This window comes from Paraburkholderia sp. CNPSo 3274 (genome assembly GCF_024206475.1).
Classification (GTDB): Bacteria; Pseudomonadota; Gammaproteobacteria; order Burkholderiales; family Burkholderiaceae; genus Paraburkholderia.
On the sequence record NZ_JAMBPR010000033.1, the window covers coordinates 1 to 54,143 of the forward strand.

General features: G+C 63.6%; 60 protein-coding genes. 17 read left to right on the plus strand and 43 right to left on the minus strand.

Features of this window, described 5'->3' with window-relative positions; genetic code table 11:
* The 4 genes from M3I54_RS22345 to M3I54_RS22360 all read left to right on the plus strand — a co-directional run.
* The coding region (locus M3I54_RS22345) for an efflux RND transporter periplasmic adaptor subunit (protein WP_254339883.1) at positions 1 to 1,295 on the plus strand (1,295 nt) is incomplete at its 5' end.
* Between the two features lie 18 nt (positions 1,296 to 1,313).
* The gene (locus M3I54_RS22350) at positions 1,314 to 4,472 is read left to right on the plus strand and encodes an efflux RND transporter permease subunit (protein WP_254339884.1); all 3,159 of its coding nucleotides are present in this window, start codon (positions 1,314 to 1,316) and stop codon (positions 4,470 to 4,472) included.
* Entirely contained in the window at positions 4,469 to 7,783 is a 3,315-nt protein-coding gene (locus M3I54_RS22355) for an efflux RND transporter permease subunit (RefSeq protein WP_254339885.1), read from the plus strand. The genes M3I54_RS22350 and M3I54_RS22355 overlap by 4 nt, the downstream gene beginning before the upstream one ends.
* The gene (locus M3I54_RS22360) at positions 7,780 to 9,381 is read left to right on the plus strand and encodes an efflux transporter outer membrane subunit (RefSeq protein ID WP_375542188.1); all 1,602 of its coding nucleotides are present in this window, start codon (positions 7,780 to 7,782) and stop codon (positions 9,379 to 9,381) included. The genes M3I54_RS22355 and M3I54_RS22360 overlap by 4 nt, the downstream gene beginning before the upstream one ends.
* Before the next feature lie 15 nt (positions 9,382 to 9,396).
* Here M3I54_RS22360 and M3I54_RS22365 read toward each other — a convergent pair whose 3' ends face one another.
* Both M3I54_RS22365 and nfsB read right to left on the minus strand, forming a co-directional pair.
* Positions 9,397 to 9,852, minus strand: coding sequence for a PACE efflux transporter (locus tag M3I54_RS22365; RefSeq protein ID WP_254339886.1), 456 nt, complete (start codon positions 9,850 to 9,852; stop codon positions 9,397 to 9,399).
* A gap of 88 nt (positions 9,853 to 9,940) precedes the next feature.
* The gene (nfsB, locus tag M3I54_RS22370) at positions 9,941 to 10,591 is read right to left on the minus strand and encodes an oxygen-insensitive NAD(P)H nitroreductase (RefSeq protein WP_254339888.1); all 651 of its coding nucleotides are present in this window, start codon (positions 10,589 to 10,591) and stop codon (positions 9,941 to 9,943) included.
* A gap of 194 nt (positions 10,592 to 10,785) precedes the next feature.
* On the opposite strand from nfsB, the gene M3I54_RS22375 reads away from it, so the two are divergent.
* The 5 genes from M3I54_RS22375 (at position 10,786) to M3I54_RS22395 (ending at position 14,125) form a co-directional block, all read left to right on the plus strand.
* A complete protein-coding gene (locus M3I54_RS22375) occupies positions 10,786 to 11,205 on the plus strand; it encodes a secondary thiamine-phosphate synthase enzyme YjbQ (protein ID WP_254339890.1) in 420 nt (139 codons plus the stop codon).
* 86 nt (positions 11,206 to 11,291) lie between these two features.
* Complete coding sequence (locus tag M3I54_RS22380) at positions 11,292 to 12,014, plus strand: dienelactone hydrolase family protein (protein ID WP_254339891.1); 723 nt, start codon at positions 11,292 to 11,294, stop codon at positions 12,012 to 12,014.
* A 125-nt stretch (positions 12,015 to 12,139) separates the two neighbouring features.
* Complete coding sequence (locus tag M3I54_RS22385; RefSeq protein ID WP_254339892.1) at positions 12,140 to 12,913, plus strand: hypothetical protein; 774 nt, start codon at positions 12,140 to 12,142, stop codon at positions 12,911 to 12,913.
* 46 nt (positions 12,914 to 12,959) lie between these two features.
* Positions 12,960 to 13,271: a cupin gene (locus M3I54_RS22390; protein ID WP_254339893.1), complete on the plus strand. Its 312-nt coding sequence runs from the start codon at positions 12,960 to 12,962 to the stop codon at positions 13,269 to 13,271.
* A 149-nt stretch (positions 13,272 to 13,420) separates the two neighbouring features.
* Positions 13,421 to 14,125, plus strand: a complete 705-nt coding sequence (locus M3I54_RS22395; protein WP_254339894.1) for a glutathione S-transferase N-terminal domain-containing protein — start codon at positions 13,421 to 13,423, stop codon at positions 14,123 to 14,125.
* 13 nt (positions 14,126 to 14,138) lie between these two features.
* On the opposite strand, the gene M3I54_RS22400 is transcribed toward M3I54_RS22395, so the two are convergent.
* Both M3I54_RS22400 and M3I54_RS22405 read right to left on the minus strand, forming a co-directional pair.
* Positions 14,139 to 14,798, minus strand: coding sequence for a DUF4410 domain-containing protein (locus M3I54_RS22400; protein WP_254339895.1), 660 nt, complete (start codon positions 14,796 to 14,798; stop codon positions 14,139 to 14,141).
* 63 nt (positions 14,799 to 14,861) lie between these two features.
* Positions 14,862 to 15,479, minus strand: coding sequence for an HAD family phosphatase (locus tag M3I54_RS22405; protein WP_254339897.1), 618 nt, complete (start codon positions 15,477 to 15,479; stop codon positions 14,862 to 14,864).
* A gap of 157 nt (positions 15,480 to 15,636) precedes the next feature.
* Between M3I54_RS22405 and M3I54_RS22410 the strand changes: the two genes are divergently transcribed.
* On the plus strand, positions 15,637 to 15,897 hold the full coding sequence (locus tag M3I54_RS22410) for a hypothetical protein (protein ID WP_254339899.1): 261 nt from the start codon (positions 15,637 to 15,639) through the stop codon (positions 15,895 to 15,897).
* 18 nt (positions 15,898 to 15,915) lie between these two features.
* Here M3I54_RS22410 and M3I54_RS22415 read toward each other — a convergent pair whose 3' ends face one another.
* Both M3I54_RS22415 and M3I54_RS22420 read right to left on the minus strand, forming a co-directional pair.
* Positions 15,916 to 16,878 (minus strand): LysR substrate-binding domain-containing protein, encoded by a 963-nt coding sequence (locus tag M3I54_RS22415; protein WP_254339905.1) that lies wholly within the window; start codon positions 16,876 to 16,878, stop codon positions 15,916 to 15,918.
* A gap of 5 nt (positions 16,879 to 16,883) precedes the next feature.
* Entirely contained in the window at positions 16,884 to 17,963 is a 1,080-nt protein-coding gene (locus M3I54_RS22420) for a tartrate dehydrogenase (protein WP_254339906.1), read from the minus strand.
* A 253-nt stretch (positions 17,964 to 18,216) separates the two neighbouring features.
* On the opposite strand from M3I54_RS22420, the gene M3I54_RS22425 reads away from it, so the two are divergent.
* Entirely contained in the window at positions 18,217 to 18,714 is a 498-nt protein-coding gene (locus M3I54_RS22425) for a GAF domain-containing protein (protein WP_254339907.1), read from the plus strand.
* 127 nt (positions 18,715 to 18,841) lie between these two features.
* Here the strand turns inward: M3I54_RS22425 and M3I54_RS22430 are convergent, their stop codons facing one another.
* Complete coding sequence (locus M3I54_RS22430; protein WP_254340122.1) at positions 18,842 to 19,753, minus strand: LysR family transcriptional regulator; 912 nt, start codon at positions 19,751 to 19,753, stop codon at positions 18,842 to 18,844.
* 130 nt (positions 19,754 to 19,883) lie between these two features.
* Here M3I54_RS22430 and M3I54_RS22435 point away from each other — a divergent pair, with 130 nt between their 5' ends.
* Entirely contained in the window at positions 19,884 to 20,777 is an 894-nt protein-coding gene (locus tag M3I54_RS22435; protein ID WP_254339908.1) for an aldo/keto reductase family oxidoreductase, read from the plus strand.
* A gap of 18 nt (positions 20,778 to 20,795) precedes the next feature.
* Here the strand turns inward: M3I54_RS22435 and M3I54_RS22440 are convergent, their stop codons facing one another.
* Positions 20,796 to 21,701 (minus strand): LysR family transcriptional regulator, encoded by a 906-nt coding sequence (locus M3I54_RS22440; protein ID WP_254339911.1) that lies wholly within the window; start codon positions 21,699 to 21,701, stop codon positions 20,796 to 20,798.
* A 95-nt stretch (positions 21,702 to 21,796) separates the two neighbouring features.
* On the opposite strand from M3I54_RS22440, the gene M3I54_RS22445 reads away from it, so the two are divergent.
* On the plus strand, positions 21,797 to 23,077 hold the full coding sequence (locus M3I54_RS22445) for an MFS transporter (protein ID WP_254339913.1): 1,281 nt from the start codon (positions 21,797 to 21,799) through the stop codon (positions 23,075 to 23,077).
* A gap of 164 nt (positions 23,078 to 23,241) precedes the next feature.
* Here M3I54_RS22445 and M3I54_RS22450 read toward each other — a convergent pair whose 3' ends face one another.
* Complete coding sequence (locus tag M3I54_RS22450; RefSeq protein WP_028205419.1) at positions 23,242 to 23,466, minus strand: hypothetical protein; 225 nt, start codon at positions 23,464 to 23,466, stop codon at positions 23,242 to 23,244.
* Between the two features lie 383 nt (positions 23,467 to 23,849).
* Between M3I54_RS22450 and M3I54_RS22455 the strand changes: the two genes are divergently transcribed.
* The 4 genes from M3I54_RS22455 (at position 23,850) to M3I54_RS22470 (ending at position 26,922) form a co-directional block, all read left to right on the plus strand.
* Entirely contained in the window at positions 23,850 to 24,485 is a 636-nt protein-coding gene (locus M3I54_RS22455) for a LysE family translocator (protein WP_254339915.1), read from the plus strand.
* A 99-nt stretch (positions 24,486 to 24,584) separates the two neighbouring features.
* Positions 24,585 to 25,673 carry a DMT family transporter gene (locus M3I54_RS22460; protein ID WP_254339917.1) on the plus strand — a complete coding sequence of 363 codons (1,089 nt, stop codon included), beginning with the start codon at positions 24,585 to 24,587 and terminating at the stop codon, positions 25,671 to 25,673.
* 114 nt (positions 25,674 to 25,787) lie between these two features.
* Entirely contained in the window at positions 25,788 to 26,189 is a 402-nt protein-coding gene (locus M3I54_RS22465) for an SRPBCC family protein (RefSeq protein ID WP_254339919.1), read from the plus strand.
* 301 nt (positions 26,190 to 26,490) lie between these two features.
* Positions 26,491 to 26,922, plus strand: coding sequence for a hypothetical protein (locus M3I54_RS22470; protein ID WP_254339921.1), 432 nt, complete (start codon positions 26,491 to 26,493; stop codon positions 26,920 to 26,922).
* Positions 26,923 to 27,144: 222 nt separating this feature from the next.
* On the opposite strand, the gene M3I54_RS22475 is transcribed toward M3I54_RS22470, so the two are convergent.
* The 34 genes from M3I54_RS22475 to M3I54_RS22640 form a co-directional block, all read right to left on the minus strand.
* Positions 27,145 to 27,369, minus strand: a complete 225-nt coding sequence (locus M3I54_RS22475) for a hypothetical protein (RefSeq protein ID WP_254339923.1) — start codon at positions 27,367 to 27,369, stop codon at positions 27,145 to 27,147.
* A complete protein-coding gene (locus M3I54_RS22480) occupies positions 27,366 to 28,274 on the minus strand; it encodes a bifunctional 2-polyprenyl-6-hydroxyphenol methylase/3-demethylubiquinol 3-O-methyltransferase UbiG (RefSeq protein ID WP_254339924.1) in 909 nt (302 codons plus the stop codon). Before M3I54_RS22480 ends, M3I54_RS22475 begins: the two co-directional genes overlap by 4 nt.
* 97 nt (positions 28,275 to 28,371) lie before the next feature.
* The gene (locus M3I54_RS22485) at positions 28,372 to 29,355 is read right to left on the minus strand and encodes a hypothetical protein (protein WP_254339926.1); all 984 of its coding nucleotides are present in this window, start codon (positions 29,353 to 29,355) and stop codon (positions 28,372 to 28,374) included.
* A gap of 2 nt (positions 29,356 to 29,357) precedes the next feature.
* Positions 29,358 to 29,639: a hypothetical protein gene (locus M3I54_RS22490; protein WP_254339927.1), complete on the minus strand. Its 282-nt coding sequence runs from the start codon at positions 29,637 to 29,639 to the stop codon at positions 29,358 to 29,360.
* A 2-nt stretch (positions 29,640 to 29,641) separates the two neighbouring features.
* Positions 29,642 to 30,229 (minus strand): hypothetical protein, encoded by a 588-nt coding sequence (locus M3I54_RS22495; protein WP_254339929.1) that lies wholly within the window; start codon positions 30,227 to 30,229, stop codon positions 29,642 to 29,644.
* Positions 30,229 to 30,717, minus strand: a complete 489-nt coding sequence (locus M3I54_RS22500; RefSeq protein WP_254339931.1) for a glycoside hydrolase family 108 protein — start codon at positions 30,715 to 30,717, stop codon at positions 30,229 to 30,231. Before M3I54_RS22500 ends, M3I54_RS22495 begins: the two co-directional genes overlap by 1 nt.
* Complete coding sequence (locus M3I54_RS22505; RefSeq protein ID WP_254339933.1) at positions 30,714 to 31,085, minus strand: hypothetical protein; 372 nt, start codon at positions 31,083 to 31,085, stop codon at positions 30,714 to 30,716. The genes M3I54_RS22500 and M3I54_RS22505 overlap by 4 nt, the downstream gene beginning before the upstream one ends.
* 195 nt (positions 31,086 to 31,280) lie before the next feature.
* A complete protein-coding gene (locus M3I54_RS22510) occupies positions 31,281 to 33,377 on the minus strand; it encodes a glycoside hydrolase family 55 protein (protein WP_254339935.1) in 2,097 nt (698 codons plus the stop codon).
* A gap of 294 nt (positions 33,378 to 33,671) precedes the next feature.
* The gene (locus M3I54_RS22515) at positions 33,672 to 36,287 is read right to left on the minus strand and encodes a transglycosylase SLT domain-containing protein (RefSeq protein WP_254339943.1); all 2,616 of its coding nucleotides are present in this window, start codon (positions 36,285 to 36,287) and stop codon (positions 33,672 to 33,674) included.
* Positions 36,287 to 37,819 carry a hypothetical protein gene (locus M3I54_RS22520; protein WP_254339945.1) on the minus strand — a complete coding sequence of 511 codons (1,533 nt, stop codon included), beginning with the start codon at positions 37,817 to 37,819 and terminating at the stop codon, positions 36,287 to 36,289. The genes M3I54_RS22515 and M3I54_RS22520 overlap by 1 nt, the downstream gene beginning before the upstream one ends.
* 3 nt (positions 37,820 to 37,822) lie before the next feature.
* Positions 37,823 to 38,608 carry a hypothetical protein gene (locus tag M3I54_RS22525; protein WP_254339948.1) on the minus strand — a complete coding sequence of 262 codons (786 nt, stop codon included), beginning with the start codon at positions 38,606 to 38,608 and terminating at the stop codon, positions 37,823 to 37,825.
* A complete protein-coding gene (locus M3I54_RS22530) occupies positions 38,605 to 39,456 on the minus strand; it encodes an SET domain-containing protein-lysine N-methyltransferase (protein ID WP_254339950.1) in 852 nt (283 codons plus the stop codon). The genes M3I54_RS22525 and M3I54_RS22530 overlap by 4 nt, the downstream gene beginning before the upstream one ends.
* Positions 39,453 to 39,788 (minus strand): hypothetical protein, encoded by a 336-nt coding sequence (locus M3I54_RS22535; protein ID WP_254339952.1) that lies wholly within the window; start codon positions 39,786 to 39,788, stop codon positions 39,453 to 39,455. The genes M3I54_RS22530 and M3I54_RS22535 overlap by 4 nt, the downstream gene beginning before the upstream one ends.
* Before the next feature lie 12 nt (positions 39,789 to 39,800).
* Entirely contained in the window at positions 39,801 to 40,181 is a 381-nt protein-coding gene (locus M3I54_RS22540; protein ID WP_254339954.1) for a hypothetical protein, read from the minus strand.
* A gap of 9 nt (positions 40,182 to 40,190) precedes the next feature.
* Entirely contained in the window at positions 40,191 to 40,766 is a 576-nt protein-coding gene (locus tag M3I54_RS22545; RefSeq protein WP_254339956.1) for a hypothetical protein, read from the minus strand.
* 1 nt (position 40,767) lies between these two features.
* Positions 40,768 to 42,246 carry a hypothetical protein gene (locus M3I54_RS22550; protein ID WP_254339958.1) on the minus strand — a complete coding sequence of 493 codons (1,479 nt, stop codon included), beginning with the start codon at positions 42,244 to 42,246 and terminating at the stop codon, positions 40,768 to 40,770.
* Positions 42,243 to 43,196 (minus strand): hypothetical protein, encoded by a 954-nt coding sequence (locus tag M3I54_RS22555; protein WP_254339960.1) that lies wholly within the window; start codon positions 43,194 to 43,196, stop codon positions 42,243 to 42,245. Before M3I54_RS22555 ends, M3I54_RS22550 begins: the two co-directional genes overlap by 4 nt.
* Complete coding sequence (locus M3I54_RS22560) at positions 43,197 to 43,412, minus strand: hypothetical protein (RefSeq protein ID WP_254339962.1); 216 nt, start codon at positions 43,410 to 43,412, stop codon at positions 43,197 to 43,199.
* 3 nt (positions 43,413 to 43,415) lie between these two features.
* Positions 43,416 to 43,748, minus strand: coding sequence for a hypothetical protein (locus M3I54_RS22565; protein WP_254339964.1), 333 nt, complete (start codon positions 43,746 to 43,748; stop codon positions 43,416 to 43,418).
* 45 nt (positions 43,749 to 43,793) lie between these two features.
* On the minus strand, positions 43,794 to 44,186 hold the full coding sequence (locus M3I54_RS22570; RefSeq protein ID WP_254339965.1) for a hypothetical protein: 393 nt from the start codon (positions 44,184 to 44,186) through the stop codon (positions 43,794 to 43,796).
* Positions 44,187 to 44,235: 49 nt separating this feature from the next.
* Positions 44,236 to 45,552 carry a P22 phage major capsid protein family protein gene (locus tag M3I54_RS22575; protein WP_254339966.1) on the minus strand — a complete coding sequence of 439 codons (1,317 nt, stop codon included), beginning with the start codon at positions 45,550 to 45,552 and terminating at the stop codon, positions 44,236 to 44,238.
* 60 nt (positions 45,553 to 45,612) lie between these two features.
* Complete coding sequence (locus M3I54_RS22580; RefSeq protein ID WP_254339967.1) at positions 45,613 to 46,518, minus strand: hypothetical protein; 906 nt, start codon at positions 46,516 to 46,518, stop codon at positions 45,613 to 45,615.
* Positions 46,519 to 46,596: 78 nt separating this feature from the next.
* A complete protein-coding gene (locus tag M3I54_RS22585; RefSeq protein ID WP_254339968.1) occupies positions 46,597 to 48,651 on the minus strand; it encodes a portal protein in 2,055 nt (684 codons plus the stop codon).
* A complete protein-coding gene (locus tag M3I54_RS22590; protein ID WP_254339969.1) occupies positions 48,648 to 49,886 on the minus strand; it encodes a PBSX family phage terminase large subunit in 1,239 nt (412 codons plus the stop codon). The genes M3I54_RS22585 and M3I54_RS22590 overlap by 4 nt, the downstream gene beginning before the upstream one ends.
* The gene (locus tag M3I54_RS22595; RefSeq protein WP_254339971.1) at positions 49,883 to 50,248 is read right to left on the minus strand and encodes a DNA-packaging protein; all 366 of its coding nucleotides are present in this window, start codon (positions 50,246 to 50,248) and stop codon (positions 49,883 to 49,885) included. Before M3I54_RS22595 ends, M3I54_RS22590 begins: the two co-directional genes overlap by 4 nt.
* Entirely contained in the window at positions 50,248 to 50,442 is a 195-nt protein-coding gene (locus M3I54_RS22600; protein ID WP_254339973.1) for a hypothetical protein, read from the minus strand. The genes M3I54_RS22595 and M3I54_RS22600 overlap by 1 nt, the downstream gene beginning before the upstream one ends.
* Positions 50,439 to 50,627, minus strand: coding sequence for a hypothetical protein (locus tag M3I54_RS22605; RefSeq protein ID WP_254339975.1), 189 nt, complete (start codon positions 50,625 to 50,627; stop codon positions 50,439 to 50,441). The genes M3I54_RS22600 and M3I54_RS22605 overlap by 4 nt, the downstream gene beginning before the upstream one ends.
* On the minus strand, positions 50,624 to 50,929 hold the full coding sequence (locus M3I54_RS22610; protein WP_254339977.1) for a hypothetical protein: 306 nt from the start codon (positions 50,927 to 50,929) through the stop codon (positions 50,624 to 50,626). The genes M3I54_RS22605 and M3I54_RS22610 overlap by 4 nt, the downstream gene beginning before the upstream one ends.
* Positions 50,926 to 51,072, minus strand: coding sequence for a hypothetical protein (locus tag M3I54_RS22615; RefSeq protein ID WP_254339979.1), 147 nt, complete (start codon positions 51,070 to 51,072; stop codon positions 50,926 to 50,928). The genes M3I54_RS22610 and M3I54_RS22615 overlap by 4 nt, the downstream gene beginning before the upstream one ends.
* Positions 51,073 to 51,258: 186 nt before the next feature.
* Positions 51,259 to 51,675, minus strand: coding sequence for a hypothetical protein (locus M3I54_RS22620; protein ID WP_254339981.1), 417 nt, complete (start codon positions 51,673 to 51,675; stop codon positions 51,259 to 51,261).
* Positions 51,672 to 52,070 (minus strand): hypothetical protein, encoded by a 399-nt coding sequence (locus M3I54_RS22625; protein ID WP_254339983.1) that lies wholly within the window; start codon positions 52,068 to 52,070, stop codon positions 51,672 to 51,674. Before M3I54_RS22625 ends, M3I54_RS22620 begins: the two co-directional genes overlap by 4 nt.
* A gap of 21 nt (positions 52,071 to 52,091) precedes the next feature.
* Positions 52,092 to 52,766: a hypothetical protein gene (locus tag M3I54_RS22630; RefSeq protein ID WP_254339985.1), complete on the minus strand. Its 675-nt coding sequence runs from the start codon at positions 52,764 to 52,766 to the stop codon at positions 52,092 to 52,094.
* Positions 52,767 to 53,228: 462 nt separating this feature from the next.
* A complete protein-coding gene (locus tag M3I54_RS22635) occupies positions 53,229 to 53,753 on the minus strand; it encodes a hypothetical protein (protein WP_254339987.1) in 525 nt (174 codons plus the stop codon).
* Positions 53,750 to 54,001 (minus strand): hypothetical protein, encoded by a 252-nt coding sequence (locus tag M3I54_RS22640; RefSeq protein WP_254339989.1) that lies wholly within the window; start codon positions 53,999 to 54,001, stop codon positions 53,750 to 53,752. Before M3I54_RS22640 ends, M3I54_RS22635 begins: the two co-directional genes overlap by 4 nt.
* Positions 54,002 to 54,143 lie beyond the last annotated feature (142 nt).

Here is a 54,143-nt window from a genome sequence, read left to right on the forward strand (position 1 = left end):
CGCCCGCACCTCCCCCGCAGGCGCCGAAGCGCCGCCGGCTCGGTCCGCTCATTCTCGCCATTGTCGTGATCCTGCTGATCGTGCTCGTGATCGTGCACATCATGCGCAACAAGAAGACGGAGCATGGCGCGGCGCCGCAGGTCGTGACCGTGGCCGCCGCCACGCTCGGACCCATGCCCGTGACGCTCAACGCGCTCGGCACCGTCACGCCTGTCGCCACTGTCACGGTTCTGCCGCAAATCAGCGGCTACCTCACCGAGGTGGGCTACAAGGAAGGCCAGGATGTCGTGAAGGGGCAGTTCCTCGCGCAGATCGACCCGCGCCAGTACGAGATCAGCAAGGAGCAGGCGCTCGCGCAGCTCGCCAAGGACCAGGCCCTGCTGGCGCAGGCGCGCGCCGACCTCGCGCGCTACACGCAGTTGAACGCAAAGCAGTCGATCGCCGCGCAGACCTACAGCGACCAGCAGTTCCTCGTCAAGCAGTATGAAGCCGCGGTGCAGGCCGACAAGGCGAACGTCAGGCTGTTCGAGCTCGATCTGATCTACTGCCGCATCACCGCGCCGGTGTCGGGGCGCGTGGGCCTGCGGCTCGTCGATCCGGGCAACTACGTGACTTCGTCCAGCTCCACGGGCATCGCCGTCATCACGACGATGAAGCCCACCACCGTGCAGTTCGCCATCCCGCAAACCTCGCTCGGCAGCGTGCTCGAACGTGTCAACGCCGGCGCGAAACTGCCGATCACCGTCTTCAGCAGCGACAACACACGCCAGATCGCCACCGGCACGCTCTTCGCGCTCAGCAACCAGATGGCCACGGCCACCGGCACGGTCACGCTGCGCGCGAGCGTGCCCAACGACGACGAGGCGCTCTTTCCCAACGAGTTCGTCAACGTGAGGCTGCTGGTCGACACGCTGCAGAACGCCGTGCTCGTGCCTACGCCAGCCGTGCAGACCGGCGCGCCCGGCGATTACGTGTACCTCGTGAACGCCGACAACACCGTGTCGGTCCACAAGGTCACGCTCGGCCCGGGCGATGGCCGCTACACGGTGATCTCCGCGGGCTTGCAGCAGGGTCAGCATGTCGTGACCGACGGCCTCGACCGCCTCAACGACGGCGCGAAGATCCAGCCCGAGGGGCCGAGGCCCGCCACGCACGCGGGCGCGGCAAGCGGTGCGGGCGGCGCAAGCGCACCGCATCACGGTCACGCGAGCGGCGCGGCCAGCGCGGCCAGCGAACCCGGCGCCACGGCGCCGAACGCCTCCGACGCGAGCGCCGCGGCCTCGCAAGCGGGTTGAGCCCCGGACCCAGCGCCGATGAATATTTCGCGTCTCTTCATCCTGCGGCCGGTTGCGACTTCGCTCCTGATGATCGCGATGGTGCTGATCGGCCTCGTCGCGATGAAGTTCCTGCCGGTTTCCTCGCTGCCCGCGGTGGACTATCCCACCATCCAGGTGCAGACCTTCTATCCGGGCGCGAGCCCGAACGTGATGGCGACCACCGTCACGGCGCCGCTCGAGGTGCAATTGGGCGAAATCCCGGGCCTGCAGCAGATGATCTCGTACAGCTCCGAGGGCGCCTCGGTCATCACGCTGCAGTTCGACCTCTCGCTGAGCCTCGACGTGGTCGAGCAGAACGTGCAGCAGGCCATCAACGCGGCGAACAGCTTCCTGCCGAGCGGCCTGCCCGCGCCGCCGACCTACGCCAAGGTGAACCCGGCCGACCAGCCCATCCTCACGCTCGCGGTCACGTCGAAGTCGATGTCGCTCACGCAATTGCAGGACGCGGCCAACAACCGTCTCGCCACGAAGATTTCCGAAGTGCCGGGCGTGGGCCTCGTCACCACCGCGGGCGGCAACGTGCCCGCCGTGCGCGTGGAGGCCGACCCGCAAAAGCTCGCCGCCTACGGCCTGAATCTCGACGACCTGCGTACGCTGCTCGCCAACGTGAACGTGAGCAACCCGAAGGGCAATTTCGACGGCCCCGAACTCAACTACACGATCAATTCCAACGACCAGATCTCCGACCCGAAGGACTACGAAGACACCGTCATCGCCTATCAGAACGGCTCGCCCGTGTTCATGCGCGACGTGGCGCGCGTGTCCACGGCCGCGCAGGACGTGGAGCGCGGCGCCTGGTACAACAAGGCGCCCGCCATCGTGCTGAACGTGCAGCGTCAGCCGGGTGCGAACGTGATCGCCACCGTCAACCAGATCATGCGGGAGTTGCCGCAGCTCGAAGCGGCGCTCCCCGCAGGCATGCAGGTCACGGTGGTGTCGAACAGCGTGGGCGTGATCCGCGCTTCGGTGAGCGACGCGGCCTTCGAACTCGTGCTCGCCGTGGCCCTCGTGGTAGCCGTGATCTTCGTGTTCCTGCGCAATCTGCCCGCGACCATCATTCCGAGCATCTCGGTGCCGGTCTCGCTGATCGGCACGCTCGCGGTCATGTACGAGCTCGGCTACTCGATCGACAACCTCTCGCTCATGGCGCTCATCATCGCCACGGGCTTCGTGGTGGACGACTCGATCGTGATGATCGAGAACATCGTGCGCTACCTGGAGGAAGGCGACAAACCCTTGCAGGCGGCGTTAAAAGGCGCAGGCCAGATCGGTTTCACGATTCTTTCGCTGACGATCTCGCTCATCGCCGTGCTGATTCCGCTGCTCTTCATGGGCGGCGTGATCGGACGCCTCTTCAGCGAATTCGCGGTCACGCTCGCGGTGACCATCGTGCTGTCGGCCGTGGTCTCGCTCACCGTCGTGCCGATGATGTGCGCGCGCATCCTGCGCGCTCAGGCCGAGCGCCACCCTAGCCGCTTCGAGCGCATCAGCGAAGGGCTTTTCGACAAGACGCTCAACGCCTATGAGCGCGGCCTGCGCTGGGTGCTCGACCACCAGACGCTCACGCTCGTCGTGTTCGTGGTGACGGTGGTGCTCACCGGGCTGCTTTACGTCGCGATTCCGAAGGGCCTTTTCCCGGTGCAGGACGTGGGCGTGCTGCAAGGCATCAGCGTGGCCGACAACTCCATCTCTTACCAGGCGATGGTGCGGCGCCAGTCCGCACTGGCCGAGAAAATTCTCAAGGACCCCGATGTCGTTTCGCTCACCTCGTACGTGGGCATCGACGGCATCAACAACACGCTCAACAACGGGCGCTTCCTCATCAACCTGAAACCGCACGACGACCGCTCCGAAACCGCCGACGAAATCGGGCGGCGCATTCAGCAGTCGGTCGCGAAGGTGGCGGGCGTGCGCCTTTACATCCAGCCCGAGCAGGACCTCACGCTCGACACCACGGTCTCGCGCAACCAGTACAACTTCGTGCTGCGCGGGCCGAGCCAGGAAGCGTTCGACCAGTACGTGCCCGCGCTCATCGCGCGCATGAAGCAGATCCCGTCGATCCGCGACGTTACGAGCGACCTCAACACGGATGGCCTTTCCGTGAACGTCGAAGTGAACCGCCAGCTCGCGGCGCGCTATGGCATCACGGCGGCGACCATCGACAACGCGCTCTACGATGCGCTGGGCCAGCGCATCGTTTCGACCATCTTCCAGCAGTCGGACCAGTACCGCGTGATTCTCGTGGCCAAGCCCGAGGCGCTGCCCACGGTCGAATCGCTCGGCGACCTTTATCTCCCGAGCCAGACGAGCAGCGAAGGCCAGGTGCCGCTCAAGGGCATTGCGAAGATCAGCATTACGCGCTCGCCGCTCATGATCAGCCACCTCGCGCAGTTCCCTTCGGTCACGATCTCGTTCAATCTCGCCGATGGCGCGTCGCTCTCCGCGGCCGTGCGCGACGTGCGCAACGCTGAGGCCAGCGTGAACCTGCCACCCTCGATCACCTCGTCGTTCCAGGGCGCGGCGCAGGCGTTCGAGGATTCGCTTTCCAGCGAGGTGTATCTGTTGATCGCGGCGCTCGTGGCCGTGTATATCGTGCTGGGCGTGCTGTACGAGAGCTATGTGCACCCGGTCACGATTCTTTCGACGCTGCCTTCGGCCGGCATTGGCGCGCTGCTCGCGCTGATGATCGCGGGCAAGGACCTGGACGTGATCGGCATTATCGGCATCGTGCTCCTGATCGGCATCGTCAAGAAGAACGCCATCATGATGGTGGACTTCGCGCTCGAAGCCGAACGCGTGCACGGCAAGCCGCCGCGCGAGGCGATTTTCGAAGCGTCGCTGCTGCGCTTCCGGCCGATTCTCATGACCACGCTCGCGGCCATGCTCGGCGCGCTGCCCATGCTGCTCGGCAGCGGCACGGGCTCTGAACTGCGCCGCCCGCTGGGTCTTGCGATCATCGGCGGGCTTACGCTTTCGCAGATGCTCACGCTCTTCACGACGCCCGTGATCTATCTGCTCTTCGACCGCCTGGCCGAACGCTTCGGCCGCAAGCGCAAGCCTCAAAGCCACGCAGACGGCGACGCGGACGGCGGTTCCGGCAACGGCGCGCCACCCGCGCCCGAGGGCACGCCGTGAACCTCTCGGCGCTCTTCATCCGGCGGCCGGTCGCGACGTCACTCCTCGCGATCGCGATCCTCATTTCGGGGACGCTCGCCTTTTTCCGGCTGCCGGTCGCGCCGCTGCCCAACATCGCCTATCCGGTGATCGTGGTGCAGGCCAATATGGCCGGCGCGAGCCCGGACATCATGGCGTCCACCGTGGCCGAGCCGCTGGAGCGCCGGCTCGGCACCATCGCCGATGTCAGCCAGCTCACGTCGATCAGCAACACGGGCACGGCGCTCATCGTGGTGGTGTTCGGCCTGAACCGCGACATCAACGGCGCGGCGCGCGACGTGGAAGCGGCCATTCAGGCCGCGCGTGCCGACCTGCCCACCACGCTGCGCAGCAACCCGACCTATCGCCAGTACAACCCCGCAAGCGCGCCGATCATGGTGCTCGCCCTCACCTCGGACACGCTCACCAAGGCGCAGCTCTACGATTCCGCCGATTCGGTCATCCAGCAACAGCTCTCGCAGGTGGACGGCGTGGGCCAGATCACGCTGGGCGGCGGCGCGCTGCCCTCGGTGCGTGTGGAGCTGGAGCCGGGCAAGCTCAACAGCTACGGCATCGGCCTCGAAGACGTGCGCGCGTCCATTGGCGCGGCTAACGCGAACAGCGCAAAAGGCCATATCGACCAGGGCAACCAGCGTTACACGGTGACTTCTAACGACCAGATCAGCAAGGCGGCACCGTTTCGCGACGTGGTGATCGCCTATCGCAACGGCGCGCCCGTGTTCCTGCGCGACGTGGCTTCCGTCATCGACTCCAACGAAAACATCCGCAACGCGGGCCTCTATAACGGCAAGTCGTCCGTGCTCGTGATCGTCTACCCCATGCCCGGCAGCAACGTCGTGAAGACGGTGCAGCAGATCCGCGCGCGCCTGCCCACCATCGAAGCCGCGCTGCCCGCCACGATCAAGGTGGACGTGGCGATCGACCGCTCCGAGTCCGTGCGCGCCTCCGTGGCCGACACCGAGCGCACGCTCTTCATCGCCGTGCTGCTCGTGATCGGCGTGGTGTTCGTTTTCCTGCTCTCGCCGCGCGCCACGCTCATCCCCGCCGTGGCGCTGCCGCTTTCCATCGTGGGCACGTTCGGGCCCATGTACCTGCTCGGCTACAGCATCGACAATCTCTCGCTCATGGCGCTCACCATCGGCACCGGCTTCGTGGTGGACGACGCCGTGGTGGTGCTGGAGAACATCGTGCGCCACATCGAGGCCGGCATGGACCCGAAGGATGCGGCGCTCAAAGGCGCGGGCGAAGTGGGCTTCACGGTGCTTTCCATGAGCCTTTCGCTCATCGCCGTGTTCCTGCCCATTCTGCTCATGCCCGGCATCGTGGGCCTGCTCTTTCACGAGTTCGCGATGACGCTCTCCATCGCAATCCTCATCTCGCTCGTGATCTCGCTCACCGTCACGCCCACGATGTGCGCCTACGTGCTCAAGCGCGAGGCGCTGCACCGCAAGCCCTCGCGCGCGGCCGTGTGGATCGACGCGCAGTTCGAGCGCTTCAAGCAGTTCTACTCGCGCACACTCGACGTCGCGCTCAATCACGCGCGGCTCACGATCTTCATCCTGTTCGCGCTGCTGGTCGGCAATGTGTTTCTCGCGCGGCTGCTTTCCGGCACGTTCTTCCCCGAGCAGGACACCGGCATTCTGATCGGGCAGATCATCGCGGACCAGAGCATTTCGTTCACGGCGATGGAGAAGAAGCTCGCGCAGTTGCAGGCCATCGTGAAGGCCGATCCGGCAGTGCAATCGGTGGCGGGATTCACGGGCGGGCGCGCGCTCAATTCGGCCACCGTGTTCGTCGAACTGAAGCCGATCGCCGAGCGCCGTCTTTCGGCCACCGAGGTCGTGAACCGCCTGCGTCCCAAGCTCAATGCCGTTTCGGGCGCACGGCTTTTCATGCAGGCTCAGCAGGACCTGCAGATTGGCGGGCGGCAGGCGGCGGCCGAGTATCAGTACACGCTCACGAGCGACGACGCCGACGCCCTCTTCACCTGGGTGCCGCGCCTCGTGGACGAGCTGAACAAGCACCGCGGCCAGATGTCGGATGTGAACTCGGACCTGCAGCAAAATGGTCTGGAGGCCTACATGACGGTGCAGCGCACGACCGCCAAGCGCTATGGGTTCGACCCGAACCAGGTGGACAACGTGCTCTACGACGCCTTCGGCCAGCGCACCGTTTCGACCATCTACAACGCGATCAACCAGTACTTCGTCGTGATGGAAGTGGCACCGCAGTACTGGCAGTTTCCACAGTCGTTCCAGGATATCTGGCTGAGCACGGCGGCGGGCAACGCCAGCGGCGCGGCGCAAACGCAAATGCCGTCAAGCGTCATCTCGGGCGTTACGCCCTTCACGGCGGTGACCACGGCCACCGCAGCGAGCGGCAACACCAACGAGCGCAACGCCAACGCGGTGGCCAATCAGCAGAACAACGCGATCGCGAACGGCAAGGGAGGCAGCTCCAGCGGCAGCGCGGACAGCACGGCTGCCGAAACCATGGTGCCGCTCATGGCGCTGATGGACTGGAAAACGCGCCATACGGCCACGCAGGTCAATCACCAGGGCACGGAAGTGGCGGGCACGATTTCGTTCAATCTGCCCAAGGGCGGCTCGCTTTCCGAGGCCGGCACGATCATCGAGCAGGCCGAGCGCGACATCGGCATGCCGGCCTCCATCCACGGCGCGTTCGCGGGCGCGGCGCAGGCCTACGCGCAGTCCATGGGCGTCGTGCCGCTGCTCATTCTCGCCGCGCTCGCCGTGGTCTATATCGTGCTGGGCGTGCTGTACGAAAACACCATCCACCCGCTCACGATCCTCTCCACGCTGCCTTCGGCTGGCATTGGCGCGATTCTCGCCATGCTGATCTTCGGCACGCCGTTCTCGGTGATCGCGATGATCGGCATCATTCTGCTCATTGGTATCGTGAAGAAGAACGGCATCATGATGGTCGACGTCGCCATCCAGTTGCAGCGCAACGAGGGCGTCGAGGCGCGCCGCGCGATTCACGAAGCCGCCGTGGTGCGCCTGCGCCCGATCATGATGACGACCTTCGCGGCCGTCCTCGGCGCACTGCCGCTCGCCATCGGCATTGGCCAGGGCGCTTCGCTGCGCCAGCCGCTCGGCGTGACGGTGATGGGCGGCCTGCTCCTGAGCCAGGTCTTTACGCTGTACACCACGCCGGTGATTTACCTGTTCCTCGACCGCCTGCGCGCACGCCTCGCGCGCTGGGCCGCGCGCCTGCCGTGGAATCGCCAGGCCGATGAGAGCGCATCATGATGAAGACTCGCCTTAATCCATCGCTCATGCGAATGCTGATCTCCGCCGCCACAAGCGCCGCGACGCGCGCACTGCCGCTCGCGCCCCTCACCGCTGCGCTGCTGCTCGCGGGCTGCATGGTCGGACCGGACTACCACCGGCCTCAGGTCACCGTGCCCGCCACGTGGAAAGAACTGCCCGGCTGGACCCAGGCCGAGCCCGACGCCGCCCAGGGCCCCAAGGGCGAATGGTGGACCGTCTTCCAGGACCCGCTGCTCGATGAACTGGAACCGCTCGTCGAGGTCTCGAACCAGACCGTGCGGCAGAGCTACGCGAATTACCAGCAAGCGCTCGCCGAAGTGCGCGTCGCGCGTGCGAGCCTCTTCCCGACCATCGGCATTACCGGCTCGCTCGCGCGCGAGCGCTCCTCCACCGGCACGCTCAGCAGCGTGAGCAGCATCACGTCGACGCCGAGCGGCGCGCGCATCGTCAACGGCGGCACGCTCGAAGCGAATGCGAGCTGGGACATCGACCTCTGGGGCCAGGTGCGCCGCCAGATCGAGGAGCAGTCGGCCACGGCGCAGGCGAGCGAGGCGACGCTGGCGAACGCTACGCTATCCGAACAAATCGCGTTGGCGAACGCCGTGATCGATCTGCGCATCACCGATGCCGATATCGACCTGCTCACGCATACAGTGCAGGCCTACACGGACTTCCTGCGCGTGGTGGCCAACCAGGACCAGGCGGGCACCGTCCCGCCGTCCGACCTGATTTCCGCGCGCACGCAGCTCGAATCCGCCCGCGCGAGCCTGATCGCCCTGGGCGTGGCACGCGCGCAAAACGAGCACGCCATTGCTGTGCTCGTGGGCCGCAACCCCGAAGACGTAAATATCCCGCACAGCGCCCAGCTTCCCGCGCTGCCCGCGATTCCCGCCGGCGTGCCCTCCACGCTGCTGCAGCGACGGCCCGACATCGCGACCGCCGAACGGCAGATGGCGTCGGCCAACGCGGCGATCGGCGTGGCGGTGGCCGCGTACTATCCGACGATCTCGCTTACCGCGCTCGACGGCTTCACGCAGTCACCGCTTTCGGGCCTGCTGCACATGAGCAACTATGTGTGGTCGCTCGGCGCGAGCGCGACCCAGACGATCTTCGACGGCGGCCAGCGCAGCGGCCAGGTGGCGGCCGCGCGCGCGAGCTATGACGCGACGGTGGCGAACTATCGCGGCACGGTGCTGACGGCGTTCCAGGGTGTGGAGAACGATCTCTCGGGGCTGCGCATCCTCGCGCAGCAGGCCGAAGTGCTCGACGCCGCCGTGCGCGACGCCATACGTGGCGCGCAGATCGCGCAAAACGAATACGAGGCGGGCACCGTGGACTACACGACGGTCGCCACGGCGCTGGCCACGCAGGTGACCAATCAGCAGAGCGCGCTCAACGTGCAGCAGCAGCGGCTGCTCGATACGGCTTCGCTGATCGGCGACCTGGGCGGCGGCTGGTCCGGGCAACTGCACGATGCGCAGCATCCGGCGCGTGCGGTGACGCCGGCTTCCGACGCGGCGGCTGCGGGATCGAGCGTCGAAGCGAATCGCACGCAGGGCGCCGCGGCGAGTCCTTGATCGAGAGCGCCCGCGCTACGCGCGCGGCTGCGTTTCCGAAGCGGCCGTCACCGGCATGGCGGAGGCCGGCAGGCCGAACACGGCATCGAAGATCAGGTTGTAGACGTAGTTGTAGACGAGAAAGAACACCGAGAGACCGATATCCATCACGAACGCCTCGACCAACGACACGTGCAGCGTGAGCGCGATCATCGGCACGAGGAACACCACGAGCCCGCCCTCGAAGCCGGCCGCGTGCGCAATGCGGCGCGCGACACTGCGGCCGCGTTTCGTCTGGCGCGCTTCCCAGCGCTCGAACAGCAGGTTGTAGACGAAGTTCCAGCCCACCGCGACCAGCGATGAAAACACCGCCGCCGCGCCCGCGCGGTCCATGCCGCTGCCCGAGAGCGAGGCGAAGCTCGTGCCGGTAATCAGGATCGCGATGCCTTCGAACAGCGTGACGTACACGATCCGGCGTTTGATACCCTGCATGGACGAATGCTCCTGATGCGGCTGCCGCGTGGCTTCGGGCCGTGTCAATCGCCGCGCTTGCTGCGAGCGCAGCGAAACCCTGCGCGAATCAACCGAGATCGGTGAATACCGAAGCCGCGGACAAACGCGACTTCGGCAGCTTCGCGTTGAAGTCATCGGCGCTGCGGTAGCCGAGACCGACCACTACGAGCGCGGTGAGGCCCTGCTCGCGCAGGCCCAGTTCCTCGTCGAGCGCCCTGGCGTCGAAGCCTTCCATCGGGCAGGCGTCGATTTCGAGCGTCGACGCGCCGATCAGCAGCGTGCCGAGCGCGAGATACGCCTGCTTCTCCAACCACGCCGGCAGGTCGTTGCGCTCGCGATGCAGGTTCACATAGAACGAGCGCGTCTTTTCCTGACCCGCCTTCGCCTCGGCATTGGCGAAGCGGCCGTCCGCTTCTTCCTGTGCGAGCACTTCGGCGAGGTGCGCTTCGTCCATGTCGGTGCGCACGCACAGCACCACCACGTGCGAGGCACGCGAGACCTTCGGTTCGTTGTACGCGAAACCTTCCATGCCCTTGGCGATACGCGCACGCGTGGCGTCGCTTTCCGCCAGCACGAAATGCCACGGCTGCGAGTTCACCGACGAGGGGCTGAAGCGGATCAGCTCCTTGAGCTCATCGATGACAGCGGCGGGAATCTTGCGGGCGGGATCGAACGCCTTGGTGGCGTGGCGTGCTTTCGCGAAGCGGGTGAGGTTCAAGCGGTTTTCTCCATCGTGTGCGGTGGGCCGAGGCTGTACCCGGCAAGGCCGACATCGTACCAGCATGCGACACGGCGCGCGTGCGCTGGCTGCGGGCGCGGTCTGCGCGCCCAGCGCGCCTGCGCTATGCTTGAAGGCTGGAACCGCCGCGACGGGTCAGCCGCCACGCGCCGCCGCCCGCAAGGAGACCGATCATGCGCCAGGCCATCCATCATCTGCCGGTGAGCACGCGCACGCGCGGGCTCGTCGAAATCAGCCATGAGGTGCGCGCGTTCGTGCGCGAACAGCGCATCGCCACCGGCTTGCTCACCCTCTTTTGCCGCCACACTTCGGCGTCGCTCGTCATCCAGGAAAACGCCGATCCTTCGGTGCGCCGCGATCTCGAACGTTACTTCGAGCAGCTCGCGCCCGAAGATCCCCAGCGCTACGAGCACGACACCGAAGGCCCCGACGACATGCCCGCGCATTTGCGCACGGCGCTCACGCACACGCAGCTCTCCATTCCGGTCGAGCACGGCAATCCCGTGCTGGGCACGTGGCAGGGCATCTATGTGTTCGAACATCGGCGCGCGGCGCACACGCGCGATATCGTGCTGCATCTGATCGGCGAATGAGCGCGTCAGGCGCAGACACGCAAATCCCGTACGCAAGCGCTATGCTTGCGGCTTTCGTTCAACCGACTCACCGAGGGTTGCCCCAAATGAAACAGTCCGCCGGATCCATGATTTCCTTCACCCGCCCTGACGGCCAGTCGCTCCAGGGTTATCTCGCCAAACCGGAAAAGACCGAAGGCGCGCCCGCCATCGTCGTGATCCAGGAGTGGTGGGGCTTGAACGACCAGATCCGCGGCGTGGCCGACCGGCTCGCGCAGGCGGGCTACCTCGCGCTCGTGCCCGACCTCTATCGCGGCAAGAGCACGGTCGAACAGGAAGAGGCCCACCATCTGATGACGGGCCTCGACTTCGCGGACGCCGCCTCGCAGGATGTATTCGGCGCGGTCAACTATCTGAAGACGCTCACGGACCGCGTGGGCGTGACGGGCTACTGCATGGGCGGTGCGCTCACGCTGCTCGCGGCCACCATGGTCCCGGGCCTTTCGGGCGCCGTGGTGTGGTACGGCTTCCCGCCGCTCGAATACATCGACGCGAGCAAGATCACCGCGCCCATCCTCGGCCACTTCGCGACCCAGGACCAGGCGTTCAGCATCGAAACCGTGGCGGAGCTCGAAACGAAGCTCAAGGGTGCCAACGTCGACGTCGAATTCCATCGCTATCTCGCCCACCACGCGTTTGCGAACGAGACCGCCGTGGGCCCGACCCGCATCGCCATCACGCAGTACGACCCGGTCTGGGCGCAGCTCGCCTGGGACCGGTCGCTGACGTTCTGGGCCCGCACGCTGTGGCCGCAACGCGCGGCGCGCTGAAGCGCTGACAGCGGCCCGCGCCAACGCGCGGATCTGTCGTAGAATCGGCGTCGCCCCGCCTCGCGCGGGCGACGCCGATTTGCATTGCAGCGCCTTCGTTCCTCTCACGCTTTCGCGGAGACTCCATGACGCCGCTCATCCTCCAGCGCCCCGCGCTTTTATTCATCGTGCTGATCGTGGTGCTGCCGCTTGCCGCCTGGCTAGGCACGAGCGTACTGCACCGATACCTGCCGCTCGCCGAGGAGGCGCGCGAGAACTACAAGATCGTGCAGGGCGCGACGCTCACGCTGCTCGCGCTCTTGATCGGCTTCACGCTCTCGATGGCCGTGAACCGCTACGACCAGCGCAAGAACCTGGAGGAAGAGGAAGCCAACGCGATCGGCACGGAGTACCTGCGCGCCGAGCTCCTTGGCGGCGAGGCGGCTGACCAGACCAAGGCGCTGCTTGCGCGCTACCTTCAGGCGCGCATCCACTTCTACGTCGTGCACGACGCCGGCGCACTCGATCAGATCAACCGCACCACCGGCGAGCTCCAGACGCAGCTCTGGACGAGCGTGCGCGATGCCGCGAAGGCGCAGCCGAATCCGGTGATGGCGCTCGTGGTCGCCGGCATGAACGACGTCATCAACGCCCAGGGCTACGCACAGGCCGCGTGGATCAACCGCATTCCCGTCGCCGCGTGGGCGCTGATGATCGTGATCGCCATCTTCAGCAACCTGTTGCAGGGTTACGGCGCGCACGGCCAGGTCGGCCGGCGCGTGCTGCTGCTCGTCCTGCCCATTACGGTGACGCTTTCGCTCACGCTCATCGGCGATATCGACAGCCCGCGCGGCGGCTTGATCCGCGTCGCGCCGCTCAATCTGTTGAGCCTTGCGCAATCCATTCCTGCCAATCCCTAAGGCCCGTCCCGCGGCGCCGCACGATCACGCCAGAGCCCGTACAGCCATGAAAGTCATCCGTTCGAAAGCCTTCACCGCCACCCGCCCCTGGGGCGCGCTCGACATCGCCAACATGAACGGCACCACGGTGCGCCTGCACTGGACCGACCAGCCGTACCAATGGCACGTCAACGATGGCGAGGAAGTGTTCGCCGTGCTCGACGGCGTGGTCGACATGCATTACCGCGAAGGCGGCGCGGAGCAGGTCGCGGTGCTCGAAGCCCGCGACGTGTTCTTCGCGGGCGTGGGCTGCGAGCATGTCGCGCATCCGCGCGGCGAGGCGCGCATTCTCGTGGTCGAGCGCGAAGGTAGCGTGTAGCAGCGTGTAAGCCGTGCCTTGCGGCGAAAAGACGGCGCGCGCCATTTCCACTAAACTTGGCGGCCTGACTCCACTCCCGCTTTTCGATCAGGCCGCGGCGCGCCAAGCACGGCCCGCGCCCCGCCGCTGAAGGACTTCAAGGACCCCGCATGAACGACCTATCCGCATTTCCCATCACCCGCAAGTGGCCAGCGCTTCACCCCGAGCGCATCCAGCTCTATTCGCTGCCCACGCCCAATGGCGTCAAGGTCTCGATCATGCTGGAGGAAAGCGGCCTGCCTTATGAGCCGCATCTGGTGCGCTTCGACTCGAACGACCAGATGTCGCCGGAATTCCTCTCGCTGAACCCCAACAACAAGATTCCCGCGATCCTCGATCCGAACGGCCCGGGCGGCGAACCGCTCGCGCTCTTCGAATCGGGCGCGATCCTCATCTATCTCGCCGACAAGTGCGGCCGCTTCCTCGCCCGCGAAGGCGCGGCGCGCTACGAGACGATCCAGTGGGTCATGTTCCAGATGGGCGGCATTGGACCGATGTTCGGCCAGGTGGGCTTCTTCTACAAGTTCGCGGGCAAGGACTACGAGGACAAGCGTCCGCGCGACCGCTACGTCGCCGAGTCGCGGCGCCTGCTCGCCGTGCTCGACCAGCGTCTAGAGGGGCGCAAGTGGATCATGGGCGACGAGTACACCATCGCCGACATCGCCACGTTTGGTTGGGTGCGCAACCTTGTTGGCTTCTACGAGGCCGGCGACCTCGTGGGTTACGCCGATTTCAAAAACGTCGCGCGCGTGCTCGCGGCATTCGTCGCGCGGCCGGCGGTCGAGCGCGGGCTCAACATTCCGCCGCGCGGCTAAAGCGCCCGGCGCGTCATTGCGGCGCCGCTTTCACACGCGCCGCGACCGAGTCGGCCACTTCGGCCGCCGCGCGGTCCACGTTCTTGCGGTCATCGGCGCGTGCAAGCACGAATTTGGCTGCCGCAACATAAGGATTGAGCGCGATTGCCGCGCCGGCGCCCGGCTTCGCGTGGCTCGACTCGCTGTCGATCACCTGATAAAGCGGCTGCGGCGCCTGAGTGGCGAGGTTGTCCACGGCTACCGCCAGCTCGATCTGGCTCGCGCCCGAGCCGAAACCCACTACCGCGCGCCGCATACTGTTGCCTTCGTCCACGCTCAAGAATACGCCGCGCACCAGCCAGCCTTGCGCGGGTAGTGGCGTGCCGCTCGGCAGGCGGCGCGCGTCGAGGCCCTTCTCGCGCAGGTCGTTCACCAGCGCATCGGCCAGTTTCGTGACGACTTGACCGGCCTGCTGCTGCGGGTCGCGATGACGCAACAGCGGCCTTGGCAGCAAGCCGCCCATGTGCTCGCGCGCATTCTCCACAGGATTCGAATCCTGCTTGACGTTGGCCGCATCGAGTTCGAAGTCCGTCACGTAGACGAGCGGCGCGCCCGGTTGCTGAGCCGCGGCTAGCGGCGCGAACGCGCACAGGCAGAGTGACGCGACCAGGTTCCAGCTCCATTGCATTTTCATTGCAAGCTCCCGTAGGTTCATCATCCATTCATTCATGCCGTGGCCGCGCGTGCGGCACGGCCATCAACCGTCGATCAGCCCGAGGCGCGCCAGGTCGCTCGCGAGCGAATCGGCTTCGACGAAGTGGCACGCTTGCAACCCCGCGTCGAGCGCGCCCGTGACGTTCGCTTCGCTGTCGTCGATGAAAAGCGTTTCCTGCGGCTGTGCGCCGAGTTGTGCCACGCAGCCAAGGTAGGTCTGCGCGGCCGGCTTGACCGCGCCGAACGTCGCCGACGAATAGATCTGCGAACCGAAAAGCCGCGCAACGGGCGGATTCAGATAGTCGAGGTGATGCGTGACGAGCGAGCAGTTGTTGGTCAGCACAGCGATGCGGCATCGCGCGGCCACACGCTGCGCCAGCGCGAGCGCCGCCTCGTTCGGCGTGATCGACGCGCGCCGCGCAGCGAGCCACACGTCGCGGCCCACCTCACATCCGAGCATCGCGCCTAGCGCGCGCAGATAAGCGTCGGGGTCGAGCTCACCCGCGTCGGCACGCGCTTCGAGACCCGATCCCCAGATCGCGTGACGCACCGTTGCGGGCGGCGCGCCAGTGGCGGCCGCGAGGCTCGCAACGCGCGCGTCGCGATCGTAGTGGGACAGCACGCCTTCCATGTCGAACAGGACTACGCCGATCGCCGCCATCTGCCGCTCCCGCCACGAATTGTCCAACTGCGGTCCCACTGCGTCCGCTGCCGATCATACCGCCGGGTCGCACCAGGCGGCGCGCGAGCAGGCACAAGCGCGGCACTCCATGATCGCGCCCCGAAACCGTCAATCGATTTTCGGTAAACTGGAACGCATGGACACCTGCCGTTATTGCGGAAAACTGCGCGACGAATGGGATTGCCACGGCCCAGCGTGCCGCCAGGCGATCGCGCAGGCGCTGCGCCGCCAGCGCAAGGGGCTGCCGATGGTGGCGAACGTCATCCGTAACGAAATCCCCGCCGACGCCACCACCGGCCAGATCATCACCGTGCTTTCGCGCCAACGCCAGCGCGCGCGGCGCGGCAACGAGGAACGCCGCGAGCGCAAGGCGCTCGATATCCCGGAAAGCGAGTAAGGCACTCGCGGAACCGGCTTAGCGCCGGCTCTCCTGCTCGTTTACAGGCGCGGAAATGCCGATGCGCGCGAACGTTTCCTCCAGATGATTCACGCACACGCGCACTTTCGCGGACTGCGCGAGGCGCGCTGGGTACACCGCCCAGACATTGGCCGGCTGCGTCACGCTGGGCAGCACGCGCTGCAAGCGCCCGCTCTCCAGCAATGGCGCGACATCCCACATCGAGCGCAGCACGATGCCGCGGCCCGCCAGCGCCCACTGCACCGCCACCTCGCCGTGATTGGTCGAGAGCGGCCCCGCCACCTTCACCGAAACCGATTCGCCATGCGCGTGCAGGCGCCATACGCCGAACGGATGATCGCGCTCCTTGATCGCGAGACACGCGTGCTCAGCGAGATCGGCGACCTCCTGTGGCGCGCCGCGCCGCGCGAGATACGCGGGCGCGGCGCATAGCACGCGATAGTTCGTGGCGAGACGCCGCGCGATCAGATGACCGGCGATCTCGTCGCCGATACGCACATCGAGATCGAAGCCCTCGCCCGCCACATCGACGAGCCGGTCGAACAGTTCGAGGCGCACGCTCAGTTGCGGATAACGCTCGGAAAGCCCGGCGAGCGCGGGCGCGACGAAGTTGCGGCCAAAGCCGAAGCTGCTCGACACGCGCAGCGTGCCGCGCGGAATGCGGCGCGTGGTGGAGACGTCGTCCACGAGCCGCTCGACGTCGTCGAGGATCTTGCCGGCCGACGCATAGACCCGCTCGCCCGCCTCCGTCATCGCGACGCGCCGCGTCGAGCGGTGCAACAGGCGCGTGCCGAGGCGCGCCTCGAGCACGCCCACGCGCTTGCTCACATAGGCCGGCGACGCCGCAAGCGCTTCGGCCGCCGCGCTGAAGCTCGCCTTGCGCGCGACCATGCAGAACACGCGCAAGTCGTCGAGCTCCGGCGACGCGACGGATTTCGGCGCTTTCGGTGCGTCCGGCATGTGCGTCACAGCGCGGCGGCTACCGCTTCGCCCAGCGCAGTCGTGTTCGCCGTGCCGCCCATGTCGGGCGTGCGCGGGCCTTCCAACAGCACCTTCTCGATGGCCTGCATGATCGCATCGTGCGCGGCCTTGTATTGCGCGTCGCCGTTGCCGAGGAAGTCGAGCATCATCGCGCCCGACCAGATCATCGCGATGGGGTTGGCGATCTTCTTGCCGAAGATGTCGGGCGCGGAGCCATGCACCGGCTCGAACAGCGAGGGAAACTTGCGCTCGGGATTCAGGTTCGCCGAAGCGGCCAGACCGATCGTGCCCGTGCACGCGGGGCCGAGATCCGAAAGTATGTCGCCGAACAGGTTCGACGCGACGACCACGTCGAAGCGGTCGGGCTGCAGCACGAAACGCGCGCACAGAATATCGATGTGCTGCTTGTCCCACTTCACGTCGGGATACGTCTGCGCCATCGCCGCCACGCGCTCGTCCCAGTACGGCATGCTGATCGAAATGCCGTTGGACTTCGTGGCCGCCGTGAGTTTCTTGCGTCCGCGCTGGTTCGCGAGTTCGAACGCGTACTTGAGAATGCGGTCCACGCCCTGGCGCGTGAACACCGACTCCTGCAACACGAACTCGCGCTCAGTGCCTTCGAACATCTTGCCGCCCACCGAGCTGTACTCGCCCTCGGTGTTCTCGCGCACCACGAGAAAGTCGATGTCGCCAGGCTTGCGGTTGGCGAGCGGACACGGCACGCCAGGCAGCAGACGCACCGGACGCAGGTTCACGTACTGGTCGAACTCGCGGCGGAACTTCAGGAGCGAGCCCCACAGCGAAATGTGATCGGGCACCTTGTCGGGCCAGCCGACCGCGCCGAAATAGATCGCATCGAAACCCTTGAGCGTGGCGAACCAGTCGTCGGGCATCATCTTGCCGTGCTGCAGGTAGTAGTCGCAGCTCGCCCAGTCGAAATGCGTGAATTCGAGCTTCAGGCCGAACTTCGCGGCCGCCGCCTCGACGACGCGCACGCCCTCGGGCATCACTTCCTGGCCAATGCCGTCGCCGGCAATGGCGGCGATTCTGAATGTCTTGCTCATGTCGCGTTCTCCGTTTCTGTGCTGATTCTGTCCTGATGCGCCAGCATGCCTGAAAACCCGCCCGCGACCAGCCCCGCAGGCGTGGATAGATTCAACACGAAACGTGAATAATCGCACGAGGGCGCGCCACGGTCCATGGACGAGCCGTGTTCAGCGCCCGGCGATTTCCTGCCGATGGCCGATCTCGCCTAAACTCACGGTTGGCTCCACCGCGCCTTTCGCTGGAACGGCGCTTATCCTGATCGACCGACTTATGTTCTCGCTTTCCGACACCCTTCCCTCCGACAAACCCGCCCTCTACGAATCGCTGACCGCGCAGGCGCGCTCGCTGATCGAAGGCGAAACCGACGTCATCGCGAACGCCGCGAACTTCGCTTCGCTCGTGTTTCATTCGCTCGAAGGCCTGAACTGGGCGGGCTTTTATTCGTTCGACGGCACCGAACTCGTGGTCGGTCCGTTCCAGGGCAAACCGGCGTGCGTGCGCATTCCCCTGGGCAAGGGCGTATGCGGCACGGCGGCGGCCACGCGGCAAACGCAGGTGGTGCGCGACGTGCACGCGTTCGCGGGACACATTGCGTGCGATTCGGCTTCGCAGTCGGAAATCGTCGTGCCCCTCGTCACGCCGGACGGCGAGCTGATCGGCGTGTGGGACGTGGACAGCCCGCATCTCGCGCGCTTCGACGAAGAGGACGCGAAAGGCATGGAATTGCTGTGCCGCACGTTCATCGAGTACGGCATGAAGCGTCGCTAAGCGTTGTTAAGCGCGGCTAAAACCCCGTTCAGGCGCGTTGCCCGATGTCTGCGGCAGCGCGCCGTGGTTGGACCGGTAGACACGCCGCATCATCCCGAGTGGGCGACCTGAATCGCTCGACACGTCCTCAGGATGCCGAATCGTCCTGCGCATTCGCCTTGACGAAGTCGACGAACGCGCGCAGCGGCGCCGGCAGATGCCGCCGCCCAGGGTAGTAGAGAAACGGTCCCGGAAACGACACGTCCCAGTCGTCGAGCAAGCGCACGAGCGCGCCGCTGCGGATATGCGGCAGCAACATCTCTTCAAACAGATACACGATGCCGACGCCGTCGAGCGCCATGTTGATCAGCAGGTCGAGCGCCGCGCCGGGACGCACGACGAGCGGCGTGGGCGGGTCGAGGCGCAACACTTCGCCGTCGCGCTCGAACTGCCAGAGCGGCATCGCGCCGCCCGCGAACTGCACGCGCAGGCAAGCGTGGCCGAGCAACTCCCGTGGGTGTTCAGGCCGCCCGCGCGCCGCCAGATAGGCGGGCGAAGCGACCGCCGCGAAGCGCTCCACGCGCGGGCCGATGGGAATCGCGATCATGTCCTGCTCCAGCCGCTCGTCGTAGCGGATACCGGCGTCGCAACCGATCTGCAGCACGTCGACGAAGCCGTCCTCCACCACCACCTCGACGCGGATCTCGGGATACGCGCGGTGAAACGGCGCGAGCACGCGAGGCAAAATGGTGCGCGCCGCGCTCGCGGGCACGTTGAGCTTGAGCGTGCCCGCAGGCTTTTCGCGGTAGCCGTTGAGCACGTCGAGCGCCGCTTCCATCTCGCTGAAAAGCGGTGTGATCGATTCGAGCAGACGCTGCCCCGCCTCGGTCGGCGCGACACTGCGCGTGGTGCGGTTCAAAAGGCGCAGCCCGAGCTTCGCCTCCAGCCGGCGCACCGCGGCACTCAGGCTCGACGCCGACACGCCGCCCACGCGCGCCGCATCGCGAAAGCCGCCCGCGCGCGCCACCGAAACGAAAGCGGCCAGATCGTTCATTTCCATCGGCATGGTTGACCCCGCGCTGGTCGATCAGATTGTTCGATATCCCGCACAGCCTGTTCTGATCAGGTGGGATTATCGGACAATTCGAACGCGCCCATACTGCGGACATTCGTCAACCGAGGAGTACGTAATGCCGAACCGCAAACCCGCAAGCACGTATGAACTGGCCGGCCGCCAGGTGAACCGCATGGGCTACGGCGCCATGCAACTGGCCGGTCCCGGCGTGTTCGGCCCCCCGAAGGAGCGCGCGCAGGCGGTCGCGGTGCTGCGCGAGGCCATCGCGCTGGGCGTCGATCACATCGACACGAGCGACTTCTACGGCCCGCACCTGACGAACCAGATCATCCGCGAGGCGCTTCATCCGTATGCGCCGAACCTCACGATCGTCACCAAGGTGGGCGCCGTGCGCGACGACAAGGGTGCATGGCTCCCGGCACTGGAACCCGCCGACATCGAGCGCGCCGTGCACGACAACCTGCGCAACCTGGGTCTCGAAGCGCTCGACGTGGTCAATCTGCGCATCATGGGCGACGTCCACAAACCGTCCGAAGGCCCCGTGGAAAAGCAGGTCGAGGCGCTTGCCAAGCTGCGCGAGCGCGGCCTCGTACGCAACGTCGGCATGTCCAACGCCACCGCCGCGCAAATCGCGGCGGCGCAGCGCCTCGTGCCTGTCGCGTGCGTGCAGAACCACTACAACCTCGTGCACCGCGACGACGACGCGCTGATCGACGCACTGGCTGCGCAAGGCATTGCCTACGTGCCGTACTTTCCGCTCGGCGGCTTTACGCCGATTCAGTCGTCGGCGCTTTCGTCTGTTGCCGCGCGCCTCGAAGTCACGCCGATGGCGCTCGCGCTGGCGTGGCTCCTGCGGCGCTCGCCCAACATCCTGCTGATTCCGGGCACGTCCACGCTTTCGCACCTGCGCGAGAACGTGGCGGCCGCGCAGTTCGACCTGGACGACTCAGTGCTCGCCGAACTCGACGCCATCGGCAGCAGCGGCAATGGCGGCGGCGCCCACGCCTGAGCGCCAGGCGCCGCGCCGTCATGCCACTTCGGCCATCTCCAGCTTGTTCGCCAGCGCGTCGCGGATCAGCGCGACCGGCCGCTGGAGGCGCCCCGGCAGCGCTCCGTGCACGAGCCACACATTCAGGCCCGAGCGGAAGTCGGTCGCGTTGATGATCTGTAGCTGGTCGCGCAGCGGGCTGCGTGCGAGTGCCTGCGGCGCGGCGAGCCCGACGCCCATGCCGCGCGCGACCAGCGAAAGCTGCAGTTCCGAGCCGAAGGCCTCGACCGCGACGTTGAACGGCAGACCCGCCATGCCCATGGCGCGGCTCAACGCCGAGCGCATCCCGCAGCCGTCCTGGTTCAGCACCCACGGATGGTGCGCGAGCGCGGCGAGCGTGGTGGGCTCGTCGGGCAAACCAAACGAGCGCGCCGCGACGACGAGGGTCGGCGTGTAACCGAGCTGAGTCGCGACCACGCCCGCCGGCGGCGTCACCGCCTCGGGCAGCAGGATCACGGCCACATCGAGTCTTGCGCGCTCGACCTCGTCGAGGAGCCCTGGCGACCAGCCCGCCTTCACGCGCAGCGTCAGCCTCGGAAACTCGCTACGCAATTGATCGACGGGCTGTTCGAGCGCCAGTTCCGAGAGAAATGGCGGCACGCCGAGCTTGAGTTCGCCGGCTGGCTCGCTCTCCGGCGAGGCGACCGACATCAGGTCATCGACCGCACGCAGGACCGAGCGCGCAAGGCCGTACACCTCATTGCCCGCCGCCGTGGGCTTGAGAGGCTTGCTCTGGCGGTCCAGAAGCTCGATGCCGAGCGTCGTCTCCAGGTTCTGCACACGGCGCGTGAGGCCCGGCTGCGTCAGGAACAGCCTCTCCGACGCCCGCACGAGCGAGCCGCTTTCGACCACCGCCACGAAGGCTTCCAGATCTCGAGTGTTCACAACAACTCCGCATAAAGATTATCGCGATAATTCAATTGTCGCATAACGTGACACTCCCTACGATACCTGGACTTGCCACGTTGCGGAGCCAATCGATGGAGCACCCTGCTGAAACCTGTACGCGTGTGGTGGCGCGCGAAGCTACTCCCGCGAGCCACGCCAATCACGCCACGCTCACGCTGCCGATGACGCTATTCTTCGCCGCCGCGGTCGGCGTGATCGTCGTCAATCTGTCTGCGGCCCAGCCGCTCGCCGGTCTCGTGAGCCATTCGCTGCATTTGCGCCCGGAATTCGTCGGCGCGGTCGCCATGCTGCCGCAGCTCGGCTACGCAGCTGGCTTGCTGCTGCTCGTTCCGCTCTGCGATCTGCTCGAAAACCGGCGCCTGATTTTCCGCACGCTGCTTGCGTGTTCCGTCTTTCTGGCACTCGCGGCGCTGGCGCGCTCAGGCCCGCTCTTTCTCGCCGCGGCGTTCCTCGCGGGTGCGACATCCAGCGTGATCCAGATGCTCGTGCCGATGGCCGCCTCGATGGCGCCCGAAAGCCAGCGCGGCCGGGCAGTCGGCAACGTGATGAGCGGCCTGATGCTGGGCATTCTGCTGTCACGGCCGCTCGCGAGCCTGATTGCGGGAACGCTGGGCTGGCGCGCGTTCTACGGTATCGAGGCGGTGGCGGATGCCCTGCTCGCGGTGGTCCTCTTTCTGCGCACGCCGCGCCGCATGCCGAGCGTGACTGCGCGCTACGCCGATCTGCTTTATTCGCTCTGGACGTTGCTGCGCACCGAGCGCGTTCTGCGACGCAGCGCCCTCCTTGCGGCGCTAGCCCTGGGCGCCTTCTCGGCGTTTTGGACCGCGGTCGCCCTGCTGCTTTCGCAGCCGCCGTTTTCGCTCGGCATGAACGGCATTGCCGCGTTCGCGCTGGCGGGCGCGAGCGGCGCGATCGTCACGCCGCTCGCGGGCCGGCTGGGCGATCATGGCGCGGGGCGCGCGGTTCAATACGCCGCGCATGCGACGATGCTCGGCGCGGTCGTGCTGCTGGGCGTGGCGGGCGCAGGCTGGGCCGGCTTTTCGCCCGCCGCGCATCCCGCGCTGGCGCTCGGCCTGCTCGTTGTGGGCGCGGCTGCACTCGATGCGGGCGTCATCGCCGACCAGACGCTCGGGCGGCGAGCGATCAACCTGCTCAACCCCGCCGCGCGCGGCCGGCTCAACGCGATTTTCGTGGGGATGTTCTTCATCGGCGGCGCGGCCGGCGCGCTCATGGCCGGCGCGGCTTGGGCCTCGGCGCGCTGGAGCGGCGTGTGCCTCGTCGCCCTCGGCTTCACGGTTGCGGTCATCGCGCTCGGCTTCGTTTATCGCGCGTCGCCGGCCTCTGGCCGCTAGCGCCCCGCCCGGCGAACCCATGAAAAAGCCGCGGCTGATCCAGCCGCGGCTTTCCTGTATCTGCATTGCCGCTCGCGTATCGAACGATACGAAACGACGCGAAGCCAGACGAAGCAAAGCGCGCCCGACTCCCCGGTCAACCCGTCATGCGCGCATCGATGCGCTCACGTCTGCTGATCCGACCCATCCGCGGGCTGCGCGGTGTTGTCGTCGGCGGGCTTTTCGTCTTCCTTCTTCTCGACTAGCTGCTCGACTTCCTTGGCGCCCTCGAAACCGGCAACCGCGGCGGCTGCCTTGGTCAAGAAGCCTGCGTTCGGATCGAGCTTCTCAGCGCCTTCCACAGCGGCTACCGCACCGGCAATTTCACCCACCTTGTCCAGAATGCCCATTTCACCCCTCCAGTTGAAACCCGCTCCGGGCTGACGAGGCGATGGCTCGCCCCCCGTGCGCCGCACCTTCCATCCAGCGAGCGCGCCGCTTCATTGTCTGCTTGCTCGATGCCCGCATCAATCACTAACTCATTAATCTGACAATGATTAACGAATCTATATACGAACGTATATTGCGATGCGTCAATCGTTTGACTATAGTGAGGTTGTCTCCTCCATGTCTCCATTGGCATGGTTCAAGCCCGCATACGCTGTGGGCTTTTCTTTTTCCCGCCTCGCATTTTCACCGGACGCTGGCTTGCGGGCCGCGGCCAGGCTCGCGCCGTCCGCTGGCATAATCGTGCCTTCGCCGTTTTCCAGCCCTCTTTGATCTCTTCGCTGCAATGAATCTGCATACCTGGTGGCTGTTCCTCGTCACCGTCTTCGTCGTCTGCGCCATCCCCGGTCCCAACATGCTGCTCATCATGTCGCACGGCGCGCAGTACGGACTGCGCCGCACGAGCGCGACCATGGCCGGCTGCCTTTCCGCACTGGTTCTGATGCTGGCCGTTTCGGCCGCCGGGCTCGGTGTGTTCCTGCAAGCGTGGCCGACCATGTTCAACGCGCTGCGCTTCATCGGCGCGGCGTACCTCGTGTACCTGGGCATCAAGGCGTGGGGCGCCCCCGTACCCGAGGCCACCGCCGACGTTGCCGAGCGTGTGGCCGCGCGCCCAGTGCGCTCGCCGCTCGCGCTCTATCGCAACGGCTTTTTCGTCGGCGGCAGCAATCCGAAGGCGATCCTCTTCGCGGCGGCGCTCCTGCCGCAGTTCATCGACGCGACCCGACCGGTGCTGCCGCAGTTCGGCGTGCTCGTTGCGACCTTCGCCGTGTGCGAAGTGAGCTGGTATCTCGTCTACGCGGGTTTCGGCACGCGTATCGGCGCGACGCTCAAGAGCCGCCGCGTGGCAAAAACATTCAACCGCGTGACGGGCGGCGTGTTCGTCGGCTTCGGCGCGATGATGGCCTTGCTTCGGCAGTAACGCTGGCCGAGCGGCGCGATGGCCTGGCGCGCAGCCCGCTTGCGCGCCCATCGTGCTTCCTCTACGCTTTTTTAGTCCTCTCTCCGCTTCGGGCCTGCGATGAAGTCCCATCGGCATACCATCTTCACGGCGCTGCTCGCGGCCGCCCTCTTCGGCATCACCACACCGCTCGCCAAGGCACTGCTCGGCAGCGTTGCGCCGTTCATGCTCGCGGGACTTTTCTACCTCGGCAGCGGTTCGGGGCTCGCGGCCGTACTGCTGTTACGCCGCCTCTCGGCGCGCCGCGGCGACTCAGCCGCCGCGCGTGAGCCCGCACACGACCCGCTGCGCCTGGCCGAATTGCCATGGCTTGCCGGTGCGATCGCCGCGGGCGGCGTGGCGGCGCCCGCCCTGCTCATGCTCGGCCTGAACACCACGCCCGCCGCCACGAGCGCGCTGCTGCTGAACCTCGAAGGCGTGCTGACGGCGCTCATCGCATGGGTCTGCTTTCGCGAAAACTTTGATGCGCAGATCGCGCTGGGCATGCTGGCGATCGTGGCGGGCGGCGTGCTGCTCTCGTGGCCCGGCGCGCATACCGGCGCTGTGTCCGGCATCGCGCCCGGCGCGCTGCTCATCGCGCTCGCGTGCGTGTGCTGGGCCATCGACAACAACCTCACGCGCAAGGTCTCGACCAATGACGCGATGGTCGTGGCCTGCACCAAGGGGCTCGTGGCCGGGCCGGTGAATATCGGCATTGCGCTCGCCGCGGGCGCGCACTGGCCCGCCTGGCAGGCGGTCAGCGGCGCCATGGCCGTGGGTTTCGCGGGCTATGGCGTGAGCCTCGTGCTCTTCGTCGTCTCGCTGCGCCATCTCGGCACAGCGCGCACCGGCGCCTACTTCTCCGTGGCGCCGCTCTTCGGCGTGGCGCTTTCACTGCTGCTGTGGCCGGAGCGCCCGGCGCTCGCCTTCTGGCTCGCGCTCGCGTTGATGGCGTTTGGCGTGTGGCTGCACGTGCGCGAACGTCACGACCACGCGCACACGCACGAGCCGCTCGAGCACACCCATCCGCACCGGCACGACGAACACCATCAGCACGAGCACGATTTCGCGTGGGATGGCGCGGAGCCGCACACGCATGCGCACCGTCACATGCCGATCACGCATAGCCACGCGCACTACCCCGACGTGCACCATCGGCACGCGCATTGAGGGCGGCACGAGTCGCAGCCGCTTGCGTCGCAAACGACGTCAAGATTTCCCAGGACCGCCGCGCTTTGCGCGCGCACGATGCACTCGTCACACAAAACGAAGGAGGCAAGTGCGATGGCTACCGTCTACCGGGACATTTCCGTTGATGCCGCGGCGCAAGACGTCTGGGCCGCGCTGCGCGACCCCGCCAACGTCGACCGTGTGTTCGCCGGCGTGCTGACCGATGCGCGCATGGAAAACGACGTGCGATGGGTGACGTTCGCCGACGGCACCGTGATCGAGGAGCGCGTGATCGGCGTCGACGACGCGCACATGCGCCTCGCCTACACCGTGGGCGGCGGACGTTTCGAGCATCATCACGCGACGCTTCAGGTGATGCCGGATCCAGCCGATTCGCGCCAACGTTGCCGCGTGGTCTGGATCAGCGACTTCAAGCCCGACGAGCGGATCCAGATGGTCGAGCCGCTCACGGATGCGGGCTGCGTGGCGCTCAAGCGCAATCTCGCCCGGCCATAAGGATGGCCGACGGGCAGTAGTCGTCTGAAAGAGCCCCGGCACGCGCACTCGGGCTTTTGCTTCGCACGCCCTGGAGACGGGTGCCATTCACGTCGATCGTTGGACTCTTTTGCGCTGCGCGGGGCAAATTTGGGCGCAGCGGCCGGCCTCGACAGTTAGTTGCGCAAATGGACCGCAGCCACGCCGACAAAATGCCGAACCCGGCACCGTGCTGCCGCGAAGCACACTGTGCGACGGCGCCCATACCGGCACGCTATTTGCGGCCACAATAGTGCCAGATGACTCGACACCGGGAGCCGCAATGCGGGTAGGTAAATTAACGTTGACCGTGCGCTGCATTGCCGTCTGCGCTGGTCTTGCGGGAACACCGGCGGCACACGCCGCAGGCACCTTCGACGGCGACTGGAACGTGACGCTCACGTGCCCCAAGGCCATCGACGGTACATCGGGCTACCGATATCAATTCCCCGCCGAGATCCAGCAAAACGTGCTGCACGGCGAACATGGCGAACGAGATGCGGGCGGTTGGCTCACGCTGGACGGCAAGCTCGAACCCGACGGGTCTGCCACGCTCGTCGCCCAAGGTTTGGCCGCCCCATCGCCTTACGCGACGGGGCACGCCAACACGAAAGCACCCTATTCGTATGAAGTCAGCGCGCAGTTCGACGCGACCTCAGGCAGCGGCTCGCGCACGACCGCACGCAAATGCGACTTTGTGTTCGTAAAGGAATGACTGGCGAGCATGGCTGGCGGCCCGTGCAAATAGGCGCCAGAAAAGAAAAAGCCCGCTTGAGAGAGCGGGCTGAATCCATATCAGAAATGAAAACGGTGCTCAAACCCTTGTCTGTCATGGATTGCACGATGATCGCTTCTAATATTTTGCCTACAGAACAGGCACGCAGTGACGCGGTTTCCAGAGCACCGATCTGGAAAATATTAGAAAGCAGGGCGATCGTCAGTGCGTGGTGCCGTACGCCGGCGATTGACTGGAAGCGGCCGGGATGAGGCTTTCCAGCAGCTCGGCCGCCATCTTCCGGACCGCTACCGCCTCCGCCTCCAGCTTAGCCGGGTCCTCGCTAAAATTCTTCGTCATCCGCGCCTGCGCGCGCAGACGGCTCGCCTCCTGGGTGAGCAGGTCGGCATAGCTGTTCAGCTTCTTGGCGATTTCGTGCGTGTTCATAGTTTCTCCGCAACCACGTAAATGTTGTCGCCCCGGTCTTCCATGTTGCCGCCAATGGCTTCGAGCTTGGCGCGCAGCTCCGCGCCCTTCCACGGAAGCTTGACCTGTTCGTCGTAGCTGTCCACGTACATGTCGATCAGGTCATAGTTGTACCGGTCCAGCGTCTTCGCCAGCTTGATCCGGAAACCCTCACCCTCGACCAGCTTCACCACCTCCGAAAGTGTGAACTCACGGTTGTGGCGCCCGTACACGCCATTGTCCGAATGATAGCGGTCGAAGAAGTTCTTCCCGGCCAGCATGTGCGCGAAATTGATCAGGCGCACGGCATTGGGCGTCGTGATGATCAGCTCGCCGCCGGGCTTGAGGATCTCGCGCAGCTTCGGGACAATCTGCAGCGGGTTGACGATCACGTGTTCGAGCACTTCGCAGAACAAGATCTTATCGAAGGATGATGGCTCGAATGGATAGTCGGACAATTCGACGTTGAGCGACGTGTAGTCGAACACATACTCCTCGTCGAACGCATCGCTGCGCACCACCTGACGTCCCTGCGAGATTTCCTTCTCGTAGACCGACTTGTGAAAGAAGTTCGTCAGCGTCAGATCGAAGTCGGCGAACTTCTTCAGCAGGACCGTGAACAGGTAAGGGTTTGCACCGATCTCAAGCACGCGGCCGGTCGTGCTGCCAGCCATGAGGTCGATGGTATTGAAGAAGCGCGCGAGCGCGTCATTGACATAGGCCGGGATGAACGAACTGCCTTCCCCGACGATGCCAAACGAATAGAGATACTGCCGTATGTCTTCAGCGTGCCGCCATAGCAGCGCGTGCCGCTCTTCCCATCCGCCCTTCAGTCCAGCTTCGCGGATGCGCTCCAGCGCCGACTTGGTGTTTCCCACATCTGTCATGTAAATATCCCCCGGATTTATCCCTTACCGCGTCTTTCGTGCCGGAAAGGGACTCTATCACGAGGGACTGCAGGCCGCTCATGCAGCCGGCATCAAGTTACTGGTATTCGTAGATGATGATGATCGCGGCACCCCCTGCCTTACCTGCCTGGCCAGTCTGGGAAGCTAGATTGTTCGAGCCGCCGGCACCCGCACCATATCCAGTGGGCGCACCGCCAACGGCTGTGCCAGGAGCGCCATAACCGCCAATGCCCATGGCACTGTTTCCACCGGGCCCGGGCGCCGATGCACCAGCGGCCACCGACACTCCCATGGGCGCCGCGCCACCCGCCACGCTGTTCAGCGTCAGAGTAGCACCCGTAACGGTGCAGGCAGCGGGGCCTCCAGCGGTATTAACAATCCCTGCGCCGCCGAGAATAATGCCTGCCGCACCGCCATTGCCACCCGGACAGGAAATCAGGGAGCCAAATGAGGTCGCGCCGCCTGCGCCGCCCGCTGTCGCCGATGCGCCGCCCGTACCGGCCGCGCCCACTGCGCCAATCGTCACGGTCACGCCAGAGTAGCCCGAGGTGAATTTTGCCTGCGCATAAGATCCGCCGGTGCCGCCGCCGCTGGTCGAACTCTGGCTCGCGCCGGTCGTGACCGTGCCTCCGCTGCCGCCGCCGGGCGCCTGCACAGAGACGATCACCGAATTCGTGCCGGCGTCAGGCGTGTAAGTGCCGCTCGCGGTGAAGACCTGAATCCCAACCAGGCGACCGGTGACGACCAGCGACGTATCGCATGTGAATCCGGTGCCGCTCGTCCACTGCAACACGCTGGTGGTCGAACTGCAGCTCGGCATGGCGAACGCCGTGGGCGATGCCGAAGCGGCGGTTGCGTTCGCGAGCACTGTGTTGGCTGCGATCGCCGCGATCCCATTGACGCCGACGCCGCCCCACGCAGGCGCAGCAGAGGCGCCGGTCGAGACGATCGTCTGACCGCTGCTGGAGCCGGCCGGGTTGAGCAGCTGCACCGGCACGGTCGTCGCGCCGAAGGCCGCAGCCGAGATAAGCGCGAGGAGCGCACCGAAGAGTTTTTTCATTTTCATGCTCCGTTGTTACCGGGAAGGGTCGGTTCGGCGTCAGGCACGACGGCTTCTGCGCCGACGTAAGGGATGATCGATTTGATGCAGTGGTCCTGCTGGAAGATGTCGAGGAACCTGCACAGCACGCACGAGATGCGATAGCCGCGGGCACTCGGTCCCTTCTGCAACGTCTTGCCCATCACACTCGAAACTGTTTCGTGCGCATCACCGCCGCGCGCCACGTTGAGACCTTCGTCGAGCCACACGATCCAGTTCCAGAGGTACTGTTCGATCTTGCTCATGGTCACCCCCGGTTGTCGGTCGGAAGCGCTGGATTGGCCTGCATCTTCCCGCGGAAGTAGCTAGCAATGCCGAGCACCGGCGCCATGGTTGCCATTACCGCCGCCTCGGCGCCGAGCATTCCCGGCACCTGCGCGAGAACAGCAGGATCCGAATGCAGGAACATGACGCCGATGTATGCCGCCGCCACCGTACCGCCTGAGAGCAACCCCATCACACCGAAGCAGAAGCCGACGAATGGGCGCCAGCTATAGGTCGGCCAGTGATCAGCTTTCGCTTCGGTCTGCATGGTCTGATTGACCGCCGCTGTATTCGCCTGGTCGGCAGAAAGCTCAGCTTTCGTGACGTCGCCAGAGATCTGCGCGAGTTGAGTCTGCGAATCGATCATGGCCTTTTGCCACTGCATCGCCAGATTCGGGTCGGCTTGAATAGCTGCCAGAGCCGCGTCACCAGTTGGTTGGCCAGTAAGAGTCATGGCGGTATTGACGACTTGCGTCGCGACGTCTTGCGCCTTGGAGCCGCCTAACCATCCAGCGATGGTCGGCGCGAGATGGCCGGCCAGTGAGGCCAGAGCTAGAGCAATCGTGAGCATCAGGCAGCTCCTTTCCAGAGGTTATTGGCGATGCGATTTGCCCAGCCCTTTCCGAACGTCGACCAATTCTTGAGTGACGTCAGATAGCGCTGGCGCAGCGAATTCCAGCGAAGAATGAAGCGCAGCGGATCGGTGGTCTGAATCGCGGTGATCGTCTTGGGGCCTTGAATCCCGTCGACCATAGCGCCGGCCGCACCCTGCATCCATATCGTGATGTGGCCGCCGTCGCCGTTGTAGTGCGTATCGAAGATCTGGAAGGCGATGCGCGGATCGAACATGTCGAGCCTGAGAGGATCCCAATACCAGTGCTTCGCGATCTGCTTTGCCGTGTCGCGTGGCAAATCGCGCATCGCCCCGGTATAGCCGCTCGCGCGCGCGACGCGGGCTGTGATTCCCCACATCGTTTCGGCGCCGGGATCCTTCGGATTGTTCGAGTAGCCGCCCTCGTTGCCGATCAGCGCGTCGAATGCATCGTCAAAGCTGCTCACACACCCTCCCCGGCGATCTTCGCCTTTACCGGCTGATCCTCATCGAACAGATAGACGCTGCACGCGCGATGGAAGCCGTCAGCGATCAAGAGGCCATGCTCTGTGCGCACGAGCAGGATCGGAGAGAGCGCCTTACCTTCGCGAATCTTCTTGAAGTTGTGCTGCACGTGGCTGTTATGGCGATCGAGGATGATCTCGTCGGCCATGCGCACGATGTCCTTTGCCTTCCATTCCTCGACTGGAGCGGCGCGCAGGGAATGTACTAGCAGGCCCGCATGCTCCAGCGAATAGGGAAGCGAGAGGACCGATAGCGCGGCTTGATAATCGTGTGGTTCCGGCTCGTCTAGCCATTTGATTTCGCGGCTCATGAATTCTTCCTCTTCAGGGTCGCCCACGTATGCACCACCGAATATATGATCGACGTGATGCAGGCGATGACCGAAAGAAAACCCGGGCTGAGAATGAACCCTGTAGCAGAAAGTATCCAGCTCGCAATCGGCTTCAAAGTGTCGCGATGCGTATGCAGGAAGGACATAATTGTTTCCATGGATTCCCCGTATTTATTAGTGGCCGTAGTAGCTCATCGTTGGAGTGCTGCTATAGGTGACGGTAATAGCCTGTCCCTGCGGCACAGCAACGCTGTTATTTGTGGACGTTGCGACAGCCAGGCCGCCCATGGTGATGTTGCTTACGGAGCCGCCGGCGGTAATCAGCGTGACCGTATCGCCAGTGTTGTTCGTCCATACGAAGGGAGAGGCGCCGACAGTAATCCCGGTACCCGCGATCGGGTTGTATCCGACGTTCTTCGAAATGAATTTGTGCGTGCCGGTGCCGTTGTCCTGAATGCCTGCGACCGAATTGTTGCGCACGTCCACGCCGATAATGCTGTACGCGTCAGAGGCACCGGGTACCACCAGAATGCCGACCGACTGGCTTACCGGAAAGCCATCGCCGCCACCGACCATGCCGCCCTGGACAGACCAGCCACTCACGCCGCTTTCGATGGCGATACCCGGATGGGCACCATAGGACGCTTGCGAGTTACCAGCTACTGCGCAATCAGCCAGATAGATGTGCGTAACAGTACCGGTGCCGAGGCCGATATCAAATCCGATCGCGTTATTGTGATAGCTGCGATGGCCGATGAAGCGAACGCCATCAACGACGCCGATACCGCCGATCGCTACGCCGTCGTTTGTGCACGTGCCCGTCCAGCAGTCGATGAAATGAAGGCTGTTGGCCTCGGCCACCGCATTGTTCGGCGCGATCACCAGACCATTCGCACTGCATGTGTCCATGCCGACCTGAGTGCAGAACAGGAACTGCACGTGATCGGTCGAGGCCTGCGGGTCGATCAGCATGCCGATGCCGCACTGAAGCAGGTCCGAACTATCGAACCATTCGCCATCCGAATGATTGATGCGCACGCCGGCGAAAGGCTGATTGCCGCTGCCAAGCGACGTGTTGATCAGAATGTTTTTGAAATACCGGTCATTACCCTGATTGATATAGATGCCAACTCCATTGGTGGGCACCAGATTCCATATCGTCAGGTTGTCGTAGTAATGCGTGGCTCCCTGATATATCGACAGAGCGGTGAGCGCGCCGTAAATCTCAACATCGCGCAGCGTGAAGTTCTGCACGTTATTTACATAGATCGCAGCGCCAGCAAGCGGCGGCGTCGCCGAACTCCAGGTGATGCTCATACCGGAGATGCCCTGACTCTGCGCACCGGAGAACGTGAGAAAGGTCGCTGTGAGCGATGAGGGAGCGAGATTCGTCGCGTTTTTCCCCGCGCCGAGCAGGAAGACGCCAGTGGTAGGAACCGTGAGCGAACTGATCTTGTAGGTGCCGGGCGGGAAGTAGACGGTGCCACCCCCGGCATTGCCTACTGCAGTGATTGCTGCCTGAATGGCAGCTGTATCGTCCGTAGAGCCGTTTCCGGTTGCGCCGAAGTCCTTGACGGTCACGAAGTCCTGCAGGCGCGACTGGACCGTGCGCGTGAGCGCGCCAGCCCCTCCCTCGTTGTATGAGAGCTTGCTCGATTGGATTCCAGCTCCTGCCGCCACGGAGGCATCCGTTACAGCGCCGGCACCCGGGGTGCCAACTGACAGCGATGTTCCGCCCTTTACATAGACTTTCTGGGTGCCGACCGGAATCGGCGCATTGAAAGTGAGCGTCTCGTTGTTCGCGCCACCCAGCGAGAATGTATCGCCGCCCTGCTCGGCCGCATCAAAGGCCACCCAGAGATTCGACGATGATCCGTAGTTCTGCGACAGGGTGAGCGTGAGCGATGTGCCAGCCGTGAAGTCCACACCATTTACGAAGCCAATCTGGCCGCCGCTACCCTTCTCATCGGTCATGTTGCCTACTGCAACCGGGGCGGGTGACGTGATCTGGTCGGCAGTCCAGATCGTGTTTCCATTCGCGTCTTCAAGAACGAATTTGTATGCCTGGACGGGGCTCAGCCAGACAGGCGCTTCGCCGCGCGCATTGAGGATGATCGGGTTACTGTTGGGTGTGCCAGCTGTAGCGTCCGTATAGGTCGTGGTTGGCGTAGTTGTGCCGGCCTGATAGGTGTAAAGTTGGCCTCCTGCGAGTGGATTATTATTGTTGTCGTAAAACCGCATCACCGGAGTTGGCGAGAGCAGTGCGCTCATTGCGACCTCATAAAATGAAAAAGCCCGCACGGAGGCGGGCAGCTATGACTGGGATTGGGCTACTTGTTTTGTTCGCCCTTATCAGGGCCTACTACAGACGCAAATGGGAGGGCGCACACCCCGGTGCCCCTCTGAATCTGGGTTGGATAACAAAGCGGATTAACTGCTCGCAGCTAAGGGGAGAGATCCTTAGCTGCCACTATGAAAAGGCACACCGGGAGCACGTCTTTCTCGTGCAGGACGGCGCAACGGTGGAATGGCATATTGCGCGCCATTCATGGGCGCGCGGCTGGGTTATGGATTGACGTTCTTCGAATAGCGCTTCGCGAGCGCCGCGGCGGATTTCGATTCGCCACCCGCGCGCGCAAGCGACGACAGACGGTTGCCGGCGATTTGCCCCGCGAATCCGCCGACTGTCCCGCCCACCGCATGGCCCACCGCATTCGCGGCATAGGGAAGCGCCGTAGCGATTCCCGAGCGTAACATGTTGATGTGCTGCGCTGCTGCGCCCGGATAGGATCCCGGCTGCCGGATGATGCGCCCAGCCTCATTCAGGGTGCGCAGCGCGCCCATCTCATTGCCGTTGAAAATCAGTTTGAGTTTAGGCGCCATGCTCTGAGCGGTCTTCGAAAACTGGTTGGCGTTCCAGTATTCAGTCTTACCGCCTGCGTCCGTGAGCTGGCGCGCGGCCTGCCCGCGAATCTCCGCGAGCGAGCCCTGAACATCGGGCGCTAGTTCCGGCGCCATCTGTTCGATCTTCGTCAGGCTGCCGAGCAGATTGCGGAAATTCGCGCCATCCATGCCGACCACGCGCTGTCCCACCTTTTCCATCGGTACATTGCGATTCAGGCCAGTGCCGTCCTGATCTCCAAGCAACTTCGAAATCTGGCCCGGGTCTGCAAGCATCTGCTGACGCTGCTGCCACATCGATCGCGCCTGATCGAACAAACCCTGGCCGCCGGCCGCGCCCACGTCGGTATCGAGAGCCTGCTTGACCTGGCTGATGAACTGGCCGGATTGCGGATTGTCGCGTCCCACTGCATTGAGCCACTGGCGGAAGTTCTCGGCGTTCTCGATGGTCCGCGGCGCGGCGCCCTGTTCGGCTGGCGTCTGCTCGGCGAGATCCGAGAAGCGTGCGAAACGATTCTGCACAGCGTTATAGAGCGCCTGACGATCGGGAGATGCCGACATGCGGTCGCGCAGGTCAAGATCACCCAGCAGGTTCGTGAGCGCGGGCGTCTCGGCGAGCGGCACATTGCCGGCCTGCTCGCGCGCCTGCTGATAGAGATTGCCGGCCTGATTGTCGAACCAGTCGCTCATTTTCTGGAGCGGCGCGAGAATCTTCGTGCCCACCCCCTCAGCATCGAGCATTGGATCGCGCCCGGTCATGTCGTTCACGCCATCGGCATAATTGCGAATCGCATTCTGCTCATCCGCGATCGTTGCGCGCGTCACATCGCCAATCGGGCTGCTGACCTTGGCATTCTGGTATTCAACGCCGGCCTGCTGCGGATCGCCGCTCAATACCGAATCGCGCACGCGATCGAGCCCGAGCGCGCGCACCACGTCGAGCCGCGCGGCCTGATCAGCCTGAGGCAATGGACCGGAGACGGTAGGCGACTTGTCGGGCGATGGAAACAGATCGATTGCTTTGCCTGAGACGGCAGGAAGATTCGCGGCGGCCATCGGTACACCCGCATCCGGCGAGGCAGGCGGCGTTTGCATGCCGGGCGACACCTGAGTAAAGGTGCCGTCACCATTGGCCACGTAGCGCGGCTTGGCGGCGGCTTCCGGAGAGATGCCAGCCGCCGGCGCCGCGGCTTCCGGTTGTGGGCCGCCGGCGGCAGTCGATTCCGCCGCGGGCGCAGGCTGCGCCGGTTCCGGCGTGCCGCGTAGCATCGCGCGCGTGCCGCCGATCGTGAGTGCGGCATTCGCGCCGAACTTGGCTAGATTCGAAATCTTCTGTGCGGTCTGCGGCGATGCACCGAGCGCCTGCGCGCCGCTGCCGATTGCATTCGAACCGGCATTGACCGCGCCGCCGATAATGCGGCCCGGCACATCGGCGACAGCCTGCCCGAGTTGCTGCGCGCCGGCGCTGCCAGCCGGCGTCAGCGCACCCTCAATCGCGTTGCTGACCTTTCCGGCGGTGTTCTCCCACGCCTGATTGGCCGCGCTGAAATCGCCCATCGTCGTGACGGCTTTTGCTGCGCCTGCGCCGAGCCCCGCCACGCTGCCAGCTAGACCACTCAATCCGCGTACGGCCGCCGCATCGACGGCGCTGCTGATTGGATCAAGGCCAAGTCCCTGATTGAGCTTCTGATGGGTCGCTGAGGTCTGCAGCGGCGCTGCCTTTGCCGCGGGCGTCGCAGCGGCCTGCGCGTTCTGCGCGGCAGTCTGGAGCGTGGCGAGCAGATCCGATTGCGGTCCGGTATCAGCTGGTGCCTGTTGACCTGAAGAAGTCTGCCCCGGTGTGGTAGGCGCAGGCCCGCCGGAGAAGCCCGGAACGCCGTTCATCACATGGTCGATGTACTGCGACGGGTCTGCGTTCTGGAAGCCGCCATAGGCCTTCAATGCGCCCTGATATGTGCCGCCGTTTTGCGCCTTGAGCTTCTGGATATACCAGTCCGCCGCGGCACGCGATTGCGCCGGATCGAATGGATCGAACTTGACGCCCTGGTTGCGCAGCATCGCAAGCGTGCCCGGCGTGAACTGGTACGGGCCCATCGCGCCGGTCGTCGGATTCACAAGGTTCTTGCCGCCGCTGCTCTCCTGATTCGTCAGTTTGTTCAGCATCGCCGCGGGCGTGCCATAGGACTTCGTCGGATCGAACGCGGCTGCCCCGGGCGAAGCAGATGGTTGCGCGGAAGGCGTCGTACCGGTCGCCTGCTGAAGCGTATCGAGCAGATCCATTACTGGACGCCTCCCCCATTGCTCAACTGGTTCAGATTCGCCGCCTTGTTCATGAGCGCCTTGAACTGTGCCGAATTCTTGCCGCCCAGGCTATTGACTATCGAACTGACTGTTGCGGTGTCGCCGCCCTTTGCCGCGTTGTACATCTCGAAGATGCGCGGATCGAAACTGGCGCCCCACTGCTGATCAAACTGGCGCTTGGCGAACACGCCCGCCGATGGATTCGCTGCGATCGCACGTTCGAGTCCTGGCTGATAGGCCTGCGTGCCGGACGTAATGGCATCATTCAGGCGCGTGATCTGCTTGATGGCCTGCGGCGTATAGGCAAGCGAGCCATTGGCCTTGATCTGCGCTTCAAGGCCTGCATTCGTGGATGGTCCCATGGTCTGCGCGGCCTGCAATGCAGAGCGCTCCAGCCCCTTGCCAACCATGTCGTAGGCCGTGGCCGAATCCTTCGCATCGCCCGCATTGAAGCCGAAGGCACTCGCGATATTGCGGAAGGCCTGACCGCTCGGGCCGGTTGCATCCACATTATCGATGTTGTCGAGCACGATTCGATTGTTCTCGTGCTGAAGGCCTGCGCCTGCGAACTGCTGGCGCGCGGCGTCGCGCTCGCCCTGCAGAACGGGAAGTGCCTGCGCATCGCCCGGTTGCGGCACGTATATGCCCTGTGTGGGCGCGTTCGTCACGCCAGTGATATTGCCGTTCGCGTCGCGGTTCGTGACCGTCATGCCGCCGGTAAGCGCGTTCGTGCCGACCTGTTGCCGCTCTCCCGGGCCGATCTGGTTCGGAATGCCGGGCGTGCCGGTGAGCGTACCCGGAGCCTGTCCATACTCGCCATTGGACGCAACCGGAACCGTCTGTGCGCCATTGTTGAGCATCTGCGTCGCGCCCTGAAGCTGCTGGGTCTGGGCCGTGGCCGGCGTCGTATCGCGCGCGAATTGCCCGAGCGCCGTTTGCAGGCCCTGAGGACTCTGGGCGTTCGTCTGGATGCCCTGAATCACCTGATCGACATAGCCAGAACCGGGCCCGCTTAGCGTGCGCTTGAGCGACGAAAGCTGGTTGATCATGTTGCCAGGATCGGTAATCGGCTGGCCGTTCGGACCCATGAAGCTGTGCGCCACGGCATTGACACGCTGCATATCGCTGTCCGACATGTTGCTCAGCGTCGTCTTGTAAGCATTCACGTGCTGCGCGAGGCCCATGATCTGGTCGGCATACTGACTGCCAACGAGGGGTGTTTTCGTCGCAGTCCACTGCTGCAGCTTGCCGTAATCGATCGTGCCGTCCGAGTTCTTGAACGGCGCATTCGGATCCTGCATTGCCGCGCTGAACGTATTACGCTCGCCCTGGAGCTGCGTATTGAGTTGCGCGCTCTGCTGCAGGTTCTGCGTCTCGGCCTGCATCATCTGGTTCTGCTGCTGGATATTCGCAAGCGAGGCCAGCGAAGTCATCGGCTGAAGCATTTGCCCCATTGATGTGAAGGGGCTGCCGACCTGCGCCTGAAGCGGAATTGACGGATCGATAGGCATGCTTTAGCTCCCCGAAGGTGTCCAGCCAGGCACGCCATAATCGCCACCACCCGACGAGCCGAACAGATTTCCATTACTCATGCCGTTGAGCATGAGATAGCCCATACCGTTGTTCAGGCCACCCGAGATCGCATTCGCAGTGCCGATCGTGCCGGCCGCCTGTGCATTACCGGCCGACTGGATCGTATTGGCCACATTAGCACCGGTCTGGGTCGCATTCTGGCCGACATTGGCCGCGGCGTTTTCGCCAAGATTCGCGAGGCCAGAGAGGCGGTTGTAGATGTTCTGATTCTGCGTCTGATATTGATTGAACTGGTTTCCGTACTGCGTCTGGTAGTCATTGAAGGCATTCTGGAAGGCGGTGCCCGCCATCTGCTGGTTGTAGCCGATCAGCCCCTTCATGGCCGCACCGGAAAGCACGCCGTCGCTTGCCGCCTGGCTATTCTGCAGCGCCTGCTGTCCCTGGCCGAGCTGGAAGCTATACGCCGGCGACATGTACTGCTGCCAGTTCGTATTGCTGATCGACGGCTGGATTGCCATCGGCGTGTTCAACGTGCCGAGCTGGCCATTCAACGTGGAAAGCGCCGTGCTGCCGGAACTCATATACGGCTGCAGGTTCCCCTGAGTCGTATTGAACATCTGCAGTTGCGCGGCCGTTGCATTGTTCGCCGCATTGGCCTGCGTATTCGCAGCGGACTGCGCACCTTGCGAACTGATGACCGCGCCGCCGATGGCGCCCACACCCGCTGCAATGCCCCCGATCGCGGCAGCTGAAAGTCCCGCACTCATGCTTTACCCCCGACAGGCTGGAATCCGGCGCCATTGACATGCATGGCCTGCCGGTAATCGACGGTCACTTCCTCATCCTTTGCAATGGGTTCCATGGCATAGGCCAGCAGATCGCCATTCGGCATCGGTACGAACCGGCAGTTCGGATGCGCGGAATGGTTCATGAAGCGCCCGGCCGGCGCGCGCCTGTCATCGAGGCGAACGGGTTCCAGCAGATCGCCCGGCGTGAAATCGAATAGCGAGAACAGGCCATTGCCTTCAATCGGAGATGGCCGTAGTTCGAGCGTGCGCACCCATCCAGGCATGCGCATCTGGTCCGCTTCGTTTTCGACGAGGCGCGTGACGGTTTCCTGCGTGAGGCCATATTCAGCGAGGAATCGCGCATAGTCGTCGCGATCCAGTTGCGCGAGCATCTGGACATTCTGTTCACCGCCCATCAGTTCCGCGCTCGTCGATTCCGTAATCTCTTCGATGAGGCGGTCGATATCGGTTTCGTCCGTCGCGTGATAGGTGGTCCAGACCGTTTCCTCGACCGCGTAGCCCACGCGCTTGGCGCCCGGCTTTGAGACGATCGTGCACGGCGCGACGAGCTCCTTCATGCCCTCGTCGGTCGAGACGATGATTCGCCCCTTGCTGACCGTGCACAGATGCTCATGCCGGTGCACGGCACCCGTCACCACGACGCCCGCCGGAATCGTCATCTCACGCGCGGCCATGCCGGGCGCGAAGTAGTGGCGCACCGGACAATCGATCTGTGGCAGGCGTTGAATCTCGCGCTCTAGCGATTCGACCTTCGTGCGCATACCGAATGAAGGCTGCGAGAAGGTGACGTTCGGAACGATCTTCATTCGACGAGCAGCTGCGTGATGAGGTCGCCAGCACCCACGACAGTCGCATCGCTATCCGCCGCATTGACGGTCGTGGCCATCCACATCGTGTGGCTGAAATTCGCGGGAATCGCGAGCGACAGGACGGCCTCGCTGGATGCCGGAATCTGGATCGTGAGTTTCGGGACCGTCGTACCGACTACCGGCTGGTCCGTCGAATCATAGAGCTTCACGTAGCGCGCGGCGGCGTTTGTATTGAGGATCAGGTAGCCAGCGAGATTGCCAGCATAGGGCTTGACCTGCGCAAGATTCGTCGTAGCCGCGGAGACCTGACGGAAAACGGAAGCAGACATGAAATTCTCCAGTTAGACGATACCGATTTCGCCCTCAGCCTCGAACACGAGGCCAGCGGCAGAGCCAACGCCAGTCAGGAAGTCGGCAACATCGAGACGCACAAGGCCATACCAGTCGAGGTAATTGCCCGGATTTCCCGATGCAGGAATACTCGTGCCGTTGAAGGCAAAGGCGCTTGACGCGGTCGAGCCGCCACTAGACCCGATGAATAGCGACGGAGAAGCCGCCGAGGCGCCGGTATTGACGATGCGGATATGGCGCAGGATCACGTAGGTATTCGCGTTCGTGCCCGCGAGGCCAGTTCCCCCTGTCAACGTCGGCGGATTGACGATATTTCCGGCAGACGTAGGGATAGCCACCGGACCGAACCGGACGACCTTGTTCGAAGCCATGAGAGGTCCTTACTGAGGCATCAGGAATCCCTTGACGAACACCTTGGTGGTGCCCACAGGGATTGCGGAAGTGAAAGTGAGTGTCTTGCCACTGAGCGAGAACTGGTCTGCGCCCTGGAATGCGCCATCGAAAGCGACGATCAGATTTGCCTGATAACCATAGGGCTGCGAAAGCGTAAGGCTCGTCGTGGTGCCAGCAGTGAAATCCACGCCGGCGGCGAATCCGTATGTGCCGCCGCTTCCCTTTTCGTCGAACCATCCGCCAGGCGCTAGCAAGCCGCGCAACATCGGTTCGAGTTCATCCGGAATATCGAACAGCAGCGCGGGTCCGATTGCGCCCGGGATACCATTCGCGCCCGGCGGCCCCGGCATCATGAAGAATTCGTCGACCCCTTCTTCATCGCCGAGGAAAGCTGGGGGCGCTGAACTAATGATCGTCGTGCCGCCGCTCGATGAGCCTGAAGCACCACCGGTGCGCTGCCACAATGTGAGAATCAGATACAGAAAATCGCGATTCGGCCGGCCATGCTCATCTATCCAGGTATTCACCCGCGCGAGCGGGAAGCCTGCCGGAAAGTTCGCCATGTCAGCTAGCGATCAGCGTGGCGCCCACGACATCGCGCGGCACCGGATCGGAGAACTTCGCTTCATAGACACGATCACGTGCGGCGCCCATCCGTCGCCAGATGGCGCGCCATTTCGTCTTGCCAACTGGACCGATCGATTTCCAGTGTTCGTTGCTCCACGTCTGCGCACCATCGTCGGACCAGCGAAGCATGATTTCCGGATTTCTGCCCTGTCCGTTCTGGAGGCCCACGCCTGGCGTGAATTCGATCTGCAGGCGCTGATAGAAGACGCGCTCGCGGTCGTCCTGATCCCATACATGCTGCGTGCGGCGCCAGCACACGAGCGGCGCGCCATTGTCGGTATAGACCGAACGGGTCATCTGGTAGAGGTTGCCGGTCTGGTAGTCGCCTACAAGATTCAGTCCAGCAAACAGCATGTGGCAGTTCGATAGGTGACGATGGAATTGCCCGGCCACCGGGTCATAACTCAGGCGCTCGTGCCACATGCGCGTGGTCGCGTCCCACACCCATGTCGCGTCCGCAGTCGGGAACGTGAGCACGTAGAAAAGATGCTCATCTTCCTGATACGAGTAGGCGATCGCGTCGCTGATGACGGGATAGGACGCAATGGCATGATTCACCGCGATCGTCGATACGTCCTGAATCTCATAGCCAATCGTGCGCATCACGGCGTTCTGCCCCTGCTCGTTCTGGCCGAGCCATACGAGGCTGTCGCCCACGCGCGCGATAGATTGAGCCGCCGAGCAACCGCGCTGCATCGTGACGCCCTGAAGTCGAGAGAACGGGAAATTCTGTCCTTCTGACGAGCCGGCGTCATACCACACTTCAGTTGTGCGCTCACCGACTAGCCACAGCTCGCGCTTATCCTCGATGAACGTCACGAGGTTGTCGGTGCTCGAATCCTTCAGCGCGAAATAGGTGGCGTCGAACGCGCTCGTGCCGTTCCAGTAGAGTGGTGCGACATAAAAAGTCTGCGAGTTCGGTTTGTTGAAAACGAGCCAGCCGTCGATAAAAGCGATGCGCGTCGCACCAAGCCAGGCGGGATCGCCAATCTGTATGACGGTCTGCTTGGCGATATTGACGACGTAGCCATTCACGCCATCGACAATTACGGCAATACCGCCCGCACCATTATCGCGGATGACAACCGGCCCTGTTGAGGTGAGCAGCGTGCCGATCTGGGTAGCCTTCAGGACTGCGTTACTCGTCGCGGTCGCGGCGGTCGCAATCGATACCATGAAGACTTCGTTGCCGGATACAACAATCGCCTGCGTGCCGCCGGGTAGCGGCCAGTCGCCGCGCATCGGGCCGCTTCCAATGGTGAGATTGTTCAGGAGCCCAGGCGTGCCGAGCAGCGCCTTGGGCGTTTTCGATCCTTCGTTCTGGCTGACTTCCACATACCAGTTGACGCACTTTTCCGCGTCCTGCAATAGCATCGGCGCTTCGTAGGCTTGCCCAACGAAGGGAAACTGGCTCATAGGAAGCCGCCATGAAGTACCCAACCGGCGTCGTTCTTCGCGCGGCCTGCAATCGCATTGTCATAAGTCGCCACGCTCTGGATCTGCGAATTGAGGCTTTTGACTGCCGTCTTGGCGACGCGATACTGGCCAGCGAGGCTATCGGGCACCGGCTTCTCCCCCTTGTATTCCGGCCATAGCTCGATCGCGAGCGCGACCTTCAGGAAGCGTTCATAGCCCTGCGGCAACTCAATGGGCGTATTGAGGCTGACGAAATCGGAGAACAGATTGTCGGTCCAGAGATGCACTTCGCCGCCCTGCGACGGATTCGGGAAGAAGTACATCGTCGCGAGCGGCCACGCGGCGTCGTAATACATGACGCGCGGCCATGGACCCGGCTGATTCTTCAGGCCGATGGCATTCCACTGATCAACCGAGATCGGGCGCAGCGGATAATCGACCTGCGAAATCCCGCTCGTCGTCAGCCGCGTGAAACCGGTGAGCACGCGCAACGGGCGCTGGATCGGGATATTGCCTGGCGTCGTGAACGTGACCGGAAACAGCACGGAATAGGTCGCGATGGCGTTCGCGGACATCGTGACGGTATTCGTGCCGATGGCTGTCACCGTCGCACCTGAGGCGATCCCAGAGCCGCTGAGGCTGCCGCCGACCGCTAGATTGGCAGGGATTGCGGTGACACCGGAAATTACATTGCTGCCCTGAACCACGGTGCCGAGGAACGTGCCGCCGACCGGATTGCCGACTGTGTAGATGTTCTGGCCGGATACCAGATTGAAGATATTCTCGACGCGGTTGTAGCACGCCAGATGCTCGTTCGACAGGCTGTCAAGCAGATCGTTGAGCACGTACAGTGCATCCATTGCCATGTCGTCGTCCGGCGTCTCGCCGGCGGCCAGCTCATTGATACGCTTGAGCGCACCCTTGATGATATCCAGCGCGGTGGCCGACATTTATGCCTCCGCCCCTTCGGTCTTAGGCTTCGGACCGGGCTTCTTGCGGATCAGCGAAGAAAGGTCTTCGGCCCATCCATCGGCTTCCGCTTCGGTCTGCGCATCTGCCGAAGAAGCGATCAGCGTCTTGACGGTGCCGATATGCAGGCCAGTCTTGAGCGCATCCGCGTCGGCGAACTTCTCGCCCGAACGATAAAGCATCTTTGGAAATTCCATGGCTTATGCGCTCATCACGGAAGGAGGCGGCGAGTACTCGCAACGCGTCACGTTCAAGAGATAGATTTCCGCCGTGGGCGTAATCGCCCCAGTGGTCACGTTGCCAAACTGAACGGCGATCTGGTTTGCGGCGACCACGCGCACGTTCGAGACAACGAGTCCCGAAGTATGCGAAGGCTTGTTGATCGAGACGAAATCGTTCATCTGAACGCCCGGAAGCGTATAGGTGGTTTCTACCGTCGAATTGGCGGCGATGTTCGTCCCGTTGTTCGGTGTGAGCGTGACCTGAAGATTTTCTTCGAGCATCACGTTTCCGCGGCAGACTGTCGTTGCCATATGCTGTTCTCCAGAACTGGGAGAGCCGAAGCCCTCCCGATGGGGTTAGAACGAGTTCATGTAGCCGGCGCCGGAGGCAACCGTGTCGAACGCCTGCAGACGGGTCACGCGCACCGTATAGATGCCGGCGGCGGGCGTGATCGGGCTGGCCGTCACGTTTCCGAAGGTGATCGTCAACTGGTCCGCCGGCGCGCCTGCGATGGTCGGCTGCGTGATGAGGCCCGCCTGGAAGGACGGACCTGCGATCACTTCGCAGACGTCGCCCTGCTGAAGGCCAAGGCCCGATGCAGCGAAGTTCTGCTGCGCGGTCGTGTTGGCAGCAACGGCCACCGGCGTGATGGAGACGGTCGTGATGATCGCCATCTTCTGCAGGTTGCCGATGGGCAGGCACGGTACCGGATTTGCGGTAATCGCCGGGCCCGGATTCGTCGTGGTCATTTCGAGACTCCTGAGAAAGGGAAAGCCCCTTGCGGGGCTTCAGATCGGGTTAGCCGGCGACTCGGCAGGCGAGTTCGCGGTACAGGGACGCCCAGCCATACAGCACATCGAAACGCGCCGGAATGGCATCGTTATTGATGGTGTACTGGCGCACGATGCGGATCGACAGGCCGGTCATCTTGTCGGCCGCGCGACCCGCGAAGTGCACGCCATCGGGCAATTCAAGATCGGCAGTTGCCAGCGTGAACGCGTTCTTGTGCATCGCGATCGATTGCGGCGAGTAAGCATTCGCCGAGCCGAACACGGTGATGGCCGCATTGTTGGCCGGAGCCGCAGACACGTTCTGGAACTGGCCCGCACTGATGATCGCAGGCGCGATCGTGAGCTGGAGCTGGCCCGAACCGTTCGACGCATATTGGCCGCCGATGACCTGACCGAGGCTGTTGAAGACCGGCGTGAAGGTGCCAGCCGCGGGCGTGCCAACTGCAGGACGCACGACGAACTGGCGAAGCTGGTTGGAGCCCCACTGCGCGCGGTTCTGCGGGTTGACCGCATAGACGCCTGCAATGGTGATGACGTCGCCCACGTTCAGCACGTTGGTCGTAGCCGTCCAGCCGGTCGTGTAGAGCGTACCGTTGTCCTGCCAGCCCGACGCGATGAGCGCCGACGAGGCATTGCCCGTCGAGAACACAGGTGTGCCGCCCTGCGCGCCGACCTGATACGAGGCGATGTTCTGGCTCTGGTACCAGTCGAAGCCGAGCGTATCTTTACCGAGCAGGCCCTTCTTGTACATCTCGCCGATCGTCGCCGCCGGGTTGAAGAGACCCTTGAGCGCGTCGGCCATGCTCACCATCGAGAACGGATCGAGCAGGATGCAGCGGTCGCCGTCATCCGGAGCCGCTTCCGAATCCATGATGGCCTTGGCCGTCAGGGCGGTCAGTGCAGCGGTCGGCTTGGTGCCCGGCGTGCCCACGGCGTTGGCCGTATTCTGATAGGCGAAGGTTGTACCGTCGAAGTCCACCTTGTTGGCGATGGCGGCCACTGCGGGCTTGATGAGACGGCCCTTGAAGTCATCCATCGACAGCAGCAGATCCGCGGTCGAGAACTGCGTATCGACGTGGAACTGCGTGGTGAGCGTGACGGGCACGCTGCCTTCGACGAAGTCTTCCACGTTCAGCGCGGGACCGACCGTGCCCTTGAAGCGGGCCGGGCGGCGGACGTTGACCGTATAACCGATCTTCGCGCCGGCAATGGCGAATTTGTCGTCGTACTCCTTGTTCACCTTGTCGGAGAACACGAGTTCGTTTTCGAGGACCATCAGCGATTCATAGGTGATGTCGCTGATGGTCAACATGACGTTGGACATTTCAGGCTCCGTAAACGACGAAGCCCCGCACTCGGCGGGGCCTCAATGGTCTGGGTGGCGTTAGCGCTTTCGTCTGGCTGCTTCCTGCTGCTGACGCATGGCCTTGTACTCGGCATACGTCATCTGCGAGGTCGGCTTTTCGGCGGACCCCGATGCATCAGAAAGCGGTTCGATGGGCGCTGGCGCCTTCGATTTTTCGGGTGTTGCGGATGCTGCTGCGGCAGGCGCGTCTTTCTTCGCAGGGGCCTTGTCGGCGGCCAGCCGGTCCTCGAGCTTTCCGAGCATGCGCACTGCCGAAGTGAGGCTCATGCCCCGCAGCAGTCGTGCTTCGTCGGGATTCTTCGCGAGGTAATAGGCCAGTTCGTGGCCATAATCGCTTTCAACAATTGCCATATAGATGGGATTCGGGAGATCGATTTCAGACTTCCCTACTACATCGTCATAGTCCGGCATCGTTTCGCGCGCTGCCTTGCCACGACGATCCCAGCTATCGGCCAATTGCTGCTGTGCGGCCTGCATGCGTGCCTGCTGCTCTTCCTGCTGTCGCTCGGCAAGCTTCTGATCCACCTTCCAGTCGGTGAGCGCCTCGTGATAGTCCGCCTCGGTGACGAACTGCGCGCGCTCCGGCTTTGGATCGGGTTCTTTCGGCGCGGGTGTTGCCTGCGCGGCCTGCATCTGTTCGCGCAGTTCAGCAAGCTCGGCGCGCAAGACTTCTGCTTCCGTGCGTGCATCGTTGCGTTCGTGACGCGTGCGTACCAGTTCCTCGATCAGGGGTTTCTTCTTCGGCTGCTGCTGTGGCGATTCCTGACCGACAGGAGTTTCTATGCCCGTCTTGCCCTCTTCGCCCGTCTTTTCAGGCGCTGGAGTGGCAGGGGCTGCGTCAGCCGCGGGAGTCGCGGCCGGTGCTTCGCCGGTCAAGCGTTGCATCAGCGTTTCGGAAGTGACAACAGTTGCGGTCTTCGACATGGATCTCTCCACGATCCCCAATAAAAACGCCCCACACGGCGGGGTGACCGTGTGGGGCGAGAGTGAAACGGGTACTGCCTATTCGGTGGCGGCCTTGTCTGCGCCTGCGTCGATGCGCGCCTCTTCCTTCTTCAGGTCGAGATGCGCGAGGATCAGCGCAATGCTGTCCTGCATCGATTGCATGGTGATCGCGGTCGCGTCGCGGCTGGCGATGTCATGACGCTTGGTCTGATCCGTGAGCGCCGTACGCTGATTCTCGCCGGCCTGCTTCATCTGCTCGGACGTAATGCGGTACTTGCGATCTAGCTCGGCTTGCTGAAGCGCGCTGCTCATCTGCTTGTTCTGCGCGACGAGATGCGCAATCAGCGACTTGGCCTGATCCGGCACATCATCGGGAATCTGCGATTCGACGCCTGCAATAGGATTGGCCGCGGCGAGGCGATCCGCAATCTGGTCCGCACCGGGCCAGTCGAACTGGCGCATCACGATGTCATCGGCGACCATCGCGACCTTCTCGCCCAGCGGCGTGGCCAGCATGCCGAGCATGTTGTCGGCCGCTTCCTCGCGCTTCGTGTCGTAGCCCGGGCCCACGTCCATCACGATGTCGTATTCGCCCATCGTGACGTCGTTGAGCACCTGCTGAATCGTGCCGGCCTCGTCGCGCTGCTTCTGGTTGATCGTGACGCTATCAGGCACACCGTCTTCGCCGATGATGCGAATCGTGCGCTGCGTGTCGTAGTAGTGCGGAACCCAGTCGAGGATCACCATGCCGGCATGCTTCATGGTGATGCAGAGATTGTCGTAGAAGTGGAAGTTCGACCGGTCTGACTGCTTCTGGCGTCGCTGCACCATCGTGCCGGAGGTTTCCTGCCCTTCTGCACCCAGAGCCGGATCGAACATACCGGCCACGGCCTTCATATCCTCGCTGGCGCCCATGGCGGCATTGACCTGCGCTTGGGGCATGCCTTGCGGTTGCAGACGCTCAGGCGGCGGCGCAGGCGTCACGCCATCGATCATGACGCCCTTGTACTTTAGGTGGGAGTAGCTGCGATTGTTCGCGTTGTCCCATTCTTCCTCGTGCCCCTCGATCTGACCTTCTTCGACCAGCCATGGAGCCTTTGGTGCGAGCGCGACGATTTCCGTCTCGGCGGTGCGCCAGAAGTTGTACATGCGCTGCGGATCCTGAAGACCGCGCACCATGCCGTAGCGAATCACCTTGCCGTCGATGTCGTATTCGGCACCGTAGACCGGGAAAACCGGAATCCAGCGGCCCGGCAACTCGCGCTGATCGAGGATCTCGAGCGCGGTCATCTTGTACCACATGAGCCGGCGGCGCACCGTGGCGCGTTCCTGGGCGACCGTCACGCCTGCGGCCTGCATCTCGTCGAGCTTGGCCTGTGACTTGAAAACGGTCTTCCCGTTGCTCAGCAGCCAGAGCGTGTCCTCGACCTTGTCGAGCTTGAAGTACTCAGCCACGCGAATTTCATCGCCATTGGCCCAGTCGTTCAACTCATCGCCAGCGCCCAGCGCCTTGAAATCCACCCACTTCGCCTTCGGGTACTTGCGCTGGAATTTCTTTTTGCGCATCCGGTCGGTGATGATGCACCACTCAGCGTCCGAGCCATCCAGTTCGACGCTCGCGGGATCGAAATAGACCGTGAAGCGATTGCGGATGCGATTGAAACAGATTTCCTGATCGAAGCTGTTCTCGCGCACATAGCGCGTGTTCAAGCGGAAGTATCCGAGGCCCGTGCGCACCTGCCAGTCAGCCGCGGTATCGTAGGCGGTGTCGGCCTTGCTCTTGACCTGAATGTGGCGGATGAGCCCAGCAATGACTTTTGCCTTCTGCTTGTCGGCACCATCCGAGATCGCATGCACCTGAATGCGCGGACGCTGCTCGCGCATGTTGTTCACGACCTGACGCACGAAACTGTCGGTCTTGTTGATCACGAGACACGGGCGATGCTCAAGCTCGCGCGCGCTCTGGATCATGTCTGGCCACTGATCGCCAGCGGCAAACTTCAGGTCGTTGAGCGCTTCCGAGCGATTTTCGGTTTCCGCCTCAACTGCTGTTTTGAGGTTGTCGTTGCATTCCTTGATGATCGGATTGCGCACTTCGGCTGATGTCTTCATGCCATCCATCCGCCTGCGCCTGCAAAGCGCCCAACGGGTTTCGCCTTGGGCGTGACAACGCGCTTGACGGCACGGCGCGCGCCTTCACACGCATAGCGCAGGGCATCAATCACGTGATTGTCCTTGTCATCGAGGATGGGAACGACCTTGTCGGTCATCGGATCGGTCTTGTAGCGATAGAGCGAAAGCTCATCGATTGTGTGCTGGCAACGCGGATGCACGACGATGTCGAAACTCTTCAGAAATTCGACACCCTCTTCGAGTGACTTCGCGCCCTTCACAGCTGGCACGATCTTCGGGAAACCATGCTTCTGCATATGGCTGATTGTCTCGGGACGTGCCGAATCGGCCGTAATAGGCCACTTCTCTGCCTCAGGCACGCTCATGAACAGTTCCGGCAGGTTCACGATCTCGCAGCCGACCTGATAGGCCTCGTGATCGATATAGAGCGCGTTGCCTTCCATCGAGCAGCGCACGAGCACGCTTGGATCGACCGAAAAGCCCCAGTCCGCACCCAGGCGAAAGATGGTCCCCGCCGGGCGCTCGAATTCCTCGATGCGCCAGTTGCGGAACACACGCGCCTCGCTCGATTGCTGATAGCCCCCGAGCCAGATGTGCACATATTTGTCGGGGTCGCGACGCTTGTCGTACTCCATTTCGGAGCGCAGCACGTCGGGAAACTTCGGGTTGTCCGCGAAGTTCGCCTCAATCACGCGCGAATCTGGCGGAGGATTCTCAGAGCGAAGGAGCGCATCGACAGGGTCAGTCTCGAAGCGCGGATTCCATGAGAACCAGAGTTGTGAGAGCGGCTTGCGGATCGTCGGGCGCAGCATGTCGAGCGACTTCTGGCTGAGCGTCTGCGCTTCTTCCACCCATGACGCGTCGAAGCCTTCGAGCGACTTGATGGACTCGGCGGTATGGTTCTGCATGCCCTGGAAGATGATCAGGCCGCCGTGAATGCTCTTGATCTTCGCGTCCTGCACATCGAAGTAGTAGCCCGCATTCATCGATTCGATCTTCGCTTCGAGAAGTTTCTTGACCGACTGATCCAGCGACTTCTGGTTTTCGCGCACACAGACGAGATCGAACTTCTCCATCACCGATCGTTCAATCGCCAGCTCGCCGAAGAAGTGAGATTTTCCCGAACCCCGGCCGCCGTGCGCGCCCAGATAGCGAAGGCCGTCATCGAGCAGCGGCGCGAACACGCGCGGCGTCTCGATCACGATCTCGTTCACTTTTTCTCAGGTTCTTTCGGGTCGATGATGCGGCGCGTGACAGTCTCGATCTTGCCGCTCAGATTGGCGTTGATATCCGCCTTGTCGCGCCATCCCATCTTGTTCTTGGACCACCAGATGATGGCGGTCACGTCGCCCTGGATGCAGCGATTGAAGAGTGCGCCGACCACGCGCGCGTTGGCATGCTTCGATCCTTCGTTGAGCGCTGCGGCGAATGCCGGATGGTCACGCTTCCAGTTCTTGATCGTGCGCCCGGTCACACCGAGCAGCGGCCCGATCTCTTCCTGCGTCGCGCCCAGCAGCGAGTAATTCCGCGCCAGCTCGATGAACTCTTCGCGGAATGCTGTCGGGCGTCCAGCCATCACTGCACCTCAGCCAGAAACCGCTTGTGGATGCCGCCGCACAGGCCCGTATCCAGCACTTCGGCATCGACGAAATCTGCCTCGAAATCATCCGTTTCCTGGTTGTAGCCGTGAGCTGCCTGCAGGATTCGCACGCGCTTCCCATCGTTCGGGCTCGTCGGGTGGCAGATCACCATGATGTCGCCGGCTTTCATCGAACTGCCCCAAAACAGCCGCTGATCGAGTACTGCCAGCCGCGGTTGCCGATGCGCACAATAAGCGGCATGCGATAGCTCAACGCGCGCACGTGGGCAGCCATATGCTCTGCACCCTGCATTGCATCGAGATGCGAGCGCAGTGCGGCGGTGAGCGCCTTGTCGAGCGCGCTGACGGGCTTCATTCGAACACCCCACACACGTCCGCTTCCTGCATGAGCAGATAGCGTTGGTTCTCGTCGTCGTAGCATTCCTTGTGCAGGAACTCGCCGAACACGATGCGCTGGCCCGGCTCAACTGTCATCGGGCGGCGGTGACCGTCGCGGCCACGCTTGCCTGGTCCCACTGCCACGATCGTCCCGGTTCCGCCGAGCTGGCGCTTGCTCTCGATGTTCTGGCCGACTTTCACCAAGATGCCGCAATCGGTGATGTCCTCGCGGATCGCGTCAGGCAGCACGAGAATGCGGTCGTCAGTGGGCTGGATCATCTGCGGGCTTCCTTGCGCTTCATGGCGGCGCGCTTCTCGGAATAGGCGATGGCGACGGCCTGCTTCTGGGGCTTGCCAGCAGCCATCTCAGTTTTCACGTTCTTGCCGAACGCGTTCTTCGCGAGCGACTTGAGCAGCGGCATGGCAGGCTCCGGAATAAAAAAGCCCCCGACGCCGGAAAGCGAACGGGGGACAGGAAACGCGACTCTCATCGCGTGGAGACACGGGCAGAAAAGCAAAAAGCCCGCGCGGCTTTCACCGAACGGGCTTTTCTCTGGACGAACGCCGTCCAAACTGGTTTCGAAAGATATAGAAGATTTTTCGGAATGTCAAGATTTCGTTGAAACTAGCAATGAAGATGAAGACCTAGGCCAGAACATCAGAAAAAGCTCACGCTCATCTTCATCCAGCGAATGAATGACTTTCTCTCCCGACTCGTCCTCCATGAGATCGCTGGTTAGCTGCCTCCGGATTTCGGCCGCCCTCTCGCAGGCCTCGTTGCGCCTGACAATTGCCGCGGTTGAAGAATTTTGCTTCGGCGTTCCCTTTTTAATGTTGCCGATAGCATATGGGCCGGCGTCAGCGATGCGCTGCATCTGAAGGTTGCATTCGCCGGTCCCGCGACGCTCGATGTCTGCACCCCACCATTCAAGCCATTGTTCGAAGGTCAGTTCCCAACCAATCCCGCGGCGGGCAGCTCCGTGACGCTGTGTATTGAAGGCGACCCGATATTTTGCGAGGCTCATACTAATTCCTTGCAGGCGGACTTTTCGAGCAGCCCAGCCGCAACCATCATCGGGCAGAGAATCGCCTTGGCCCGGTCGTATTCCTCCTGCAGGCTGAATCCGTCGCCCAATCTCACGCTGCTCCAGACCTGTGCCCCACTCTCGAAATTGCGCATCATCGCATTGACGGCCACCCGGGCGCGCAGGTCCAGCTTCTGGATCAGCGGTTCGAGCACGCGCCCGGTAGCCTTCTTCAATGCCCACTCCACCTCCGCGTCGAGATCGTCGAATTCCATCCATTGCCGGCTGCTGCGGAATTGCGCCGTGGTGCTGTCGAATGCCTGGTAGTCGGTGCCCGGGTTGTATCCTTGGCTCCACGTGTACCAGTCAAGCAGCAGTTCGTCGATGCGGTCCATGGTTTCCCCGTTCGGTTTGCTTTAGAGCAGCTTCTCGATCTCGTCCATCGCCCCATGAATCACCGCCACGCTGCCCTGTTCGAAGCCCATAGCGCTCAGATGCGAGCGGATGGTCTGCAGGTGCTCACGGATGGCGGAAGCGTTGGGAACCAGCGTGGCGGCGACGGGCGACGCACTCGGTGCAGACGATTCCGAGGCGCTTGCGGAGGAGCTTTCCGCAGCCGACGCAGCGGCGTTTGGGAGGTCACCTTCGACGATGATCGGCGGCGCTTCACCACCCGCATCGATAGCAGCGATATCGCCAGCGGTGGGTGCAGCGTTTGGGGCTTCAGCCTGCGGGGCGCCAGCCGTAGATGTGGTCAAGCCTGACTCGGGTGTTGTCGTATTGCCCTCCGACAGGGAGGCAGATGCAGAGGCCGATTGGTCCGCAGCATTCGTTGCAGCAGGCGAGCTCGATTGGCCCGAGACCTCCGTCGCGGCGATCGGTGTATCTGCGCCAGTGGCTGCCGCGGCCACAGACGCATTGGCGTTTCCCTCGTTGGCCGCCTCCGGATGGATGAAGTGGTCCAGCTTCGCTTCGAGGTCGTGAATCGTGGCCTCGGCCTTCTGCAAGAGGCTCGGCTCGCTGCTGCTCGGCGCAGCGTCTGCCGCGAGGTTTGCCGCTGCTGCGGCGATGGGGTCTTGCTCGTTGCTCATGGTTTTCTCCGTGGATATGAGCCGGTGGGATTAAAGGGCGAGGCGCATGCGCGCATCAGCGAGTGCAATGCAAATTCGATTCACGCGATGTCGCGCTGCACGGACTGCCTCAAGCGCAGGCGGCAACAAGTCGGCGTTCTCCCGCGTCCCGTCGCCGCATGGCGAACATGAATGACTGACGCTCGATACGGCGGTCTGAAATGCTTCGGACTCGGCTTCGAGCGAACCGAGCGCGGCATGAAGCTCGCAAAGCTCGACTTCGAGGCTGGGCGATGGTGCCGGCGGTACCTGCATCGATTGCTGCGACGCTGCGATCTGCTTTGCGATCTCTTGATCGCCAATCATCATGGGGCGAACACTTTGGTTGAGGTTGTGCATATCCACTTTCTCCGATTGATTTGCGTGCCTGCCCGGGGTCTTACGCGCTACGTCCGCTGCCCCAAAGCACCTGCCCTCGCTGCGTTATTCGAATGCCGCTATGCGGTCGCCGAGGATAGTGGAATAGGACTCCATGGCGACCGCTTGCGCACGGAGACGCCCGCGCTCCAGTTCGGCGAGTCCGTTGAAGATCTCCGTCCCGAAGAAGGCGGTCAGCGCCGAGAGCCGTTCGTCGAGGTGAGTCTTTTCGACGATCACACGCTGTTGATGCGGGGCACGTTGCGGCGCCGGCGACGTATAGGCCGCGAGATTCGTATCCATGGCCTTCGCTTCTGCCGCCTCCGTCTTCGCCGCCTGCCCCTTCTGAAACGGCATCCACTCGGCGTAAGGCATCTCGCCATCCGGCGCCTTGTCGTCGTCCTGCAGCAGCGGCACGTTGACGAAGGCGTGATGCTTGCCGAGCGCATCGAAGACGCTGAGGTTGACGCTACGCGGCCCGTGCACGTAGCACACGATCGCCGCGAGCGGCTGCTTGAGATCCGTCTGCACGTTGCGCAGATTCTTTCCGGGCCTGAACCAGACGACGCGGCCAATGCTGGGTTCGATCACGATTGCTCCTGGTTGTTTTCGCGCCAGGCAATGAAGGGCCTGCGCACGAGGGTTTCGAGACGGTGGGCCGCCTCGGAATTGGTTGCGAGTTCACGGCGCGATTGCACGCCACAGGCATCGCGAATGAACTGGGCGGCCGCGTCTGCGTCAATGGCGCGCGGGGGCACCGAGTACTGCGAGACCCATGCGTGAAAGTCGGCGCGGCGCGCGAGTGCGCCGGCGAGCTGGAGGGGCGTGAGGTGGCTCATTTCCACCAGTCTCCCTTGATGACCTTCATGGGCTTGACTATGAATCGCTCAGCCGCCTTAGCACGCGCATCGCGCTTCCAGTCATGCGGAAAGTCGATGAACGCCGCTGACGGCGGATGCTCGCCGAGGATCGCGCAGCGGC

What these genes read in the sequence shown, in the direction of transcription:
- M3I54_RS22540 (WP_254339954.1), bottom strand. Translation starts at nt 40,181, where the DNA reads ATGGCTTCGAACAAGGTCGTCCGGTTCGGTCCGGTGGCTATCCCTACG.
- M3I54_RS22410 (WP_254339899.1), top strand. Translation starts at nt 15,637, where the DNA reads ATGGACACCTGCCGTTATTGCGGAAAACTGCGCGACGAATGGGATTGC.
- M3I54_RS22570 (WP_254339965.1), bottom strand. Translation starts at nt 44,186, where the DNA reads ATGACCACGACGAATCCGGGCCCGGCGATTACCGCAAATCCGGTACCG.
- M3I54_RS22420 (WP_254339906.1), bottom strand. Translation starts at nt 17,963, where the DNA reads ATGAGCAAGACATTCAGAATCGCCGCCATTGCCGGCGACGGCATTGGC.
- M3I54_RS22405 (WP_254339897.1), bottom strand. Translation starts at nt 15,479, where the DNA reads ATGGCGGCGATCGGCGTAGTCCTGTTCGACATGGAAGGCGTGCTGTCC.
- M3I54_RS22560 (WP_254339962.1), bottom strand. Translation starts at nt 43,412, where the DNA reads ATGGAATTTCCAAAGATGCTTTATCGTTCGGGCGAGAAGTTCGCCGAC.
- M3I54_RS22495 (WP_254339929.1), bottom strand. Translation starts at nt 30,229, where the DNA reads ATGCTCACGATTGCTCTAGCTCTGGCCTCACTGGCCGGCCATCTCGCG.
- M3I54_RS22435 (WP_254339908.1), top strand. Translation starts at nt 19,884, where the DNA reads ATGCCGAACCGCAAACCCGCAAGCACGTATGAACTGGCCGGCCGCCAG.
- M3I54_RS22620 (WP_254339981.1), bottom strand. Translation starts at nt 51,675, where the DNA reads ATGAGCCTCGCAAAATATCGGGTCGCCTTCAATACACAGCGTCACGGA.
- M3I54_RS22640 (WP_254339989.1), bottom strand. Translation starts at nt 54,001, where the DNA reads ATGAGCCACCTCACGCCCCTCCAGCTCGCCGGCGCACTCGCGCGCCGC.
- M3I54_RS22385 (WP_254339892.1), top strand. Translation starts at nt 12,140, where the DNA reads ATGACGCCGCTCATCCTCCAGCGCCCCGCGCTTTTATTCATCGTGCTG.
- M3I54_RS22400 (WP_254339895.1), bottom strand. Translation starts at nt 14,798, where the DNA reads ATGAAAATGCAATGGAGCTGGAACCTGGTCGCGTCACTCTGCCTGTGC.
- M3I54_RS22605 (WP_254339975.1), bottom strand. Translation starts at nt 50,627, where the DNA reads ATGAAGCCCGTCAGCGCGCTCGACAAGGCGCTCACCGCCGCACTGCGC.
- M3I54_RS22550 (WP_254339958.1), bottom strand. Translation starts at nt 42,246, where the DNA reads ATGAGCCAGTTTCCCTTCGTTGGGCAAGCCTACGAAGCGCCGATGCTA.
- M3I54_RS22520 (WP_254339945.1), bottom strand. Translation starts at nt 37,819, where the DNA reads ATGCCTATCGATCCGTCAATTCCGCTTCAGGCGCAGGTCGGCAGCCCC.
- M3I54_RS22600 (WP_254339973.1), bottom strand. Translation starts at nt 50,442, where the DNA reads ATGAAAGCCGGCGACATCATGGTGATCTGCCACCCGACGAGCCCGAAC.
- M3I54_RS22525 (WP_254339948.1), bottom strand. Translation starts at nt 38,608, where the DNA reads ATGAGTGCGGGACTTTCAGCTGCCGCGATCGGGGGCATTGCAGCGGGT.
- M3I54_RS22530 (WP_254339950.1), bottom strand. Translation starts at nt 39,456, where the DNA reads ATGAAGATCGTTCCGAACGTCACCTTCTCGCAGCCTTCATTCGGTATG.
- M3I54_RS22625 (WP_254339983.1), bottom strand. Translation starts at nt 52,070, where the DNA reads ATGGACCGCATCGACGAACTGCTGCTTGACTGGTACACGTGGAGCCAA.
- M3I54_RS22430 (WP_254340122.1), bottom strand. Translation starts at nt 19,753, where the DNA reads ATGGAAATGAACGATCTGGCCGCTTTCGTTTCGGTGGCGCGCGCGGGC.
- M3I54_RS22505 (WP_254339933.1), bottom strand. Translation starts at nt 31,085, where the DNA reads ATGAGCCGCGAAATCAAATGGCTAGACGAGCCGGAACCACACGATTAT.
- M3I54_RS22470 (WP_254339921.1), top strand. Translation starts at nt 26,491, where the DNA reads ATGCGGGTAGGTAAATTAACGTTGACCGTGCGCTGCATTGCCGTCTGC.
- M3I54_RS22595 (WP_254339971.1), bottom strand. Translation starts at nt 50,248, where the DNA reads ATGGCTGGACGCCCGACAGCATTCCGCGAAGAGTTCATCGAGCTGGCG.
- M3I54_RS22515 (WP_254339943.1), bottom strand. Translation starts at nt 36,287, where the DNA reads ATGGATCTGCTCGATACGCTTCAGCAGGCGACCGGTACGACGCCTTCC.
- M3I54_RS22545 (WP_254339956.1), bottom strand. Translation starts at nt 40,766, where the DNA reads ATGGCGAACTTTCCGGCAGGCTTCCCGCTCGCGCGGGTGAATACCTGG.
- M3I54_RS22390 (WP_254339893.1), top strand. Translation starts at nt 12,960, where the DNA reads ATGAAAGTCATCCGTTCGAAAGCCTTCACCGCCACCCGCCCCTGGGGC.
- M3I54_RS22555 (WP_254339960.1), bottom strand. Translation starts at nt 43,196, where the DNA reads ATGTCGGCCACCGCGCTGGATATCATCAAGGGTGCGCTCAAGCGTATC.
- M3I54_RS22460 (WP_254339917.1), top strand. Translation starts at nt 24,585, where the DNA reads ATGAAGTCCCATCGGCATACCATCTTCACGGCGCTGCTCGCGGCCGCC.
- M3I54_RS22575 (WP_254339966.1), bottom strand. Translation starts at nt 45,552, where the DNA reads ATGTCCAACGTCATGTTGACCATCAGCGACATCACCTATGAATCGCTG.
- M3I54_RS22485 (WP_254339926.1), bottom strand. Translation starts at nt 29,355, where the DNA reads ATGAAAAAACTCTTCGGTGCGCTCCTCGCGCTTATCTCGGCTGCGGCC.
- M3I54_RS22375 (WP_254339890.1), top strand. Translation starts at nt 10,786, where the DNA reads ATGCGCCAGGCCATCCATCATCTGCCGGTGAGCACGCGCACGCGCGGG.
- M3I54_RS22450 (WP_028205419.1), bottom strand. Translation starts at nt 23,466, where the DNA reads ATGGGCATTCTGGACAAGGTGGGTGAAATTGCCGGTGCGGTAGCCGCT.
- M3I54_RS22350 (WP_254339884.1), top strand. Translation starts at nt 1,314, where the DNA reads ATGAATATTTCGCGTCTCTTCATCCTGCGGCCGGTTGCGACTTCGCTC.
- M3I54_RS22630 (WP_254339985.1), bottom strand. Translation starts at nt 52,766, where the DNA reads ATGAGCAACGAGCAAGACCCCATCGCCGCAGCAGCGGCAAACCTCGCG.
- M3I54_RS22425 (WP_254339907.1), top strand. Translation starts at nt 18,217, where the DNA reads ATGTTCTCGCTTTCCGACACCCTTCCCTCCGACAAACCCGCCCTCTAC.
- M3I54_RS22365 (WP_254339886.1), bottom strand. Translation starts at nt 9,852, where the DNA reads ATGCAGGGTATCAAACGCCGGATCGTGTACGTCACGCTGTTCGAAGGC.
- M3I54_RS22510 (WP_254339935.1), bottom strand. Translation starts at nt 33,377, where the DNA reads ATGAGCGCACTGCTCTCGCCAACTCCGGTGATGCGGTTTTACGACAAC.
- M3I54_RS22395 (WP_254339894.1), top strand. Translation starts at nt 13,421, where the DNA reads ATGAACGACCTATCCGCATTTCCCATCACCCGCAAGTGGCCAGCGCTT.
- M3I54_RS22380 (WP_254339891.1), top strand. Translation starts at nt 11,292, where the DNA reads ATGAAACAGTCCGCCGGATCCATGATTTCCTTCACCCGCCCTGACGGC.
- M3I54_RS22475 (WP_254339923.1), bottom strand. Translation starts at nt 27,369, where the DNA reads ATGAACACGCACGAAATCGCCAAGAAGCTGAACAGCTATGCCGACCTG.
- M3I54_RS22455 (WP_254339915.1), top strand. Translation starts at nt 23,850, where the DNA reads ATGAATCTGCATACCTGGTGGCTGTTCCTCGTCACCGTCTTCGTCGTC.
- M3I54_RS22465 (WP_254339919.1), top strand. Translation starts at nt 25,788, where the DNA reads ATGGCTACCGTCTACCGGGACATTTCCGTTGATGCCGCGGCGCAAGAC.
- M3I54_RS22415 (WP_254339905.1), bottom strand. Translation starts at nt 16,878, where the DNA reads ATGCCGGACGCACCGAAAGCGCCGAAATCCGTCGCGTCGCCGGAGCTC.
- M3I54_RS22535 (WP_254339952.1), bottom strand. Translation starts at nt 39,788, where the DNA reads ATGTCTGCTTCCGTTTTCCGTCAGGTCTCCGCGGCTACGACGAATCTT.
- M3I54_RS22360 (WP_375542188.1), top strand. Translation starts at nt 7,780, where the DNA reads ATGATGAAGACTCGCCTTAATCCATCGCTCATGCGAATGCTGATCTCC.
- M3I54_RS22480 (WP_254339924.1), bottom strand. Translation starts at nt 28,274, where the DNA reads ATGACAGATGTGGGAAACACCAAGTCGGCGCTGGAGCGCATCCGCGAA.
- M3I54_RS22580 (WP_254339967.1), bottom strand. Translation starts at nt 46,518, where the DNA reads ATGTCGAAGACCGCAACTGTTGTCACTTCCGAAACGCTGATGCAACGC.
- M3I54_RS22445 (WP_254339913.1), top strand. Translation starts at nt 21,797, where the DNA reads ATGGAGCACCCTGCTGAAACCTGTACGCGTGTGGTGGCGCGCGAAGCT.
- M3I54_RS22490 (WP_254339927.1), bottom strand. Translation starts at nt 29,639, where the DNA reads ATGAGCAAGATCGAACAGTACCTCTGGAACTGGATCGTGTGGCTCGAC.
- M3I54_RS22615 (WP_254339979.1), bottom strand. Translation starts at nt 51,072, where the DNA reads ATGCCGCTGCTCAAGTCGCTCGCGAAGAACGCGTTCGGCAAGAACGTG.
- M3I54_RS22610 (WP_254339977.1), bottom strand. Translation starts at nt 50,929, where the DNA reads ATGATCCAGCCCACTGACGACCGCATTCTCGTGCTGCCTGACGCGATC.
- M3I54_RS22565 (WP_254339964.1), bottom strand. Translation starts at nt 43,748, where the DNA reads ATGGCAACGACAGTCTGCCGCGGAAACGTGATGCTCGAAGAAAATCTT.
- M3I54_RS22585 (WP_254339968.1), bottom strand. Translation starts at nt 48,651, where the DNA reads ATGAAGACATCAGCCGAAGTGCGCAATCCGATCATCAAGGAATGCAAC.